The 56,016-nt window shown below is 55.4% G+C and carries 57 protein-coding genes, 1 pseudogene and 1 riboswitch (2 of these 59 only partly in view); of the genes and pseudogenes, 39 read left to right on the forward strand and 19 right to left on the reverse strand.

Annotated elements, in window-relative coordinates; all coding sequences use genetic code 11:
* From DB48_RS07420 to DB48_RS07465, 10 genes are all read left to right on the forward strand, one after another.
* A protein-coding gene (locus DB48_RS07420) for a 4Fe-4S binding protein (RefSeq protein ID WP_041509654.1) crosses the window boundary here: on the forward strand, positions 1-1,163 show its 3' portion. Its footprint begins 508 nt before the window's first position; the window shows 1,163 of its 1,671 coding nt (coding positions 509-1,671); its start codon lies off the left edge, out of view; the stop codon is at positions 1,161-1,163.
* Positions 1,164-1,173: 10 nt separating this feature from the next.
* Positions 1,174-1,839, forward strand: coding sequence for a TorD/DmsD family molecular chaperone (locus DB48_RS07425; RefSeq protein WP_041509655.1), 666 nt, complete (start codon positions 1,174-1,176; stop codon positions 1,837-1,839).
* A 165-nt stretch (positions 1,840-2,004) separates the two neighbouring features.
* Positions 2,005-2,205, forward strand: coding sequence for a twin-arginine translocation pathway signal (locus DB48_RS07430; protein WP_011863868.1), 201 nt, complete (start codon positions 2,005-2,007; stop codon positions 2,203-2,205).
* A gap of 51 nt (positions 2,206-2,256) precedes the next feature.
* The gene (locus DB48_RS07435; RefSeq protein ID WP_041509656.1) at positions 2,257-5,106 is read left to right on the forward strand and encodes a formate dehydrogenase subunit alpha; all 2,850 of its coding nucleotides are present in this window, start codon (positions 2,257-2,259) and stop codon (positions 5,104-5,106) included.
* 27 nt (positions 5,107-5,133) lie between these two features.
* Positions 5,134-5,724, forward strand: a complete 591-nt coding sequence (gene fdh3B, locus DB48_RS07440; RefSeq protein WP_041509657.1) for a formate dehydrogenase FDH3 subunit beta — start codon at positions 5,134-5,136, stop codon at positions 5,722-5,724.
* Between the two features lie 50 nt (positions 5,725-5,774).
* The gene (locus DB48_RS07445; RefSeq protein ID WP_041509658.1) at positions 5,775-6,782 is read left to right on the forward strand and encodes a formate dehydrogenase subunit gamma; all 1,008 of its coding nucleotides are present in this window, start codon (positions 5,775-5,777) and stop codon (positions 6,780-6,782) included.
* A gap of 448 nt (positions 6,783-7,230) precedes the next feature.
* The gene (locus DB48_RS07450; RefSeq protein WP_011863872.1) at positions 7,231-7,428 is read left to right on the forward strand and encodes a twin-arginine translocation signal domain-containing protein; all 198 of its coding nucleotides are present in this window, start codon (positions 7,231-7,233) and stop codon (positions 7,426-7,428) included.
* A 17-nt stretch (positions 7,429-7,445) separates the two neighbouring features.
* Complete coding sequence (locus DB48_RS07455) at positions 7,446-10,301, forward strand: molybdopterin-dependent oxidoreductase (protein WP_041509659.1); 2,856 nt, start codon at positions 7,446-7,448, stop codon at positions 10,299-10,301.
* A gap of 20 nt (positions 10,302-10,321) precedes the next feature.
* Positions 10,322-10,891: a formate dehydrogenase FDH3 subunit beta gene (fdh3B, locus tag DB48_RS07460; RefSeq protein ID WP_041509660.1), complete on the forward strand. Its 570-nt coding sequence runs from the start codon at positions 10,322-10,324 to the stop codon at positions 10,889-10,891.
* A 68-nt stretch (positions 10,892-10,959) separates the two neighbouring features.
* The gene (locus DB48_RS07465; RefSeq protein WP_041509661.1) at positions 10,960-11,952 is read left to right on the forward strand and encodes a formate dehydrogenase subunit gamma; all 993 of its coding nucleotides are present in this window, start codon (positions 10,960-10,962) and stop codon (positions 11,950-11,952) included.
* 167 nt (positions 11,953-12,119) lie between these two features.
* On the opposite strand, the gene DB48_RS19675 is transcribed toward DB48_RS07465, so the two are convergent.
* Complete coding sequence (locus DB48_RS19675; protein ID WP_052813706.1) at positions 12,120-12,617, reverse strand: type II secretion system protein; 498 nt, start codon at positions 12,615-12,617, stop codon at positions 12,120-12,122.
* Between the two features lie 226 nt (positions 12,618-12,843).
* Between DB48_RS19675 and DB48_RS07475 the strand changes: the two genes are divergently transcribed.
* The gene (locus DB48_RS07475; protein WP_041509662.1) at positions 12,844-14,223 is read left to right on the forward strand and encodes a class II fumarate hydratase; all 1,380 of its coding nucleotides are present in this window, start codon (positions 12,844-12,846) and stop codon (positions 14,221-14,223) included.
* A gap of 139 nt (positions 14,224-14,362) precedes the next feature.
* Here the strand turns inward: DB48_RS07475 and DB48_RS07480 are convergent, their stop codons facing one another.
* Positions 14,363-15,526 carry an iron-containing alcohol dehydrogenase gene (locus DB48_RS07480; protein WP_041509663.1) on the reverse strand — a complete coding sequence of 388 codons (1,164 nt, stop codon included), beginning with the start codon at positions 15,524-15,526 and terminating at the stop codon, positions 14,363-14,365.
* A gap of 203 nt (positions 15,527-15,729) precedes the next feature.
* Between DB48_RS07480 and DB48_RS07485 the strand changes: the two genes are divergently transcribed.
* Positions 15,730-16,596 carry an AraC family transcriptional regulator gene (locus DB48_RS07485; protein ID WP_041509664.1) on the forward strand — a complete coding sequence of 289 codons (867 nt, stop codon included), beginning with the start codon at positions 15,730-15,732 and terminating at the stop codon, positions 16,594-16,596.
* A gap of 9 nt (positions 16,597-16,605) precedes the next feature.
* Here the strand turns inward: DB48_RS07485 and DB48_RS07490 are convergent, their stop codons facing one another.
* Positions 16,606-17,127, reverse strand: a complete 522-nt coding sequence (locus DB48_RS07490) for a phage baseplate protein (protein WP_041509665.1) — start codon at positions 17,125-17,127, stop codon at positions 16,606-16,608.
* Positions 17,128-17,500: 373 nt separating this feature from the next.
* On the opposite strand from DB48_RS07490, the gene DB48_RS07495 reads away from it, so the two are divergent.
* Positions 17,501-18,844, forward strand: a complete 1,344-nt coding sequence (locus DB48_RS07495; RefSeq protein WP_041509666.1) for a coproporphyrinogen III oxidase family protein — start codon at positions 17,501-17,503, stop codon at positions 18,842-18,844.
* Positions 18,845-18,913: 69 nt separating this feature from the next.
* The gene (locus tag DB48_RS07500; protein WP_041509667.1) at positions 18,914-19,537 is read left to right on the forward strand and encodes an HD domain-containing protein; all 624 of its coding nucleotides are present in this window, start codon (positions 18,914-18,916) and stop codon (positions 19,535-19,537) included.
* Here DB48_RS07500 and DB48_RS07505 read toward each other — a convergent pair.
* Positions 19,534-19,749: a hypothetical protein gene (locus DB48_RS07505; RefSeq protein ID WP_052813707.1), complete on the reverse strand. Its 216-nt coding sequence runs from the start codon at positions 19,747-19,749 to the stop codon at positions 19,534-19,536. The two genes, DB48_RS07500 and DB48_RS07505, sit on opposite strands and share 4 nt — an antisense overlap.
* Positions 19,750-20,042: 293 nt before the next feature.
* Between DB48_RS07505 and DB48_RS07510 the strand changes: the two genes are divergently transcribed.
* From DB48_RS07510 to DB48_RS07530, 6 genes and pseudogenes are all read left to right on the forward strand, one after another.
* A complete protein-coding gene (locus tag DB48_RS07510) occupies positions 20,043-20,324 on the forward strand; it encodes a putative quinol monooxygenase (protein WP_041509668.1) in 282 nt (93 codons plus the stop codon).
* Between the two features lie 57 nt (positions 20,325-20,381).
* Positions 20,382-20,906, forward strand: a pseudogene (locus DB48_RS07515) (GNAT family N-acetyltransferase); the annotation flags it as partial.
* Between the two features lie 96 nt (positions 20,907-21,002).
* On the forward strand, positions 21,003-21,350 hold the full coding sequence (locus DB48_RS20395; protein WP_327270470.1) for a GNAT family N-acetyltransferase: 348 nt from the start codon (positions 21,003-21,005) through the stop codon (positions 21,348-21,350).
* A 130-nt stretch (positions 21,351-21,480) separates the two neighbouring features.
* Complete coding sequence (locus tag DB48_RS07520; protein WP_041509669.1) at positions 21,481-22,338, forward strand: PfkB family carbohydrate kinase; 858 nt, start codon at positions 21,481-21,483, stop codon at positions 22,336-22,338.
* Positions 22,339-23,016: 678 nt separating this feature from the next.
* Positions 23,017-23,709, forward strand: a complete 693-nt coding sequence (locus tag DB48_RS07525) for an MOSC domain-containing protein (protein ID WP_041509670.1) — start codon at positions 23,017-23,019, stop codon at positions 23,707-23,709.
* A gap of 80 nt (positions 23,710-23,789) precedes the next feature.
* Positions 23,790-24,110 carry a DUF4870 domain-containing protein gene (locus tag DB48_RS07530; RefSeq protein ID WP_041509737.1) on the forward strand — a complete coding sequence of 107 codons (321 nt, stop codon included), beginning with the start codon at positions 23,790-23,792 and terminating at the stop codon, positions 24,108-24,110.
* Between the two features lie 88 nt (positions 24,111-24,198).
* Here the strand turns inward: DB48_RS07530 and DB48_RS07535 are convergent, their stop codons facing one another.
* Both DB48_RS07535 and DB48_RS07540 read right to left on the reverse strand, forming a co-directional pair.
* Complete coding sequence (locus DB48_RS07535; protein WP_041509671.1) at positions 24,199-26,115, reverse strand: methyl-accepting chemotaxis protein; 1,917 nt, start codon at positions 26,113-26,115, stop codon at positions 24,199-24,201.
* A gap of 259 nt (positions 26,116-26,374) precedes the next feature.
* Positions 26,375-28,024: an electron transfer flavoprotein-ubiquinone oxidoreductase gene (locus DB48_RS07540; RefSeq protein WP_041509672.1), complete on the reverse strand. Its 1,650-nt coding sequence runs from the start codon at positions 28,022-28,024 to the stop codon at positions 26,375-26,377.
* 226 nt (positions 28,025-28,250) lie between these two features.
* Positions 28,251-28,385, forward strand: a riboswitch (molybdenum cofactor riboswitch).
* Here DB48_RS07540 and moaA point away from each other — a divergent pair.
* From moaA to gltS, 17 genes are all read left to right on the forward strand, one after another.
* Positions 28,373-29,353 carry a GTP 3',8-cyclase MoaA gene (gene moaA / locus DB48_RS07545; protein ID WP_041509673.1) on the forward strand — a complete coding sequence of 327 codons (981 nt, stop codon included), beginning with the start codon at positions 28,373-28,375 and terminating at the stop codon, positions 29,351-29,353. Its footprint overlaps the riboswitch before it by 13 nt.
* A gap of 112 nt (positions 29,354-29,465) precedes the next feature.
* Positions 29,466-29,996 (forward strand): molybdenum cofactor biosynthesis protein B, encoded by a 531-nt coding sequence (gene moaB / locus DB48_RS07550; RefSeq protein ID WP_041509674.1) that lies wholly within the window; start codon positions 29,466-29,468, stop codon positions 29,994-29,996.
* Positions 29,989-30,465 carry a cyclic pyranopterin monophosphate synthase MoaC gene (gene moaC / locus DB48_RS07555; RefSeq protein ID WP_041509675.1) on the forward strand — a complete coding sequence of 159 codons (477 nt, stop codon included), beginning with the start codon at positions 29,989-29,991 and terminating at the stop codon, positions 30,463-30,465. Before moaB ends, moaC begins: the two co-directional genes overlap by 8 nt.
* Before the next feature lie 27 nt (positions 30,466-30,492).
* Positions 30,493-30,744: a molybdopterin synthase sulfur carrier subunit gene (moaD, locus tag DB48_RS07560; RefSeq protein ID WP_041509676.1), complete on the forward strand. Its 252-nt coding sequence runs from the start codon at positions 30,493-30,495 to the stop codon at positions 30,742-30,744.
* Position 30,745: 1 nt separating this feature from the next.
* Complete coding sequence (gene moaE, locus DB48_RS07565) at positions 30,746-31,213, forward strand: molybdopterin synthase catalytic subunit MoaE (RefSeq protein WP_041509677.1); 468 nt, start codon at positions 30,746-30,748, stop codon at positions 31,211-31,213.
* 37 nt (positions 31,214-31,250) lie between these two features.
* Positions 31,251-32,090, forward strand: coding sequence for a molybdate ABC transporter substrate-binding protein (gene modA, locus DB48_RS07570; protein WP_041509678.1), 840 nt, complete (start codon positions 31,251-31,253; stop codon positions 32,088-32,090).
* Entirely contained in the window at positions 32,090-32,770 is a 681-nt protein-coding gene (modB, locus tag DB48_RS07575) for a molybdate ABC transporter permease subunit (RefSeq protein ID WP_041509679.1), read from the forward strand. Before modA ends, modB begins: the two co-directional genes overlap by 1 nt.
* The gene (locus DB48_RS07580; RefSeq protein ID WP_041509680.1) at positions 32,751-33,860 is read left to right on the forward strand and encodes an ABC transporter ATP-binding protein; all 1,110 of its coding nucleotides are present in this window, start codon (positions 32,751-32,753) and stop codon (positions 33,858-33,860) included. The genes modB and DB48_RS07580 overlap by 20 nt, the downstream gene beginning before the upstream one ends.
* A gap of 140 nt (positions 33,861-34,000) precedes the next feature.
* Positions 34,001-34,357, forward strand: a complete 357-nt coding sequence (locus tag DB48_RS07585) for a NirD/YgiW/YdeI family stress tolerance protein (protein WP_041509681.1) — start codon at positions 34,001-34,003, stop codon at positions 34,355-34,357.
* A gap of 150 nt (positions 34,358-34,507) precedes the next feature.
* The gene (locus DB48_RS07590) at positions 34,508-35,044 is read left to right on the forward strand and encodes a PepSY domain-containing protein (protein WP_041509682.1); all 537 of its coding nucleotides are present in this window, start codon (positions 34,508-34,510) and stop codon (positions 35,042-35,044) included.
* Between the two features lie 3 nt (positions 35,045-35,047).
* Complete coding sequence (locus tag DB48_RS07595) at positions 35,048-35,725, forward strand: response regulator transcription factor (RefSeq protein WP_041509683.1); 678 nt, start codon at positions 35,048-35,050, stop codon at positions 35,723-35,725.
* A 49-nt stretch (positions 35,726-35,774) separates the two neighbouring features.
* On the forward strand, positions 35,775-37,034 hold the full coding sequence (locus DB48_RS07600; protein WP_041509738.1) for a sensor histidine kinase: 1,260 nt from the start codon (positions 35,775-35,777) through the stop codon (positions 37,032-37,034).
* A gap of 12 nt (positions 37,035-37,046) precedes the next feature.
* Positions 37,047-37,721, forward strand: coding sequence for a TIGR01621 family pseudouridine synthase (locus DB48_RS07605; RefSeq protein WP_041509684.1), 675 nt, complete (start codon positions 37,047-37,049; stop codon positions 37,719-37,721).
* Between the two features lie 21 nt (positions 37,722-37,742).
* Positions 37,743-37,910 carry a YqaE/Pmp3 family membrane protein gene (locus tag DB48_RS19865; RefSeq protein ID WP_011863909.1) on the forward strand — a complete coding sequence of 56 codons (168 nt, stop codon included), beginning with the start codon at positions 37,743-37,745 and terminating at the stop codon, positions 37,908-37,910.
* Between the two features lie 179 nt (positions 37,911-38,089).
* The gene (locus tag DB48_RS07615) at positions 38,090-38,491 is read left to right on the forward strand and encodes a RidA family protein (RefSeq protein ID WP_041509685.1); all 402 of its coding nucleotides are present in this window, start codon (positions 38,090-38,092) and stop codon (positions 38,489-38,491) included.
* A gap of 101 nt (positions 38,492-38,592) precedes the next feature.
* The gene (locus DB48_RS19870; protein ID WP_082035606.1) at positions 38,593-38,748 is read left to right on the forward strand and encodes a DUF2986 domain-containing protein; all 156 of its coding nucleotides are present in this window, start codon (positions 38,593-38,595) and stop codon (positions 38,746-38,748) included.
* Between the two features lie 211 nt (positions 38,749-38,959).
* The gene (gene gltS, locus DB48_RS07620) at positions 38,960-40,183 is read left to right on the forward strand and encodes a sodium/glutamate symporter (RefSeq protein WP_041509686.1); all 1,224 of its coding nucleotides are present in this window, start codon (positions 38,960-38,962) and stop codon (positions 40,181-40,183) included.
* Positions 40,184-40,228: 45 nt separating this feature from the next.
* Here gltS and DB48_RS07625 read toward each other — a convergent pair whose 3' ends face one another.
* Together DB48_RS07625 and DB48_RS07630 are read right to left on the reverse strand one after the other, a co-directional pair.
* The gene (locus DB48_RS07625; RefSeq protein ID WP_041509687.1) at positions 40,229-40,480 is read right to left on the reverse strand and encodes a putative hemolysin; all 252 of its coding nucleotides are present in this window, start codon (positions 40,478-40,480) and stop codon (positions 40,229-40,231) included.
* A gap of 75 nt (positions 40,481-40,555) precedes the next feature.
* Positions 40,556-43,093, reverse strand: a complete 2,538-nt coding sequence (locus tag DB48_RS07630) for a M14 family zinc carboxypeptidase (RefSeq protein ID WP_052813708.1) — start codon at positions 43,091-43,093, stop codon at positions 40,556-40,558.
* A gap of 206 nt (positions 43,094-43,299) precedes the next feature.
* Here DB48_RS07630 and nfuA point away from each other — a divergent pair, with 206 nt between their 5' ends.
* Positions 43,300-43,878, forward strand: coding sequence for a Fe-S biogenesis protein NfuA (nfuA, locus tag DB48_RS07635; protein ID WP_011863915.1), 579 nt, complete (start codon positions 43,300-43,302; stop codon positions 43,876-43,878).
* A gap of 33 nt (positions 43,879-43,911) precedes the next feature.
* Here nfuA and DB48_RS07640 read toward each other — a convergent pair whose 3' ends face one another.
* Positions 43,912-45,258, reverse strand: a complete 1,347-nt coding sequence (locus DB48_RS07640; protein ID WP_041509688.1) for an MATE family efflux transporter — start codon at positions 45,256-45,258, stop codon at positions 43,912-43,914.
* Between the two features lie 22 nt (positions 45,259-45,280).
* Between DB48_RS07640 and DB48_RS07645 the strand changes: the two genes are divergently transcribed.
* Positions 45,281-46,327 (forward strand): polysaccharide deacetylase family protein, encoded by a 1,047-nt coding sequence (locus DB48_RS07645; RefSeq protein ID WP_041509689.1) that lies wholly within the window; start codon positions 45,281-45,283, stop codon positions 46,325-46,327.
* Positions 46,328-46,333: 6 nt separating this feature from the next.
* Here DB48_RS07645 and DB48_RS07650 read toward each other — a convergent pair whose 3' ends face one another.
* From DB48_RS07650 to DB48_RS07695, 10 genes are all read right to left on the reverse strand, one after another.
* Positions 46,334-47,380, reverse strand: coding sequence for a protein-glutamate methylesterase/protein-glutamine glutaminase (locus DB48_RS07650; protein WP_041509690.1), 1,047 nt, complete (start codon positions 47,378-47,380; stop codon positions 46,334-46,336).
* 28 nt (positions 47,381-47,408) lie between these two features.
* On the reverse strand, positions 47,409-48,239 hold the full coding sequence (locus tag DB48_RS07655) for a CheR family methyltransferase (protein WP_052813709.1): 831 nt from the start codon (positions 48,237-48,239) through the stop codon (positions 47,409-47,411).
* A gap of 190 nt (positions 48,240-48,429) precedes the next feature.
* Positions 48,430-50,991, reverse strand: a complete 2,562-nt coding sequence (locus DB48_RS07660; protein WP_235375361.1) for a methyl-accepting chemotaxis protein — start codon at positions 50,989-50,991, stop codon at positions 48,430-48,432.
* A 22-nt stretch (positions 50,992-51,013) separates the two neighbouring features.
* Positions 51,014-51,571 carry a chemotaxis protein CheW gene (locus DB48_RS07665; protein ID WP_041509692.1) on the reverse strand — a complete coding sequence of 186 codons (558 nt, stop codon included), beginning with the start codon at positions 51,569-51,571 and terminating at the stop codon, positions 51,014-51,016.
* Between the two features lie 43 nt (positions 51,572-51,614).
* Positions 51,615-53,633 carry a chemotaxis protein CheA gene (locus DB48_RS07670; RefSeq protein ID WP_041509693.1) on the reverse strand — a complete coding sequence of 673 codons (2,019 nt, stop codon included), beginning with the start codon at positions 53,631-53,633 and terminating at the stop codon, positions 51,615-51,617.
* A 19-nt stretch (positions 53,634-53,652) separates the two neighbouring features.
* Positions 53,653-54,015, reverse strand: coding sequence for a response regulator (locus DB48_RS07675; protein ID WP_041509694.1), 363 nt, complete (start codon positions 54,013-54,015; stop codon positions 53,653-53,655).
* The gene (locus DB48_RS07680) at positions 54,012-54,311 is read right to left on the reverse strand and encodes an STAS domain-containing protein (RefSeq protein WP_041509695.1); all 300 of its coding nucleotides are present in this window, start codon (positions 54,309-54,311) and stop codon (positions 54,012-54,014) included. Before DB48_RS07680 ends, DB48_RS07675 begins: the two co-directional genes overlap by 4 nt.
* A 139-nt stretch (positions 54,312-54,450) precedes the next feature.
* The gene (locus DB48_RS07685) at positions 54,451-55,086 is read right to left on the reverse strand and encodes an SCO family protein (RefSeq protein WP_041509696.1); all 636 of its coding nucleotides are present in this window, start codon (positions 55,084-55,086) and stop codon (positions 54,451-54,453) included.
* A 2-nt stretch (positions 55,087-55,088) separates the two neighbouring features.
* Positions 55,089-55,991 carry a heme o synthase gene (gene cyoE, locus DB48_RS07690; RefSeq protein WP_041509697.1) on the reverse strand — a complete coding sequence of 301 codons (903 nt, stop codon included), beginning with the start codon at positions 55,989-55,991 and terminating at the stop codon, positions 55,089-55,091.
* A gap of 12 nt (positions 55,992-56,003) precedes the next feature.
* Positions 56,004-56,016, reverse strand: the final stretch of a protein-coding gene (locus DB48_RS07695) for a COX15/CtaA family protein (RefSeq protein ID WP_041509698.1). 971 nt of this gene lie beyond the right edge of the window; only the last 13 of its 984 coding nucleotides appear in the window; the start codon falls outside the window, past its right edge — the gene reads right to left on this strand; it ends in the stop codon at positions 56,004-56,006.

Below are 56,016 nucleotides of genomic sequence, written 5' to 3' on the forward strand. Positions count from 1 at the left end.
AGTTGATCGGCGAGTTCGACAAGCCTCGCTACGTCAAGGTGAACAGCGATATCTGTGCTCACCACAGAAACGGCATAGATGGCTGCAACCGTTGCCTCAACTTCTGTCCGGCCGATGCCATTGCCAGCGTAGATCACAAGATAGAGATCGACCCTTACCTCTGCCATGGTGCGGGTAGCTGTACCAATGCCTGTCCAACGGGAGCCATCAGCTACGACCTGCCGACGCCACAGGCGCTGCACTCCTACCTGAACAAGCTGGTGACACGTTTTCGCAGTGCGGCGCAGACCGCCCCCGTGATTTTGTTCCACGATGCCAGCCTGGGTGCCTCACTGATTAGCGACGAGCTGCCAGGTGCCATCTTGCCGGTAGAACTCGAGGAGATCACCGTCGCCAGCATGGATCACTGGATGGCGGCTTTGGCCTGGGGCGCACGTCAGATCTTAGTGCTCAACACTGAGGCCACCGCGCCGACCCTGACTCAGATGCTCAACGGTGAGCTTAAGCTGGCCAACGAGATCCTCGACGAGATGGGGCAACCCCAGCGAGTGAGTGTGATTGAGGCCAAGCAGATTGCCGAGCTAGCCGCGTTGATCGAGCCGAGCGCCAGCTGGCCTGTGATAGTGCCGGGTGAATTCGCTGCCACCACTAAGCGTGAAACCCTCTATGCGGCTATCGATCACCTCAACAGCCAGGCGGCCTCTACCGATGCCTGCCTGAGCAAGAGCAATATTCCTTACGGCAAGGTGAGTGTTAACACAGATAACTGCACCTTGTGTCTCTCCTGTGTGTCGACCTGTCCTACCCAGGCGCTGACCGACGGCGGCGACAAGCCGGCGCTCTATTTTGTCGAGCAGGCCTGTGTGCAGTGCGGCCTGTGTGAGTCGGCCTGTCCGGAGAAGGTGATCAGCCTGACACCACAGATTAATTTCGATGCGGCGGCCCGTCAGAGCCGTCAAACCCTGAATGAGGAGGCCCCGTTCGAATGTATTCGTTGTGGTACCCCATTCGCCACCCAATCCATGGTGCAACGGATGCTGGATGTAGTCGGCGGACACAGTGCCTTTAGCGCGAATACCGAGCGTCTGAAGATGTGTAGCGACTGCCGGGTAAAAGACATGTTTGAAGACATACTTCAAGATCCTGAAAAGCAACTGCGATAAGAGTTTAGCCATGACCGAATTAGTAAGAGAAGTATCAGAAAACGATCAGTTAAGAGCCGATATCTACCAGCTTTTGGCGGCACTTTTACGCAAGCAGCCAAGTGCTGAACTGTTGCAGTTCCTTTCCACCCTGGAGATAGATGCCGACGATGACAGCGATATGACCAAGGCCTGGTTAGCGCTGAAATTGGCGGCGGGTCAGTTTACCCCCGAGCAGCTGGAAGATGAGTATTTCAACATCTTCCTCGGCGTCGGTAGCGGTGAGATCTTGCCCTATGGCAGCTGGTTTATGACGGGCTCGCTGATGGACAAGCCGCTGGCCCTGCTCAGACAGGATCTGGCGCAGCTGGGTTTCGAGCGCAGCGAAGAGGTGAAGGAGCCGGAAGATCACGTGGCCGCCCTGTGTGAGGTGATGGGCACCTTGATCCTGGAGGCGCCGGGCTTCCGCCAATTGGCCTTTTATCAGCGCCATATCGGCAGCTGGATCGATCGCTTCTGCGACCATCTTGGACGGGCGCCAAGCGCGGCCTTCTACGCCACTGTGGCGCAGCTGGCCAAGGCGTTTTTCGTTATCGAAGCCAATGAGTTTGAACAACTTAAGTTAGATATTCCGGTGAACTGCCCCGGCAGCGAGGCGGAGAAGATTGAACCAACAGCCAGCGAACTCGCGTCCTAGGCTGTGGTTTAGCTTTGATGTCGGCGCCAGCGCGCCGACATACTGAAACCGAGGGGCAACCCTCACCAAGCGTCGGGTTCTGGTCTTAGTGTTAACCGGCTGAAAGCTGGGTTGACCGAGATGATGAGACTAGGGCCCAAATTGAGTCAACATCAAGGAGACACTATGAAGAAGCAAGCTTCCGATATGGGTCGTCGTCAATTGCTAAAAGCATTAGCCCTGGGCAGTGCAGCGGGTGCCGTGGCAACCGTGAGCGGCCAGGCTGCGGCAGCAACGCCTGCACCTCAAAAAGATGCAGCGCACGGCGATGGTTACCACGAGACAGATCATATTCGTAGTTATTACGCGTCTTTACGTACCAAGTAAGCCTTGGACGAGTAATTACGCAGTAATTCAATAACATTAGGAGAGTGTGTGATGCGATTAACCCGCAAAACAGACCAGGCAGAAGTCGCTAAAAAGCCTGCCCTAGGTCTAAGTCGTCGTCAGTTCCTTCAGTCTGCAGGTCTTGCTACTGGTGGTATTGCCGCGGCCTCTATGCTTGGCGCTGGAATGATGCGCAAAGCCGAAGCGAAAGAAGTGCCACATGATGCGCCAACCGAAGTGAAGCGTACCATCTGTTCTCACTGTTCAGTGGGCTGTGGTATTTATGCCGAAGTGCAAAATGGCGTGTGGACAGGTCAGGAACCTGCTTTCGATCATCCATTCAATGCCGGCGGTCACTGTGCCAAGGGTGCGTCTCTGCGTGAGCACGGCCATGGCGAGAAGCGCCTCAAGTACCCCATGAAGCTCGAAGGCGGTAAGTGGAAGCGTATCTCTTGGGATCAGGCTATCGAGGAAGTCGGTCAGAAGGCACTGGATATCCGTAAGGAGTCTGGCCCGGATTCAATCTTCTTCATGGGTAGTGCTAAGTTCTCTAACGAGCAGGCGTATCTCTACCGTAAATTCGCTGCCATGTGGGGCACCAACAACGTCGACCACTCGGCACGTATTTGTCACTCTACCACTGTAGCCGGTGTTGCTAACACCTGGGGCTATGGTGCGCAAACCAACTCGTTCAACGATATCCGCAACGCCAAGGCGATGATGTTTATCGGTTCTAACCCTTCTGAAGCCCACCCGGTTGCCATGCAACACATTCTGGAAGGTAAAGAGCGCGGCGCGAAAATTATCGTTGTCGATCCTCGTTTCACCCGTACTGCGGCTAAGGCCGACGAGTACGTGCATATTCGCCCAGGTACCGATATTCCTTATATCTATGGTCTGCTGTGGCATATTTTCGAAAACAAGTGGGAAGACCAGACCTTCATCGACCAGCGTGTCTACGGCATGGAGCGCATTCGCGAAGCTGCCGCTAAATGGACCCCTGAAGAAGTTGAAAACGTAGTTGGTGTGCCTAAAGAGCAGATGTACCGTGTGGCCAAGACGCTGGCCGAGACTAAGCCTGGCACCATAGTCTGGTGTATGGGTGGTACTCAGCACCACATAGGTAATGCCAACACCCGTGCTTACTGTATCCTGCAGCTGGCGCTGGGCAACATGGGCGTATCGGGCGGCGGTACTAACATCTTCCGTGGTCACGATAACGTACAGGGTGCTACCGACTTCGGTCTGCTGTTCGATACCCTGCCTGGTTACTATGGCCTCAAGACAGGTTCTTGGAAGCACTGGTGTAACGTGTGGGATCTGGACTATGAGTGGGTCAAGGCTCGCTTCGACCAGGAACAACGCCTGGGTCAGGATCCTATGACCTCTACCGGTATTCCTTGTTCTCGTTGGCACGACGGCGTGCTGGAAGACAAGTCTAAGATCGCCCAGAAAGACAACATCCGTATGTCCTTCTTCTGGGGTCAGTCGGTCAACACAGAGACCCGTGGCCGTGAGGTGCGTGAAGCACTGAACAAGATGGACACTGTGGTGGTAGTGGATCCATTCCCTACCATGGCGGGCGTCATGCATACCCGTAAAGACGGTGTCTACCTGCTACCGGCGGCGACTCAATTTGAGACCTATGGTTCGGTATCCGCCTCTAACCGCTCACTGCAGTGGCGTTCACAGGTTATCGAGCCGCTGTTCGAGTCTAAGCCTGACCACGTCATCATGTACAAGCTGGCGAAGAAGTGGGGCATAGAGAAAGAACTGTGTAAGCATATCAAGGTGAATGGCGATGAGCCGTTGATCGAAGATATCGTCCGCGAATACAACAAGGGTATGTGGACCATTGGTTACACAGGCCAGAGCCCAGAGCGTCTGAAGATGCACCAGGAAAACTGGGGCACCTTCGACATCAAGAGCCTGGAAGCACCGGGTGGCCCAGCTAAGGGCGAAACCTATGGTCTGCCTTGGCCATGTTGGGGCACACCTGAGATGAAGCACCCAGGTACCCAGATCCTCTACCGTACCGACCGTGAAGTCCGCTTTGGTGGTGGTAACTTCCGTGCCCGTTACGGTGTTGAGCACAATGGCAACAACATCTTGGCCGAAGGCTCTTACTCTAAGGGCAGCGAGATCAAGGATGGTTACCCAGAGTTCACCGACAAGATGCTTAAGCAGCTTGGCTGGTGGGACGACCTGACTGCCGAAGAGAAAGCGGCTGCCGAAGGTAAGAACTGGAAGACAGATATCTCTGGTGGTATCCAGCGTGTCGCCATTAAGCACGGCTGTATTCCATTTGGTAACGCCAAGGCCCGTTGTATCGTGTGGAACTTCCCGGATGATATTCCGGTTCACCGTGAGCCTCTGTATACGCCTCGTCGTGATCTGGTGTCTAAGTACCCAACCTACGATGACCGTATGGTTGCGCGTCTTCCTACCCTGTACAAGTCTATTCAGGATCAGGACTTTGCCAAAGAATTCCCACTCGCCTTGACCTCTGGTCGTCTGGTTGAGTACGAGGGCGGTGGTGAAGAGACACGTTCTAACCCTTGGTTGGCTGAATTACAGCAAGAGATGTTCATCGAGATCAACCCTGCCGATGCGGCGGATCGTGGTCTACGTGATGGCGATGTCGTTTGGGTTCACAGCCCAGAAGGCGCCAAGATCAAGGTGCAGGCAATGGTGACACCGCGTGTGATTGAAGGCGAGTGTTTCATGCCGTACCACTTCGCGGGTATGTTCGAAGGCGAGAGCCTAGAGAAGAGCTACCCAGAAGGTACAGTGCCTTACATCATTGGTGAATCGGCCAACACAGTATTGACCTATGGCTATGACGTCGTGACTCAGATGCAAGAGACTAAGTCTAGCTTGTGTCAGATCACCAAAGCCTAACGCAACTTGATGAGGAGATAAGCCATTATGGCAGTCATGAAATTTCTATGTGACACCAAACGCTGCATCGAGTGTAACGGTTGCGTCACAGCATGTAAGAACGAAAACGATTCCGCTCTCGAGTGGGGTATCCAACGCCGTCGCGTCGTGACCATCAACGATGGTCAACCCGGTGAAGCCTCGATCTCTGTGGCTTGTATGCACTGTACCGACGCCCCTTGTCAGGCCGTTTGCCCAGCAAACTGCTTCTACAAGACGGAAGATGGCCTAACGCTACACAACAAAGATACCTGTATCGGTTGTGGTTACTGCCTATACGCCTGCCCATTCGGTGCGCCTCAGTTCCCTAAGAAGAGCACCTTTGGCAGCCGCGGCAAGATGGATAAGTGTACTTTCTGTGCCGGTGGCCCAGAAGAGACCTTCTCCGATGCGGAGCGTAAGAAGTACGGCGCTAACCGTCTGGCCGAGGGTAAGTTACCTATGTGTGCCGAGCTTTGTTCGACCAAGGCGCTGCTCGCCGGTGATGCGGAAGTGGTTTCCAACATCTACCGTGAGCGTATCGCGGCCCGTGGTAACCCTAATGCGATCTGGGGTTATACCCCTAAGACTGGCGTTTAAAGTGAATAGTACCGTAAGCCCTCGGGCTTACGGTCTGTAAAGGAGTGACTATGTTATTAAAATCACTGCGCAGCCTATTCACTGTGTTGTTATTGCCATTGGTCTTGGCAATGGGCTTAGGTCTGACGACGTCAGCCTACGCCGTTGACGAACAGACCAGTCAACAGATGGCCAATACCAGCGACGCTGAGTTATGGAAAGCCGTGAAGTCAGGAGACAAGGGATACACCACAGCCAAGGGCGTGGAGACTGGGGTCATGATTAACGTGTCTGCCATCGAAGGCACTAACGTTAAGAATGACTATCTCACCCCTGTGATGGCACTGGCCGTTTGTGGTGTGTTCGGTGCTTTCTTGATCTTCTATCTGGTGAATGGTCCTTCAAAGCTAAGTCATGGTTTCTCTGGCAAGATGGTATTGCGCTGGACCAAGGCCGATCTTTGGATTCACTGGGTGATGGCACTTTCCTGCCTGGCGTTGATCTTTACCGGTCTTAACATCATGTTGGGTAAGCATGTGCTGCAACCCTATGTGGGCACAGGTATTTGGGGGTCGCTGATATACGGCAGCAAGACGATCCACGATTATGCGGGTCCCTTGTTCATCGTGGCTTGGGCCATCTGTGTGGTTAAATGGATGCCGTTGCAGACATTTAAGCTGTATGACCTTAAGTGGTTCCTGGTGGTTGGTGGTTACATCAACTTCGGTCCCTTCAAGGGTAAGCACCCAGACAGCGGCTTCGCCAACGCTGGTGAGAAGATGTGGTTCTGGACACTGACCCTGTTCGGTCTCTTCATCGGGGTTTCCGGCATCATGCTGGTAATGCCTGGGCTCGAACTGCCACGTGAAGCCTCCATGGCGGCACTGCTGGTTCACGGCCTCAGCGCCATCATCATCATCGCCTTTACGATCGTCCACATCTGGATGGCGACCGTATTGAGTGAAGGTGGTATGGAGTGCATGAAGTCGGGCTACTGTGACGAGAACTGGGCGGTACAGCACCACAACCTTTGGTATGACGAGATCAAAGAGAACGGTACTCTTACATACAGAGACTAGGCTCTCAAAGAATAGCCGCTTTAGCTTGAACGAAAGCGCATAAACGAAACACCCCACCTGGCTGCCTGGCGGGGTGTTTTTTATGGTGGATCTTGCTAGCTATCAGACTAACCTTTTATTTGCAATAACAACAACTTCATTACATCTAATGCCTCTCGGTTTTGCCCGTTTTTGGCGATAGTCATCATTCGTCTACTGGTAAAGTATGACAGGCTTAACACTTTGGTCATTTATTCAATTTTTCCGCGTACCTACCCCTGTTCAGATCAATATCTCAGCTTCATTTCTTCCTTATATTGCAACGGCAATTAATCGGATGTTTTTAAAAAATATAGCATTTTTACCAATTAGCCACCTGTAAATAACATTGGGTTAACTCGTGTTGCGGTGGCGAGTTTGAATAGATCATCCCTACTAATCGAAACTTCCTATTCCTCTAGGAGCAAGAATGAAGAAGCAACAGCCCGATCTGAATCGTAGATCTCTGCTGAAAGCACTCACCATAGGTGGTACGGCCGGTGTGGCCATCGCCGCAAGCGGTGTGAGTGTTGCCAATGCAACAGAAAGTAAATCTCAAGAAAAACATGCCGATGGCTACCATGAAACTGCACATATCCGCAGTTATTACAATAGCTTGCGTAGCTAATTAGGAGAATTTGAGCGATGAAGTTAACGCGCAAAACAAATGAGGCAGTCGCTGCGGCCAAGCCAAGCTTAGGCATCAGCCGTCGTCAATTTATGAAGCATGCGGGTATCACTACCGGTGGTATCGCGGCAGCCTCTCTTCTCGGTACCGGCATGATGCGCCGCGCCGAAGCGAAAGATATTCCACACGATGCACCTATCGAGATCAAGCGCACAGTATGTAGTGCCTGTGCGGTCGGTTGTGGTCTGTACGCCGAAGTACAAAATGGTGTCTGGACGGGTCAGGAGCCTGCATTCGATCACCCATTCAACGCCGGTGGTCACTGTGCCAAAGGGGCTGCGCTGCGTGAACACGGTCACGGCGAGAAGCGTCTTAAGTACCCGATGAAGCTGGTCGACGGCAAGTGGAAGAAGCTCTCTTGGGAGCAGGCCTTCAACGAAGTTGGAGACAAGATGCAGAGCATTCGTCAAGAGTCTGGTCCAGATTCACTCTATTTCATGGGTAGTGCCAAGTTCTCTAACGAAGGCTGCTACATGTACCGTAAATTTGCGGCCATGTGGGGTACCAACAACGTCGACCACTCCGCACGTATCTGTCACTCTACCACTGTAGCCGGTGTTGCTAACACCTGGGGTTATGGTGCGCAAACCAACTCTTTCAACGATATCCAGAACGCCAACGCGATCTTCTTTATCGGTTCAAACCCTGCCGAGGCACACCCTGTTGCCATGCAGCATATCTTGATCGCTAAAGAGAAGAACAACGCTAAGATCATCGTGGTCGACCCACGTTTCTCTCGCACCGCAGCTCACTCTGATCTGCACTGTGCACTGCGTCCTGGTACCGATATTCCTTTCATTTACGGTATGTTGTGGCACATCTTCGAAAACGGCTGGGAAGATAAGACCTTCATCCAGCAGCGCGTGTTCGAGATGGACACCATCCGTGAAGAGGTGAAGAAGTTCCCACCACAAGAAGTGGCCAACATCACTGGCGTGAGCGAAGAGCAGGTTTACCAAGCGGCTAAGCTGATGGCCGAAAACCGTCCTGGTACTGTGGTTTGGTGTATGGGTGGTACCCAGCACCACGTAGGTAACGCTAACACCCGTGCCTACTGTATCTTGCAGCTTGCACTGGGCAACATGGGCGTTTCTGGCGGCGGTACTAACATCTTCCGTGGTCACGATAACGTACAGGGCGCGACCGACCTGGGTCTGCTGTTCGATACCCTGCCTGGATACTACGGCCTGAAGACAGGTTCTTGGAAGCACTGGTCACACGTTTGGGATCTGGATTTCGACTGGGTTAAGGGTCGTTTCGACCAGAACGAATACCTGGGTCGCATCCCAATGAATACTCCTGGTATTCCGTGTTCTCGTTGGCACGACGGCGTATTAGAGACGCCTGAGAAGCTGGCGCAGAAAGATCGCGTACGCATGGCCTTCTTCTGGGGACAATCTGTCAACACAGAAACCCGTCAGCGCGAGGTGCGTGACGCCCTGGATAAGATGGATACCGTTGTGGTTGTGGATCCATTCCCAACAATGGCGGGTGTCATGCATCGTCGTAAGAATGGTGTCTACCTACTACCTGCGGCGACTCAGTTCGAGACCGAAGGTTCGGTATCTAACTCTGGCCGTAGCCAGCAGTGGCGTGAGAAGGTGATCGAGCCACTATTCGAATCTAAGACAGATATCGAGATCATGTATCGCCTGTCGCAGAAGCTAGGCTTCGACAAGGAATACACCAAGCGCATCGCGAAAGATGCCAAAGATATGCTAGTGATCGAAGACATCACCCGCGAGATCAACCGCGGTATGTGGACCATTGGTATGTCTGGCCAGAGCCCAGAGCGTCTGAAGCTGCACACCCAAAACTGGGGCACCTTCAGCAACAAGACGCTCGAGGCCGAAGGCGGCCCAGCCAAGGGCGACACCTATGGTCTGCCATGGCCATGTTGGGGTACACCAGAGCAGAAACACCCTGGCACCCAGATCCTCTACAACACACACAAGCACGTGCTGGAAGGCGGTGGTAACTTCCGTGCCCGTTATGGCGTCGAGTACCAAGGCAAGAACCTGCTGGCCGAAGGCAGCTTCTCTAAGGGTGCCGAGATTCAGGATGGTTACCCTGAGTTCAGCGACAAGCTGCTTAAGCAACTTGGCTGGTGGGACGATCTGACCGCCGAAGAGAAAGCCGAAGCCGAAGGCAAGAACTGGAAGACCGACCTTTCTGGTGGTATCCAGCGTGTGGCCATGAAGCACGGTTGTATCCCATTTGGTAACGCTAAGGCCCGCTGTATCGTGTGGACCTTCCCGGATCAAGTGCCTGTACACCGTGAGCCGCTGTACACGCCGCGCCGCGATCTCGTGTCTAAGTACCCAACATACGACGACATGCAGGTTCATCGTCTGCCTACGCTGTACAAGTCTATTCAAGAGAAAGACACGGCAACTAAGTACCCACTGGGTCTGACCTCGGGTCGTCTGGTTGAGTACGAGGGTGGTGGTGAAGAGTCTCGTTCTAACCCATGGTTGGCCGAGCTGCAACAAGAGATGTTTGTTGAGATCAACCCAGGCGATGCAGCCGATCGCGGTATCCGCAACGGCGACACTGTATGGCTGGAAGGCGCCGAAGGCGGCCGCATCAAGATCAAGGCCATGGTGACCCCTCGCGTTAAGCCTGGCGTGACCTGGATGCCATACCACTTCGCCGGTGTGATGCACGGTGAGAGCCTAGAGAATAACTATCCAGAAGGTACTGTGCCTTATGTGATTGGTGAGTCTGCAAACACGGCATTGACCTATGGTTATGACCCTGTCACGCAGATGCAAGAGACCAAAGCGTCGCTTTGTCAGATCACTAAAGCTTAAGTATCGGGAGATTTGCCATTATGGCTACAATGAAATTTTTATGTGATACCAAGCGCTGCATTGAATGTAACGGTTGTGTCACGGCATGTAAGAACGAAAACGACTCTGCGCTCGAGTGGGGTATTCAACGTCGCCGCGTGGTGACCATCAATGACGGTCAGCCTGGCGAGTCCTCTATCTCTGTGGCGTGTATGCACTGTACCGACGCCCCTTGTCAGGCGGTTTGTCCGGCAAACTGCTTCTACAAGACGGAAGATGGTCTGACGCTGCACAACAAAGATACCTGTATCGGTTGTGGCTACTGCCTATACGCCTGTCCGTTTGGCGCGCCTCAGTTCCCTAAGAAGGGCGCGTTTGGCAGCCGCGGCAAGATGGATAAGTGTACCTTCTGTGCCGGTGGTCCTGAAGAGAACCATTCAGACGCAGAGCGCCAGAAGTACGGTTCTAACCGTATTGCCGAAGGCAAGCTGCCTATGTGTGCCGAGTTGTGTGCGACTAAGTCGCTACTTGCCGGTGATGCTGAGGTTATCTCAAACATCTTCCGCGAGCGTGTTGCATACCGTGGTTCGAAAAATGCGATTTGGGGTTAATCCCCAGCTTGTATAAGGCCACAACAATCCACACCGGGCCTGCCCGGTGTGGACGATAAGGATGTAATATGAACAAATGGTTCAAACAATTTAGCGTGATCTTAGCGCTAGTGATAGGTACCACATTCAGTGCCCTGTCGTTCGCTCATGGCGATGCGACCGACCATACCCATGCCGCCACCGAGGGGCAGATCTGGTCTGAGCTACAGGCGGGCGCCACCGGATACACGACCTCTCACGGTCAGTTCCATAACCAGCCGATCAACAGCTATGATCTACGGGTGTTGGAGCTTCGCAGCGACTGGCTGGCACCCGCCTTGATGGCGGCGTTGTTTGGCATGATCATCATCTTCGTGCTGTTCATCAAGGTGAACGGTATCTCCAAGTTGCATCATGGCTTCTCGGGCAAGATGGTGTATCGCTGGTCGAAATTTGATGTCTCTATCCACTGGTTGGGGGCAATCCCTTGCCTGCTGTTGATCCTCACGGGTCTGACGCTGCTGGCGGGACGTTTCTTCTTCCAGCCCTATCTGGGTGAAGGCTTCTGGGCCGGCCTAGTCTATGGTGCCAAGCAGATCCACGACTACATGGCGATCCCCTTCATGCTAGGTTGGGCGTTGATGACTACCCTCTGGGCTAAGAATCAGCTGCCTAAGATGTATGACGTTAAGTGGTTCCTGGTTGTGGGCGGTTATATCAACTTCGGTCCATTCAAGGGTAAGCACCCGGATGCAGGCTTTGCCAACGCCGGTGAGAAGATGTGGTTCTGGGCCTTTGCCCTGTTCGGCCTCATCATCTCGGCCTCAGGCATGTTATTGCTGTTCCCGAACCTGTTCGAGCCGAGCCGCACCCTGAGCCTGATCGCGCTGGTACTTCACTCTGTCAGTGCCATCGTTATCTGCGCCTTCTCTATCGTGCATATCTTCATGGCAACCGTGATGTCAGAAGGTGGTATGGAGTGTATGGTGTCGGGTTACTGTGATGAGAACTGGGCGACCCAGCATCACAACCTTTGGTATGACGAGATCAAAGAAAACGGCACGCTGAAGTACAAAGAGTAAGGCTTTAGCGTCTCGTATCTGAAAGATTAAACACCCCACTCGGTTTCCGGTGGGGTGTTTTTTTATGTCTGAAGCGGGATGATCTGCTGAAGATCTTAGCCAATGACACCAGATGTTGCGCCGCTATGCATGAGGACGCGATTGTCCTAGCCGTCTAACCGACCCGGTTAACAGTCGTCATCACGTATGCTTGTGGTGACGCTGTCGGCCTTGGTTTCAACCCTGAGGTAACAGGTGAGGGCGTCGTCTGCCAACAGCTCCCCCGGGGTCTTGAACAGGCTGCGCAGGCCGATACGCAGCTCGATATCTTCCTGGGTCCAGCGCCCGCCGTAGAACCACTCGTGCAAGCTGATTTCCAGTAGCTGCCGTGCAGTGTCGCCGCTCCATTCTGGCCTGCCATACCTCACCTGAATTTTCCGGTCGTCACTCGGGTTGAGGTAGTAGCTTGCCGTAGGCTGCGTCTCCACCCCTAAGATGGCCGAGCGGGCGTAGACCAGTTGGTTGCTCGCCTGCACAGAGGCCTCGAGCCGTGTAAGCTGGGCGATTCTTGCCTCTCGTGTCAGCGTCAGCCATCTGCTGGCAGCTGCTACGCTGAGAACGGCCAATATGATGATCACCACCACCATCTCTATCAGGGTAAAGCCAGAGGTTCCTTTGTGTCTCATGGTGACTCGCATCAATAGGTTAACTAGTGGGTAATAAGTTTGTGGCGGCAGCCTAACCGCTTGGGTGACATTTGCAAGCAAAACCTAGGTGGTTCTTACAATAACAGCTTGAATGATAACGGCTTGTTTGTCATCTGTTTCGAGTTGGTTTGTGCTTTGTTGCCGGGTCGCCAGTCGCCAAGAATTGACCTAAGCTCAAGGTAGTCGCATTGCGCAGGAGAAAGAGATGGAGAGCAAATCGGTCAGTGATAGCATGGGCGATCTCAATATACCCGCCGATGCCCTGTATGGGGCGCAGACGGCGCGGGCGATCAAGAATTTTCCGGTCAGTGGTCGCCCCATGCCACGCAGCTTCATTCGCGCCCTGTTGCTGGCCAAGCTTGCCGCCGCCGAGGCCAATGTGGCCCTTAAGCTGTTGGCGCCCAACATAGCCCAGGCGGTCGCTCAGGCGGTACAAGATCTGCTGGCGGATCCCCAGATGATGCGCCATTTCCCCATCGACATGTTTCAGACCGGCTCGGGCACCAGCAGTAACATGAACGCCAACGAGGTGCTGGCGAGTCTGGTCTCGTCGCGCCTGGGGCAGAGTGTGCATCCCAACGATGCAATAAACCTGGGGCAGAGCAGTAACGACATCATTCCCAGTGCCATTCATATCAGTGCCCTGTTGGCGGTAGAGCAGTCGCTGCTGCCTTCGCTAACACTCCTGTCGCAGACCATTACGGCCAAGGCGCAGCAGCTCGGCGATGTTACCAAGACGGGCAGGACGCATCTGATGGATGCCATGCCTATTCGCTTCGATCAGGTCTTGGGGGGCTGGGGGAGTCAGATCGATCTGTGCCGCCAACGACTAGTGGCGCTCAGTGGTGAGCTGGCCCAGCTGCCGGTAGGCGGCACGGCGGTGGGTACAGGGGTCAATACCCATGAGGAATTCTCAAGGCTATTTTGTGAAAGACTCTCGGCGCTGACGCGCACCCAGTTTCGCCCGGCCGATAACCTGTTCAGCCGCATGGCGAGCCATGATACCGCCGTGGCCCTGTCGGGTCAGTTGAAGACGCTGGCGGTGGCTATCATGAAGATCAGCAACGACCTGCGCTGGATGAATTCAGGCCCGCTGGCGGGGATCGGTGAGATTAGCCTGCAACCCCTGCAACCAGGCTCCTCCATCATGCCGGGCAAGGTCAACCCAGTGATCCCAGAGTCCGCCTGCATGGTCGCAGCGCAGGTGATGGGTAACGATATGGCTATTACAGTCGCCGGGCAGTCCGGTAACTTTGAGCTGAATGTGATGCAGCCGCTGATCGCCGTCAATCTGCTGGAGAGCATAGAGATCCTCAGCAATGTGTCGCGCCTGCTGGCCGACAAGGCGATAGCCAGCTTTGTGGTGAACCGTGAACGTATAGCGGCATCTCTGCACCGCAATCCCATACTGGTCACCGCTCTGAGTCCTAAGGTCGGCTATGTGCAGGCCGCTAAAATCGTTAAGCAGGCCTATCAGGAGCAGCGGCCCATACTCGAGGTTGCCATGGAACTCACAGATCTTAGCGAGGAGGAGCTCAGGCACTTGCTGGATCCCGAGCGCCTGACCCGCGGCGGCCTGGGGTAAGGCCACATAGAGAGCGGCGAATCGAGAGGATGGTGACTCGAGAGGATGGTGACTCGAGAGGATGGTGATTCCGACAGAGCCGCCTTATCAAACAAAAAGGCATCCTAGGGATGCCTTTCTCGGTTCAATGTGCTCGGTCTTACCAGGCCAGCTGCAAGATCTCGCGGCTGATATCCAGGCCGAGATCGCCTGACTCAGACAGGGCCGTCATGCCGTGGGCTTCCAGCGCCGCGACTATGTCGTTAATCTGATCCTGGGCGATATCATAGTCGCGTAGGCGAGTCTTGAGGCCCAGCTGCTGGAAGAACTGCTCCGTCTTGTCGATAGCCAGATCGACGCGACTCGCCTCATCACCTTCTGTGATATCCCATACGCGCTCGGCGTATTGCAGCAGCTTGGCGTGTTTCTGGCTCTTGCGTACGCGCCATACCGATGGCAATACCGCGGCCAGTGTTTGTGCATGGTCGATACCAAACAGCGCCGTCAGCTCGTGGCCTATCATGTGAGTCGTCCAGTCAAACGGTACGCCCGCGCCTATCATGCCGTTGAGGGCCGAGGTGGCACTCCACATCAGGTTGGCTCTGGCGTTGTAGTTCTCTGGCTCTTCCAGGGTGAGAGGGCCAATCTCGATCAGGGTACGCATGATCCCTTCGGCGGTTCTGTCCTGCACTCGGCCGTCTACCGGATAGGTGGCATACTGTTCTAGCACGTGAACGAAGGCGTCGACGACACCGTTGGCTACCTGAATTTTAGGCAGGGTGAAGGTCAGGGTCGGATCTAGCAGCGAGAAAGTTGGATAGATGCTGGGATGGTTGACCGGGAACTTGCCGCCGTTATAGCTCACTACGCCGAAGGCATTCATCTCAGAACCTGTGGCCGGCAGCGTGGCTATGGTGCCCAGCGGCAGGACGCGATCAGCTTCTACAGGCACAGGCGCGAAGCCATGGAACAGCAGACTGGCGCTCTCACCCTCGAAGCGTGTCGCCAGGGCGATGAACTTGGTGCCATCCATCACAGAGCCGCCGCCGACCGCCAGTAGGAAGTCGATAGACTCATCTTTAGCCAGCTTGGCCGCCTTGGCCAGGGTCTCATATTGTGGGTTGGCCTCGATACCGCCGAACTCGACGACGGTGCGATCACCCAAAGCATTGAGGACCTTGTCCAGGGTGCCGAAGCGTTTTACGCTGCCGCCGCCATAGGTCACCATGACGCGGGCGTCGGCTGGAATTAGCTTGTCGAGCTCGTCCAGGCGATCTTTACCGAAGACGATCTGTGTGGGATTACGATAATCGAAGTTAAGCATGGAGATACCTTGTGTCACCTAAGAATATGCTGCACATACTAGTCTGTTGGTGCGAGTTTTAAATACCTATTGCTGCCCTGTGCTTGCCTATTTCTGCTTTATTGTGTTTTAAATTGATCAAATTGGCATATTTTGATGCATTTTTCTGCCTTGGTGTTAGTATCTCGCCAGTTGAATGCTTGTCTTGTCCCATGAGGTGAATTGTGAAGAGTATTGCCGAGCTGATGTCTGCCTTGGCCCCCGATGAGGGGATGAATGATAGTGTATTGCCAGGCATCAAGCTGTTTCGCTGCTCCGCCTACGGTGCCCGTGGTCCTCTGTGTTACTCCCAGGGGATCATGATAGTGGGGCAGGGCAAGAAGCGGGTCTACCTAGATGATAAGGTGTTTGACTATGATCCCCAGAACACCCTAGTGATGACAGTGCCTATGCCGGTGGAGTGTGAAACCTTTGCCAGCACGGAAGAGCCTGTGCTGGTGATGATGATAGATATCGATCTGGCGCAGCTTAACCGCCTCATTCCCGTCATGGACAACCACAACAGGGTACCGCAGGCGCTGAACGAGTCACGACTGCCAGGCTATTTTGTCGCGCCGACCGGCGAGGCGCTCGAATGCAGCATTCATCGTTTGCTGTTGGCGCTGCAATCGCCGCTGGAGGCCGAGGCGCTGGGGCAGGCCATGGTACTGGAGATCTTGTATCGCCTGTTGGCCCTGCCCAATGCGGCGCCGCTCTATGCCCTGGCGCTGAGCCATACCCGGCTGTCGCGCATCGACAAGGCTCTTAACTATCTGCATAAACACTATGCCGCCAGCATAGAGGTAGATCAGCTGGCGACCCTGGTGAACATGAGCCCCTCGGCGTTTCATCGCAGCTTCAAGGAGGTCACCGCTTCGTCGCCGATTCAGTACCTGAAGAAACTACGTTTGAATAAGGCCAGGGAGCTATTGCAGCGCCCCGGGATGAAGGTAAAACAGGCGGCTATCGAGGTGGGTTACGAGAGCCCGGCCCAGTTTAGCCGCGAGTTCAAACGCTACTTCAGCCACAGCCCGGGGGAGTGCGCCAGGTAAGTCGCGTCTTTATTGTTTGATGCATTGCAGTAAGACGATAAAAGGGGGCATGTTGTTGTGTGCCACGCTGTGGCCTTCGGGCTCGGTGCGGCGCTTCTGATGCTGGCGCATGCCCACGTCATCGCCTTCTCCCGTTGCGTATTCGGGCTCGTCTCCCGAGTCATAGTAGTACCAGTCGTCGTAGACATGGGTATGCTTGGGTAATTCCGCCAGTGTGAGTTTATGCTTCTCCTCGCCGCCGGTGGCCTTGAGCTTGCGCACCGAGAGTTCATTCTCTTGATTATTCATGGCTAAGGTAAAGCGGCCAATCCCCTGGTTGTAGAGTTGCCAGCCCTCAGGGCAGTTGGCAAGGTCGAAGTAGGCGACCGTCTTAGCCGGAATGATGCTTCCCTTGTCGGCGATTTGTTTACTCAGGGCGGAGAGCTGTTGCGTGGTGGCGAGGTGGTTGGCCGCGAGTTCGTCGTATTTGATATAGCCAAGCAGTGCCAGCGATGCGGTGAGCAGCACCGAAACGAGTAGATTCCATTTCATGATTAACGTCCCTGTAGAGGTTAACGCTCCGCCATAAAGGCCGGAGTCTATATATTTATTTTTATTACCAATTTAACCTACGCTATTTAAATCATCGCTGCAACAGGTCGATTTTTGTTAAACGCTTGCTCCGTAATCTCGCTACCCTTATCGGGTAAAAATGCGCGATCACATTTATTCAACATTTCCTAAAACATGACATGCTTAACAATTCTTTGGCTAATCCAATGCTAGGTGTTGTAACTCTAAGCCAGTTCACGTTTTATATATTCCTAAAGTGATACTTTTGTGTTCCGCAAATGGATGTGTATCGCTTTAAGTCCTTATTTATAAAAAGGCTTTGTTCTCAAGGCCGGTTCAGCCAGGAATATCTATGTCTTCGTCTTCTATTGTTCAAGCGGCGCCAGGTGCATTGATTAAGCCGTACCAAGCTAACATTACCGTCCCTAACTGGATGCTGAACTCGATGGAACGAGTGATGCAGTATTATGTCGACAAGAACCTGCGACTCGATACCCAGTCTGCCTCCATGATGCCGGCACCCGTCGAAGGCAAGAAGTACATGCTCTATGCCCATGTGCCTTTCTGCCACACGCTGTGTTCCTTCTGTACTTTCCACCGTTTCCTGTTCAAAGAGGAGAAGGCGCGCGCCTATTTCGTCTCGCTGCGTAAGGAGATGGAGATGGTCAAGGCGCTGGGCTACGACTTCGAGTCCATGTATATCGGTGGCGGCACCACGACGGTTTTAGAAGATGAACTGGCGCGCACCATAGAACATGCCAAGAAGCTCTTTCCTAGCATCAAAGAGGTCTCCTGCGAGTCGGATCCTCAGCACCTGGACAGTCCAGGCTTTAAACTGCTCGAAGGCTTGGTGGATCGCATGTCCATCGGGGTACAGAGCTTTAACGATGATATTCTGGCCATGACAGATCGCCTAGAAAAGTTTGGCTCGGGCCAGCAGACCTTCGATAAGATCATGGCGGCCAAGGAGCTGTTCCCTATCATCAACGTGGATCTCATCTTCGGCTTCCGTGGCCAGACAGACGAGGTGATTCAGCACGATCTGGATATGGCCTCCCGCCTAGACCCTCGTCAGATCACCACCTATCCACTGATGATCACCCATCAGACCCGTAAGAGCGTCAAGGGTAAGCTGGCCGCGCCTCAGGGGGATATGGCACGTCAGTATCGCCAGATCCTAAATAGCCTCAATGGTCAGTATAACCAGCTGTCGGCCTGGGCGTTTGGCAAGGCCAACAACGAAGGCTTCGACGAGTATGTGATCGACTATGACGAATACCTGGGGGTGGGCTCTGGCTCCTTCAGCTTCCTCAACGACACCCTGTACGTGAACACCTTCTCCCTGCGCAAGTATCAGGAGAATATCGCCTCGGGCCGCATGGGTGTCGAGCAGCAGAAGAACTACAGTCAGAAGGATGTGATGCAGTATCGCTTCTTGCTGGGCATGTTCTCGGGTCGTCTGTCGCGCAAGTATTTCCGCGATACCTTCGGCGTAAACCTGGATTGGGCACTGTTTAAAGAGATGACCTCGATGAAGGCGATCGGCGCCATCAAGAATGACCCGAATGATCCCGATAATCTCATCGTGACAGACAACGGTAAGATGATGGGCCTGCTGATGATGAAAGAGTTCTATTCAGGCATGGATAACGTGCGGGCGCAGCTGCGTAAGCCGCTCAAGCCCTGCGACATGTAAGGGATATTTGCTATCTAAGCGAAAGAGGCCGATCATAGATCGGCCTTTCTTATTGCCGGAGTTTGCCACATGCAGGCCTTCGAGACCCTGTTTGCCCAGTTTATCGCCGCCGAGTTACCCGTCGATGCCGCCCACGATCTTAATCATGTGAAGCGAGTGGTGAAGACCGCCAAGCGCCTGTGTCAGCTCGAATCGGCCAATGTGCAAGTGGTGGTGCCGTCGGCCTGGTTGCATGACTGTGTAACGCTGGCCAAAGACGATCCCAGACGCCGCCAGAGTTCGTTGCTGGCGGCCGATAAGGCGATCGCCTTCCTTAAGCGTATCGATTATCCCCAGCAGTACCATGATGCCATTCACCATGCCATTCATGCCCACAGCTTCAGCGCCAGGGTGACCCCTGAGACGCTGGAGGCCAAGATAGTGCAAGATGCCGATCGCCTCGATGCCCTGGGAGCCATAGGCGTGGTGCGTTGCCTGCAAGTAGGCACAACGCTCGGGCGCCCGCTATATCATGCCGAGGATCCTTTCTGCCAGCACAGGGAGGCCGATGACAGCCGTTATACCTTAGATCACTTCAAGCAGAAGCTGTTTACCCTGGCGGACACCATGCAGACGGCGGCTGCGAGGGAAGAAGCAAGGCATCGCACCCGGGTGATGCAGGACTTTCTCGACCAGTTGGCGCAAGAGATCTAGGGGACCCGCTTGGAAGCCTGCTTGTGATTAGCCTTAGCGCGGCGTGCTAACTTCTGCTCGAGCTGACGAGCCTCCTGACGTATCTGTTCGATAAAGAGATCTTGATAGCCTAGCAGCTCAAATTCTCTCAGGCACTGGTGGTAGCGGCGCAGTTTTTCTTCCTTGCATAGGGGCTTATCCATCAGCTCTTCTAATGTCAGTATTGAGTCCATTCAATAACCTCATAACCTCTTTTGCTTGTCAGCCTAACGTCAAGTTGGCAGCTTGTAGAGGCTGATTTTTATCCTAAAACCTCATAGGTCTAAAGGTTGATGAGGTTTTTGTTAATTTTTTCATATGCTTATTTCATTCCCAAAGTTGGCTTAGGTCAGAGGTCGCATATCACCTAAGCTAATATGGGCGATCACTTACGCACTCATTGGTCGAAAAGCGCATAAGAGACGTTTGTGGAGCACCCGGTAATAGGGTAGCTTGGTGAATTCTTCATTTTGTACAGGGAAATCTGATGATAGTACGTATCGGTGAGTTTCAGGCCGCGCCGGGTCAGGCTGAGGCGTTAAAGTCCTTCCTTCTCTCGTTAAGCGAGTACATCTGCGCATCGCCTGGCTGCCTAAGCTACGAGGTCTTATGCCCACTCGATGAGGCGGGGCGCCTGCTGGTGATCGAGCGTTGGGAGTCAGCCGAGCATCACCGCGCCTCGGTGCAGGCCTATCCAAAGGATAAGATGCAGGACGCCATGTTACTGTTTGCCGCGCCGCCGACCGGTGGCTACTACGCGCTGGCTTAATATTCGTATCAGTATTGGCATTAGTACTGGCATAAGCATAGGGGCAGGGACGAAGCTATGATCTACTTCGAGACAGAGCGGCTAATTTGCCGCGCCTTCGAGTTCAGCGATTTAGCGGCCTTTACCGCCTACCGCGCCGACCCCGAGGTGGCCCGCTACCAGGGCTGGCAAGATTACCAATATCGCGATGCGTTGGCGCTGTTTAATGAATTGCAAAACACTGCCTTCGGCGCGCCGGGCACCTGGATGCAGTTGGCGCTGGAGTGTCGTCAGACTCGAGTCTTGGTCGGGGATCTGGCGCTGCATTTTGTCGACGAGCAACAGGTCGAGATTGGCTTTACCCTAGCGAGCGAGTATCAAGGTCAGGGCTTGGCTCGGGAGGCGCTGCAGGCGCTGCTTAGCTACCTGTTTGATGGCCTGGGCAAGCACAGAACCTCGGCCATCACGGATGTGAAAAACCATGCCGCCTGGGGGCTGCTTGAGCGCCTGGGATTTCGCCGAGAGGCCCATTACCGCGACAACATCTTCTTCCAGGGGAGTTGGGGCAGCGAGTATGGCTATGCCCTGCTGGCAAGCGAGTGGCGGCAAGTACAGACAGGGGAGAATATTCAGGATTTTCGCCTGATCAGGCGGGTCGCACCCTTGGCTGACTTTTTACGCCTTAGGCAGATCACTGGGTTGACGCCGAGATCCCGCGCCGCGGCGGTAGCCGGGCTCCCCCTCAGTCTCTTTGGAGTACACATCCTAGCCGATGACAGACTAGCAGGTGAAAGAGTGATCGCCATGGGGCGAGTCGTGGGAGATGGCGCCCTAAACTTCGAGCTGGTGGACATTGCCGTGGATCCCGACTATCAGGGGCGAGGCCTGGGGAGTGCCATCATGTCCGCCATCATGGAGTATCTCGATGAGGCGGCGCCTAAGGGGGCCTACATTACCTTAATGGCTGATGTTCCAGAACTTTATCTGAAGTTTGGTTTTAAACTCTCGCGACCGGCGAGCGAGGGCATGTATCTGCTGCAGCCCTAATCTGTTGAGCCCTCCTGCCTGGCTTGATATAAAGGAGGCACGGCAGGCCCCGATACACGAGGTTAGGGGCCAGTAACCTTTTCGTTAGGGGAGCCTAATTTTTCCACCTCCCCCGTTACCCGGAGCATTCATGGCTAATATTTTGCTGGTTGCCAACCTCAACTGCGATCGTATTCTCAGACTCGATAAGCCCTTGAAGATGGGGGGGCGTTTTCATTATCAGGATGGCGGTCAGCGCCTCGGTGGCGGTGGTGCCAACACAGGGATAGGTCTGGTGTGGGCCGGTCACGAGGTGGCACTGGTCAGTCAGGTGGGTCGCGACGAGATTGGGGATTGGCTGCTGGCCGAGACCAGTACCCTAGGCATAGATTGCCGCCTGATGCAGCGCTATCAACAACATACCTGTGAGATGCTGTTGGTGATGACCCCTGATGGCGAGCGCACCATCATACGTCCCGAGCGGCCAAGGTTTGAGCTTGCCGCCCCGCCTAACTGGCGAAATTGGGACGCCCTCTATATTAACTCTTCGGCAGAAGGTGCCGTCAGCTGGGCCAAGACGGCCTTGCCTCATAGCTTAGTCGTGGCGCAACTGGCCAAAGACAACCGTGAGCGTCCCTGCCATGTGTTGATCGCCTCGCGCGCCGATATGCAGGGACGTAGCGAGCTGTCGCCCTGGCAGTTCGGTCTCTCCATCGCCGGCGAGAGTCTAAGGGCGTTTATCGTGACAGATGGCGCCGACGGCGCCATGCTCTATCAGCCAGAAGGCGAGACGCGTGTTGCCGCCGAGGCCGCCACCGTGGTGGATACCACTGGGGCCGGAGATGCCTATGCGGCGGGCTTGATCCATGGATTAGCGCGTGGTGATGGCTATTGTCAGGCCATGGCCGAGGGGGCGCGCTGGGCGGCCTTTGCGGTGGCGACAGAGAGTTCGATACCCGGAGAACAGTTAAAGGCATACCTGGAGCAGGCGGTCACACAAAAGGCCTAGATTTGTCATCATAGTGTCATTTACTCAGATTAGAGTAACGCCATTGGTCGTAAGCGGTTCCCTGACCTTGTTTTGTGTAGCTTCTTTTCAGACATAGTGTGTTTTTCTGTTCTCTCGCCCCATCTTCTGGGGCTTTTTTTTTTGCCTGCAGTTTCTTGCCTCTTGTTCTTTGTTCCTTGTCTAGCGTCTATTGCCATGGCCTGGGCCTAACTGGGCCTAACTGGGCCTGCAAGAGTATGAAATTAGGTAGTAAGACGGCTAATAGGTGTTGTTTCATGATATCTTCTTGAGGGAAAATTAGGGCCTGTTGACCTTTTGAGAACAATTTTTGTTCTAATTGAGCACGTTCAAATCGCGGTATGAGGCTTGAAGTATAGTGATTCTATATAAAAGCCGAGTAACAAAGAGTTGAACGTGCTCAAGACGAACCCTGCGGGCAGCGTCTGTATCATTTTTCTACTGCGTTATCGCTCATTGATGTAGTGCACTACATGACAATCGCTCTGCCTTGTATAAAAGCGATACAGAATGCTGCAAAAATGAACGCGAAAGATAAACAGGCCCTAGGCCGCTATTTTTCAGGGGCAATGCCTGAGGCGACAGAGGGAGTTTGTATCGAATCGTCTCGCCTTTGTCTGAGGGCGAGAGGCGTAAGCAGTAGTCAGGGGGGTGAGGGATATGACGCGGTTAGTAGACAAGATTTCGGGATTGTATCGTGGCGATAAGGCCAAGGCCTTTGAAGGAATACCTAGCATGATAGATGTCAAGCAGGCATATAGCCGCCTGGTGGTGGGAGCGTTGGGTGTCGAGGGGGATGCTCAGGCGGATCCCAAGCATCATGGCGGTGCCGATAGGGTATTACATCACTTTCCCCGTGAACATTATGGTCAGTATCGCCGCTGGGACATGATGCAGGGCTTTAAGGATGTGCCCGCCATGGGGGAGAACATCAGCACAGTTGGACTGGACGAGACTCAGGTGAATATCGGCGACATCATCGCCATCGGCGAGGTACAACTTCAGGTGACTCAGCCCCGCTCGCCCTGCTTCAAGCTCAACCATCAGTTTGGTCATCCCGAGTTTGCCCTCGCCATGCAGACCAGTGGCCTGTGCGGCTGGTTCTATCGGGTGGTGACGCCTGGGGTGATCCACCTGGAGGATGATATTCGCCTCGTCGAGCGGCGCACCGACATCAGCTTGCGCGAGGCGATGGGGATCTATTTCTCGCCCACCTATGACGCTGCCGCCTATGATCGTCTGGTGAGTTGTGAGGGCTTGGCCCAGTCTTGGGTAAATAGCTTGCAGCGCCGCCTGGAAAGTCGCAAGATTGAAGCTTGGGAAATGCGTTTATTTGGGCCTAACCGCCTGTAATAATAAATAAAAATAGAATGAATCATCAAGGAGTGTAATTCGTGTCTGATTTCGAACAATTGTCCCGCGACGATAGAAACATGGGGGTGGCGGTGCATCTGGCCAGCTTTTCCGGCTACCTGATCCCCTTCGGTTCCATCCTGGGGCCCCTGATTGTCTGGCTAATGAAGCGCGAGGAAATCGCCTTCGTCGACAGCTGTGGTCGCAACTGTCTCAACTTCAAGATAAGCATGATGGTATACGCCATCATCAGCATGATCCTCATGTTCGTCGGCATCGGCTTCATCCTGCTCGGTGTGTTGGCGATCTTCGATATCGTGGTAACCATCATCGCGGCCATGAAGGCCAGCGAGGGCATTAGTTACCAGTATCCGCTGACGATTAAATTTCTTAAGCCTTAAGTATGAAGAAAGTTAAATAGAAAAAAGCCCGCAAAAGCGGGCTTTTTTATGGCCTGAACCAGGCCTAAATCTAAACCAGAACCTAGACTTAGACCTTGAAGCCGGCGACCAGGGTGTCGAGTCTGTGGGCCAGCTGGTTGAGCGACTGGCTGGCCTGGGCGACCGCCTGAGAGGTCTCGCTGGTGCGCTGGGTGATCTCGCTGATCTCGGTGACGTTACGGTTGATATCTTCCACCACGGTAGACTGCTCTTCGGTTGCGGCTGCAACCTGAATGTTCATGTCTGTGATGGCGCCGATCTGCTGGCTGATCTCGGTCAGGGTATGGCTGGCCTCGTCGACCGCCTGTACCCCTTCCTGGCTGCGGCTCTTGCTCTGGGTCATAGCCTCGACGGCGCGAGCCGCCTCGCTTTGCAGGTTGTCGATCATCTTCTGCACCTCATCGGTCGATGCGGCGGTGCGTGAGGCGAGGTTACGGACTTCCTCGGCGACCACGGCGAAGCCTCTGCCCGCCTCACCGGCACGGGCGGCCTCGATGGCGGCGTTGAGGGCCAGCAGGTTGGTCTGATCCGACACGGCGCGGATCACATCCAGGATGCTGCCGATAGAGGTGGTGTGGGTGGCCAGCGACTCGATCACATTGCCTACCTGCTCCACATCCTCCGAGAGTTGATTGATGGTGTCGCGGGCGCGGGTGACCACTATCTGGCCGTTGCTTGAGGCGTTGTCGGCGTCCTTGGCGTTGTCGGCCGCCTGGGCGGCATTACCGGCAATCTCATGTACGGTTGCGCCCATCTCGTTGATGGCGGTCACCACCATCATGGTCTGATCTTTCTGTAGCTGGCTGTCGTCCTGGGTCTGCTGGGCCTGATTGGCCACATCCTTGGCGGCATGACTCAACTGCACGCTGGTGTCCGTCACTTCTATGATGGAGTGCTGGATCTTCTCGATGAAGCTGTTGAAGCCCTTGGCCAGCTGGGCCAACTCGTCGTTGCCTTCGACGGGCAGGCGCTGACGCAGGTCGCCCTCACCCTGACCTATGTCTTGCAGCATGTCGGCTACCTTGGCGATGGGCTGGCTCACCGAGGCGGAGACGAAGGTAGAGAAGCCGATGAAGGCGGCGGCGATCAGCAGAGTCCAGATGAGGATCTGATAGGCCGACTCTTCCAGCAGGGCAAATACCTCGGCTCTTGGCACCTGGGCGATGAGATACCAGTCCATCGACGGAATATAGCTGCTGGCGACCAGCAGGGTTTCACCATCCTGCTCTGTCTGTGTCAGGCCGAAGTCGCCCTTGCTGAGCAGCTGCCTGGTCACATCGCCGCCATAGAGGGAGGCCAGGCTGGCCTTGCCTATCTGGCTGGTGTCCGAGTGCAGCTTAACGTCGCCCTTGGCATCCACCAGGTAGACGAAGCCGGTATCTTCGATCTTGAAGGACTTCAGCAGGCGCACCATGTCATCCAGTGACTTGGCCAGCCCCACTAAACCGCGGTCGTTGGGTTGCTGATAGTTGATGAAGAGTTTCACATCACCATTGGCCTCGGTGAAGACGTTGAGCATACGCTCGGTGCCACTGTTTTTATAGTTGAAGAACCAACCGTCCTGCTCCGGGGTGAGGATGCGCAGGAAACCGTCTTGAGTGTAGTAGGCGGCGGTTTGTCTGTCGGCGTAGGAGGCCTGCACCAGCTTATATTGCTCTTGAATGTCCTTGAGCTGGGCGATCACCAGAGGCTCTGTCTCCGCCGGGCGGCCATCGACCAGCCAGCGCTTGAGCATCTTGCTGTTGGCCAGCTGCTCGGCGGCGTTCATCAGGGTGGCGATATCCATCTCTACCTTGTTGCGGATCGCCTGCAAGGTGTTGGGCAGCTCGGAGGTGAGCATGCGCTGCTCGACGACTTCCTTAGCGCTGCGTTGACTCAAGACACCCACGAGCACGGTAGACAACAATACCGCGACCGTAACCGTGAGTAATATTTTCTGCTTGATGGTGAGCATGTTTAGTTTCATCTTTTATGACTCGCATCTACTCTGTCCGAGCATCCCTCGGAGTGTGACAACTTGATTATTAAGGTTAGTCGCTGTTTTCTAAACACGCTAAACCATTGAACTTTTTTTGAGGGTAGGGCGATCCACTCTGGATCATAGAGTGCGTCTTGGTGACGCTTGTAGGTATGGGGCCATTATGGTGGCCGGGGATGTTAAGCGCAAGTAAAAACGCGCCCGAGGGCGCGTTTGTCGTCTGTATTATTTTTCGGCGATGCCGGACTTACATATTTGGGTAGTTAGGTCCGCCGCCGCCCTCTGGGGTGACCCAGGTGATGTTCTGACTCGGATCTTTGATGTCACAGGTCTTACAGTGGATACAGTTTTGACCATTGATGACAAACTTCTTCTCGCCAGCGTCTTCCACCACTTCATAGACCCCTGCCGGGCAGTATCGCTGCGCCGGTTCGTCGAACTTAACCAGGTTCACCTCGATAGGAATTCGTTCGTCTTCGAGACGCAGGTGACACAGCTGATCCTCCTCGTGGAAGGTGTTCGACAGGTAGACAGAAGAGAGCTTGTCGAAGCTCAGCTTACCGTCGGGCTTGGGATACTCTATCTTGCTGTAGGCGCTCACCTCGGCCATCTGGGCATAGTCGGCCTTCTCGTCTCTGAGCGTGATAGGGAACTTGCCGCCAAACCAGTTCTGATCGATATAGTTGAAGGCGCCGCCCAGATAGGCACCGAACTTGTGCATCGCCGGGCCGAAGTTACGTGAGCAGTAGAGCTCATCCTGCAGCCAGCTCTGTTCGAACTTCTCCTGGTAGCAGTCGAGATCTTTGCCGCCTTCTACGCCAGCATGCAGGGCGTGGCAGATGGTTTCGGCGGCGATCATGCCGCTCTTCATCGCCGTATGGGTACCCTTAATCTTGGCGAAGTTCAGGGTGCCGGCGTCACAGCCTATGATGAGGCCGCCAGGGAAGCTCATCTTGGGCAGTGAGTTGAGGCCGCCCTTGGTGATGGCGCGGGCACCGTAACAGATACGCTCGCCGCCCTTGAGGTATTGGCTGATCACTGGGTGCGTCTTGTAACGCTGGAACTCATCGAATGGGCTCAGGTGTGGGTTCTGATAGTTGAGATCTATGATAAGACCCACGGCTACCTGATTGTCTTCCAGATGGTATAGGAAGCCGCCGCCCGAGGCGCCTTCCGTCAGCGGCCAGCCACCCGTGTGGACCACTTTGCCCTGCTCGTGCTGCTCGCTGGGCACCTTCCAGATCTCCTTGAAGCCCAGGCCATAGTGCTGTGGCGTCTTGCCGTTATCCAGGTGGAACTTCTCGATCAGTTGCTTGCCCAGGTGGCCACGGCAGCCTTCGCTAAATACTGTGTATTTGGCGTGCAGTTCCATGCCGGGTTCATAGCTGTCTTTGGGCTCGCCATCGGCGCCGACACCCATGTCACCTATGATGATCCCTTTTACGCTGCCATCTTCGTTGAACAGCAGTTCACTGGCAGGGAAGCCGGGGAAGATCTCTACGCCTAAGGCCTCGGCGCGCTCGGCGAGCCAACGGGCCAGGTTGCCGACGCTGATGATATAGTTGCCATCGTTATGCATCGTCTTAGGGATAAGGGCGTTGGGCATGGCACGTGAGGCCGTGTCTGAACTGAGCATGTGCAGCTCGTCGTGGGTGACGGCCGTGTGCAGTGGTGCACCTTGTTCTTTCCAGTCGCTGAACAGTTCGCCGAGCACCTTAGGCTCGAACACGGCACCTGAAAGTATGTGCGCGCCCACTTCCGAACCTTTCTCGACCACACAGACACTGAGCTCCTGGCCAGAGTCTTGAGAGATTTGCATTAGTCGACATGCGGTAGCCAGGCCGGCAGGGCCTGCGCCAACGATAACGACGTCGAACTCCATCGATTCGCGTTCCATCACTTCACCTCTTTTAGCTTTCCCCCGATTGAAACGGGTGTTTTATTCTTTGCATCCACCTTACCCTAAAATGGCGAAATGGCACAGAGTTTAAGCAGTCAGGATAGACTAATTGATGGTATTTATCTTCGTGAGCGGTGTCACATTATGTTAACGCCCGATTGATCTCAGACAAGAAACGGGAAGTTTCTGCTATAAAAGCCGGTCTATATCGGCCTATAATTGGGAAACGACGGTTCTCCGAGCTTTCTCTCCTACGTCCACAGATAGGGAGATTAAGCCGTGGCAATAGTGCCACCGGGGTGAGGAAAGAAATTGACTCACCTCCCCTTACTTGGAAAGGTGATCATGTCTCAACTACAAGACAATTTTGGTCGAAGATTTCACTATTTGCGGATGTCGGTTACCGATGTCTGTAATTTCAAATGCACCTACTGCCTCCCCGATGGTTATCGCCCCGACGGTAAGCCTAAGTTTTTAGATCTCAATGAGATCGAGAATCTTGTGGGCGCCTTTGCCGAGGTCGGTACCCAGAAGATCCGCATTACAGGTGGCGAGCCCACCCTGCGCAAAGACTTTACCGATATCGTGCGTATCGTCGCCGATAACGACAAGATCAAGACGCTGGCAACCACCACCAATGGTTATCGTTTGGAGAGGCATGCCAAGGAGTGGTTCGATGCCGGCCTGAGACGTATCAATGTCTCGGTGGACAGCCTGGACCCTCGCATGTTCTATCAGATCACCGGTGAGAATAAGTTCGACGAGGTGATGCGCGGCGTCGACGCGGCCCTCGAGGCGGGCTTCGAGCGGGTGAAGATCAATGCCGTGCTGCTCAAGGGCTTAAATGACAAAGACTTGCCACGCTTCCTGCACTGGATCAAGCACACACCAATCGATCTGCGTTTCATCGAGCTGATGGAAACCGGCCTGGGGCGTGATTACTTCAAGGCCCACCACCTGGCGGGTGCCGACATCAAGTCGCAGCTGATTCAGGATGGCTGGCAATTGGACCAGTCGGCGGTAGACGATGGTCCGGCGCAAAACTTCAGCCATGGCGACTTCAAGGGACGCATCGGCTTGATCATGCCCTATGAGAAGAACTTCTGCGCCAGCTGTAACCGTCTGCGGGTCTCCGCCAAGGGGAAACTGCACCTGTGCCTCTTCACCGAACACGGTGTCGATTTGCGGGATCTGCTGCAATCCCACGAGCAACGTGGTGAGTTGATCGAACGACTCCACGGCCAGTTGAGGGCGAAGAAGGAAACCCACTTCCTCCACGATGGCATCACAGGCGTGACACAGCATCTAGCCTCTATCGGAGGCTAGACTGGCTTGCGCCAGCGCAAGAACTTGCTTTCGCTGTCTGGGTATACTCTGCCCATATTCCTGTAGACGCGCCAGTTAACCGCAAATAACACCAAGAGTGAAGAGAGACGTTATGGGTCATTGTACGAGAACCGAATTTGAACCGCTCAATATCGCGGTATTAACCCTTTCCGATAGCCGAGATCTGAGCCAAGATACCTCGGGACAGTTTTTACAAGAGGCCCTGCTAGCGGCCGGACACAAGCTTGCCGAGCGCCGACTGATTAAAGATGACAAGTATCAGATACGTTCGGTATTGTCTCAGTGGATAGCCTCGAGTGATGTGCAGGTGATCATCACCACCGGCGGTACAGGCTTTACCGAGCGGGATAACACACCACAGGCGGTCAAGCCGCTACTGGATCGCGAGATAGAGGGCTTTGGCGAGCTGTTTCGGCATATCACCTACACGGAGCTGGGCACCTCGACGGTACAGTCCCGCGCCCTGGGCGGCTTCGCCAATAAGACAGCCATCTTCTGTCTGCCGGGCTCTACCGGTGCCTGCAAGACGGGCTGGAACAAGATCTTAAAAGAACAACTGGATGCCACTCACAGACCCTGTAACTTTGTGATGCACGTGAAGAAGGTAGCAATCGATGAGTAGTGAATTTACCCATATTAATGCCGATGGCAATGCCCACATGGTGGATGTCACCGAGAAGGCGGTTACCGAGCGCGAGGCCCGCGCCGAGGCCTTCATCGAGATGGCGCCCGAGACGCTTGAGATGATCATGAGCGGCAGCCACCACAAGGGCGACGTGTTCGCCACGGCTCGCATCGCGGGGATCCAGGCGGCGAAGAAGACCTCAGATCTTATCCCGCTGTGCCATCCCCTGATGCTGACCAAGGTTGAGGTGGATCTCGAGGCGCAGCCGGCACATAACCGGGTACGCATCACCAGTTTGTGTAAGCTGTCGGGTAAGACAGGGGTCGAGATGGAGGCGCTGACCGCGGCCTCGGTGGCGGCACTAACCATCTACGACATGTGTAAGGCGGTGCAGAAAGATATGGTGATCTCTCAGACACGCCTGCTGGAGAAGCGGGGTGGCAAGTCTGGGCACTTTAAGGTTTAAGCGATACGAGTATTTAGGGGAAAGTTTATGATTCATGTGCTGTTTTTCGCCCAGGTGCGCGAACTATTAGGTGAGAGCAAGCTCGAAGTAGAAGCGAGCGAACAGACCACTACCGCCGAAGGCCTGCGTGCGCTGCTGGCGGCCAAAGACGATAAGTGGGGCAAGGTATTGGCCTCCGACAAGCTGTTGGTGGCGGTCAATCAGACCATCAGCAACTGGGATACCCAGGTCGAAGATGGCGACGAGGTGGCCTTCTTCCCCCCCGTTACCGGAGGTTAGTATGAGCCAGGCGATTGACCGAGTATTGGTGCAGACGCAAGATTTTAGCGTGCCCGAGGAGTATGCCCGTATCGCGTCCGATGACAGCGACGGCGCCGTGGTCACCTTCGTAGGCAAGGTGCGCGACTTCAATGACGGCAGCGCGGTGACCGACCTGACCCTGGAGCACTATCCTGGCATGACAGAGGCGGTGCTCAACCAGATCGCTGCCGAGGCCAGAGAGCGCTGGCCACTGACTCACGTGACCATCATTCACCGTGTCGGCACCATGGCCCTGGGCGAGCAGATCGTCTTCATCGGCGTCACCAGTGCCCACCGCAAGGCGGCCTTTGCGGCCTGTGAGTTCTTGATCGACTTTCTCAAGACCAAGGCACCGTTCTGGAAGCTGGAGGCCGGCGATCAGGGCAAGAACTGGGTCGAGGCCAAAGATGCCGACGAACAGGCGGCCAAGATGTGGGACAAGCAGTAAGCCGGGGCGAGCACCTTGGTGATGAGGAAGGGTTGAAATGGATTTACTCAGAGGTTTTGTCTTAGGCTGTCTGCTGCTGTTTGGCATGACCCCCGCCTGGGCGGCAGAGGTGCCGGCTATCGCAGCCGCCTCTAACATCAAGTTTGCCCTGGATAGGATAGCCGCCGATTTCACCCAGGATACGGGCAAGCGGGTGCGCATCTCCTACGGCTCTTCGGGCAACTTCGTGGCGCAGCTGCGCCACGGTGCGCCGTTCGAGCTGTTTCTGTCTGCCGACGACAAATATATCTATCAGCTGCATAAGCTTGGGGTAACCCAGAGCGATGGCGAGATCTACGCCATCGGCCGCTTGGCACTCGCGGCGCCCAAGCGTTCGCCTCTGACCTTAGATGCCGAACTCGTCGGCGTTAAGACACTGCTGGAGCAGGGCGGATTAAAGCGTTTTGCCATCGCCAATCCGGATCATGCCCCCTATGGCGAGCGAGCCAGAGAGGCGCTGCAGCATCTGGGACTCTGGCAAGCCCTGCAGCCCCACCTCATCTTCGGTGAGAATGTGTCTCAGGCGGCGCAGTTTGCCCTGAGCGGTTCCACCGATGGCGGTATCGTAGCCTTGTCGCTGGCGATGGCGCCGCAGTTTCGCGCCGCCAGCCACTATGTGGCGCTGCCGAGCGAATGGCACTCACCCATGAACCAACGCATGGTGCTCACCCCCAAGGCGGGAGAGGCGGCCAAGGCCTTCTATGCCTATCTGAGTCAGCCTAAGGCGAGGGCGGTGTTCCTCGAGTTTGGCTTCGGCCTGCCCGATGAGGGGGCTGATGACGCCTCCGCCGATGGCGCGAGTGTTAGTCAGGTCGACAAACAGGGTGGAAATCACTGATGGATTGGCAGGCGCTGCTGCTTTCGATCAAGTTAAGCTGTGTCACTGTGCTGGTGTTGATCCCTTTTGCCATCTGGGCCGGTCGCTTCCTGGCCTATCGCCAGTTTAGGGGCAAGTCCTGGCTGGAGGCGCTGATCATGGTGCCCCTGGTGCTGCCACCGACCGTCATCGGTTATTATCTGCTGGTGGGCCTGGGTAGCCAGTCCTGGCTGGGTCAGACGCTGGAAGCCCTGCTGGGGCAACAGCTGGTGTTCCACTTCTCGGGGCTGGTGGTGGCTTCCGTGCTGGTTAATATTCCCTTTGCCATACAGCCGATTCAGCGCGCCTTCGAGGCGGTGCCCGAAGAGGTGCGCGACGCAGGCGCCTGCTGCGGCATGAGTCCGGCCAAGGTGTTGTTTAAGATAGAGTTGCCTCTGGTGTGGCCGGGCGTGTTGACCGCGCTGGTGCTCTGTTTCTCCCATGTGTTGGGCGAGTTTGGTGTGGTACTCATGATGGGCGGTAATATCGCCGGTGAGACCAAGACCATCGCCATCTCCATCTACGACAGCGTGCAGGCGTTCGATTTTGCCGCCGCGGGACAGATGTCTCTGCTGCTCCTGCTATTTGCCATTACCGCGCTGGCGCTTACCACCAGTCTGTCCCGTCGATTAGGAGGCGTGAGTGTCTCAAGACGTCGCTGATCTCAGCTGTAAGATCTTCCAGCTGGAAGGCATCGCCCTGGATGCCGAGTTTGTCTGCCGCGCCGGCGAGGTGTTGGCCGTGGTCGGCCCCTCCGGGGGCGGTAAGTCGACCCTGATGCGGATGATCGCCGGCTTGACCAAGCCCGAGTCGGGCGAGATCCGCTATGGCGACAGCGTCTGGTTTAGCAGCGACACCGGGCGCTATCTGACGCCTCAGCAGCGTCATCTCGGCTATGTGCCGCAACACTTTGGCCTGTTTCCCAACATGACGGCGTTGGCCAACGTGGTGGCGGCGCTGGATCATATTCCCAAGGCGGAGCGGGTCGCGCGGGCCAAAGACTGGCTGGAGCGGGTGAACCTGCACGGCCTGCCGGATCGTCTGCCGGCCAACCTGTCCGGCGGTCAGCGTCAGCGTGTGGCCCTGGCTCGGGCCCTTGCCCGGGAGCCCAGAGTCCTGCTGCTGGATGAGCCCTTCTCGGCGGTCGACAGAGAGACCCGCGAGCGTCTCTACCTAGAGCTGGCCAGACTCAAAGAGCAGCTAGCGATCCCCGTCATCATGGTGACTCACGATCTTAACGAGGCACTGCTGCTGGCGGATCGCATGATCCTCATCAGCCAGGGCACCCTGCTGCAACAGGGCAGTCCGCGCGAGGTGTTGAGCCAGCCACGTAACGAGGCGGTCGCCAAACAGATGGGGCTGAGAAACCTGTTCGATGCGCACGTGGTGGCTCAGGAGGCGGAGCGACAGATCACCTGGCTTAAGTTTGGTGAGCACCTGATTGCCGGTAATTATCGTGAAGAGTTAGATATAGGCGCCAAGGTGCGCTGGGTGATCCCTAATCAGGGGGTGAGGTTTAACTCGATCACCAAGGGGCGTCTGTGCCGCAGCTTCAACAAGCTCAGCATCACCATAGAGTCCTGCCTGAGTATGGGTGAGACCATGCGGATTCTTGCCAGCATCAAGGGGGTTAAATATCACCTCAATGCCGAGGTGCCGCTGCATTTCGCCCAGAAGATGGGCCTGGCGCCAGGCGTCGAGACCGAGGTGGCGCTCAAGTCTGAGCTGATCCATATCCTGGAGAATGACTGACTCTCCAGAATGGCTGGCTTTCGAGTATGAGTCAGCTTGCTAGATGCCGAATAGAATATGATCAATCCTTAATACGGCTTCCATCTCCCCGATATTTGCCATCGCTTATCCTAGGGCACTATGACTCGAGGAGAAATATGATGCAGAAGAAACTAACCGGTACCCTAATCCTTTCTTGCGTACTCACCCTACCGGCCTTTGCCGCCTATAACGGCCCCAAGGCGGGTGGTGTGATTCAGCACGCCAGCGATGCCCATGCGGCCAAAGACGATACACAGGTGGAGCTGACAGGAAAGCTGATCAAGAGCCTGGGGGATGAAAAGTACCTGTTTCGCGATAGCAGCGGTGAAGTCGAGGTGGAGATAGACAATGCCCTGTGGCGCAACATAGAGGTCTCCAGCGATACCACTGTGATCCTGAGGGGCGAGGTGGATGATGAATGGCGCGGCATTGAGATAGAGATAGATAGCATCGAATTGGTCGATCAAGCGGAATAAGTCCAGGCGCTGGTGCCTAGATGAGTGAAATCGGCCAAATGAGTTTAAACTAAATTTAATCTTGAAAGCCCAAAGCCCCTCGTCTATCCCATTGGTACAGGGATTTTTTGCGTGTAAGATACCGATATTGAAGAATTTAATGGAGGAGCTATGGCTCGTTGGTTTATCAGTTTAATGCTGTTGTCTGGACTGGCGGGGGCGAATTTGGCCCAGGCCAACCCGGCAGTGCTTGAGTTGCTATCGGATAGCCAAAGCCTGACTCCACAGAAGATGATCCAGCAGGCAGAGAAGAGCTACCCTGGGGTGATATCCGAGTTTCAGATCGATGTGGAAAATGGTCAGCTGATCTATGAGATCAGCATGATCAACACCAAGGAAGATACCATCAGCGAGTTTGAGTTCTGGGCCAAAGATGGCCGACTCATTCGGCAGAAGGTGGAAGCCCTGGAGGCGGACGATAAGGATGAGCTCAAGGCGGTGAGGATGCTCAGGGATATGGAGCAGACCTTCTCGCAACTGCTCAAGTTGGCCATGGGTGACAGCAACGCCCATATTCTGGAGGCGCAGCTGGATCACGACCTGGGCATCAGCTACCTGGAACTCAAGCTTATCGATGCCAACGGTAAACATAGAATAGCCTTCGATATCGAAAATCAGCGGCCTTTGCCCCTGTTGAAGTGGGATTAACAGATGAAAATATTACTGGTAGAAGATGATGCGACCACCACAGAGTATGTGGTCAAGGGATTTGCCGAACAGGGGCACAATATCGAGACGGCTAGCGATGGTCATCAGGGACTCTTGCTGGCCACCAGTATGCAGTATGACCTGGTGATACTGGACCGCATGTTGCCACAGCTCGATGGCCTTAAGTTGCTGGCGGCGCTGCGTGCGACCGGCAATCAGACCCCGGTGCTTATCCTGTCGGCGCTGAGCCATGTGGATGAGCGCGTCAAGGGGCTCAGGGCCGGTGGCGACGACTATATGACCAAACCATTTGCCTTCTCCGAACTCTTGGTACGCGCCGAGAAGCTGATGCAGCGCGGTAATTCGGCGCCGGCGCAAACCGAGCTTAAGGTGGGCGAACTTGTGATGGAACTGCTGACCCGTAAGGTCACCCTGGCGGGCAGCGAGATCATGCTGCAGCCTAAAGAGTTTCAACTGCTGAAGTACTTGATGGAACACCCTAATCAGGTGATCAGCCGCACCCTGTTGTTCGAGGCTGTGTGGGATTACCATTTCGATCCTCGCACCAATGTGATCGACGTGCATATCGCCAAGCTGAGACGCAAGTTTGAAGAGCTGGGCTTTGGCGAGCTGATCGAAACGGTTCGAGGGGCTGGCTATCGCCTCCGTCAAGGGCATTAGACCCTATCAGAGTAGTGCCTGGCGCATTACCATCATCTTCTCTGCCTTGGTGACCCTGATTATCGGCACCCTGTTGTTTGGCATGTATCGTCAGCTGATCAACGAGCAGGAGCTGCAGACCAACCAACATCTGGCGGCGGAGAAGGTACGTTATCAGCAGATGGCGCTGACCCTGGACAGACGCAGCTTTGCCACCCAGATCCGCACCGCCGATCCCAAGACGGCGTTGGTGGTGTGGCGTAGCTCCTTGGATCTGGTGGGGGCGCTGAGCCTGATGCCAGATGACATGCCGCTGCTGCCCGAGACGCGAGATTTTCCTATTCTCACCAGCGGGCCGGACAAGTTGCACATTCTTACCGGTGGCCTGGTGATCACCCGTTACGGCCCTGTGCTTATCGCCACCCGAACCGACCAGCTGGCGACCCTGATCGAGCGCTTCGTCAACGCGGCCATCACGGCGCTGATGCTGACCATAGTGCTCACCCTTGCTCTGGGGTACCTGTTTTCCAAGGCGATTCTGCGCCGACTGGTGCAATACAACCGTTTGAGTCGTCGCATCGAGCGTGGCGAGTATTCCACCCGACTGCCAATCAGCTGGCGACAGGATGAATTCGATATGTTGGCGGGCAACTTCAACCAGGTGCTGGATACCCTGGAGGCCAACCTGCATGCGGTGCGTGGCGCCACAGACAATATCGCCCACGATCTCAGGACGCCACTGTCTCACCTGAGGATCGGCCTGGAACAGCTACCGCAAAAGCCGGTCGAGGAGCTGGATGAGGCCAGCGCCATCCTGATAGAGGAGCTGGATCACTGCCTGGCGACCTTCGATGCCATGTTATCTCTCACCCGTATCGAGGAGGGGCAGCAAGATCTCGAGCTACAACCCTTGAGTCTGAACGATTTGTGTCAGGATCTGTTTGAGATGGCCGAGGCGATGGCCGAATCCAACGGCCAGACATTGACCCTGTCGCTGGACGAAGACCATAGCGTGATGGGGGATAAGTACCTCCTGTTCCAGGCGTTGTTTAACCTGGTGGACAACGCGATTAAGTACTCCGGCGAGGGAGCCAAGATAGAGATAGCGCAGCAGGGGAACCGCATATTGATCCGCGATAATGGACCCGGGATCCCTGATGATGCCACCGAGAAGGTATTTGACCGTCTGGTGCGCCTGGATCCCAGCCGTCACAACAAGGGCACGGGGCTCGGACTTTCGCTGGTCAAGGCGATTTTGCAGCGTCATAATGCCCGCATAGAACTCTCCGATAACCAGCCTGGGCTGCAGGTGAGCATACGTTTTTCATAAGGGCGACAATCCATGTATCAGATCATTGCCGATGAGGCAGACTTCCTGGTGATCGATAAGGCACCCGGGGTGCACTTTCATAGCCAGGACGGCAGCGCAGGCGTGATGGCACAGGTCGAACGGGATCTCGACATCAAGCTCTACTCGGTACATCGCTTGGATACCATGACCTCTGGTCTGCTGCTGTTCGCCAAGTCGAGCGAGGCGGCGGCCGGGTTTACCCGTCTCTTCAGCGAGCACAAGGTACAGAAGTACTATGTGGCGCTGGCTAAGGGCAAGCCTAAGAAGAAGCAGGGCAGCATAGTGGGCGACATGGCCAAGTCTCGTCGCAGCATGTATAAGCTGCTGCGCAGCAAGGAAAACCCGGCGATCACTCAGTTTTTCTCGCAATCCGTGGCCGAGGGACTGCGTCTCTATCTGCTCAAGCCGCTCAGTGGTAAGACACATCAGCTTAGGGTAGCGCTGGCCAGCCTTGGGGTGCCGATCCTCGGCGATAGCCTCTATGGTGGTGAGGAGGCCGATCGTGGCTACCTGCACGCCTTCGCGCTGGGGTTCGAATGGCTGGGGCAGGCCTATGCCTATCGGCGCGTGCCTGAGCAGGGCGAGGCATTTGGCCTCGACGGGGTAAAAAACCAGTTGCAAACATGGGGTAAGCCTGAGAAGTTAGATTGGCCAAAACGAAATTGAGTCAATTAAGGAAGCCTGTCTATGGATACCAATAAACTGCTGCTCGTCATCATCGCTATTCTGCTGCCACCGGTTGCCGTCTTCTTGAAGAGTGGTGTCGGTAAGGATCTGCTGATCAACATCATTCTCTGCCTGCTGTTCTTCATTCCAGGCCTGTTACACGCCCTGTGGGTGGTGACCAAATCTTAAGTCTTGTTCGAGGCTAAATCTTGCTCGAGATTAAGCAATGGAGCGCGGCATAGGCTGCGCTTTTTTATGGCTGATTGTTGCCCCTGGCCTGAACAGTGAGTTCATGCCACCTCCCTTTTTCTCCGTATCCCGACCTGCCAGACTCGCTGGGTCTAATTCAAGTGAGTAAAGGAGAGAAGATGAATAAGATCTGGAGCCCGGATACCCTGGCGGCCCCTGCGGCCAACTACCATCAATGTGCGCTGATCCCTGGGCCCTCGCGCTGGCTGAATATTGCCGGACAGCTGGGCATAGACAGGCAGGGCAAGCTTGCCTCCGACACTGAGGGGCAGATAGTGCAGGCGTGGGAGAACTTACGCGCCGTGTTACGGGCCAACGAGATGGATCTTGAAGACTTGGTGTTGGTGCGTATCTACCTTGTCGACAGAGATGATCTGCCAGCCTACCAAGCCGCCAAGGCGCGTCTGGGGTTCGATGTGGGCGGATTGCCAACCACCTTGCTCTTCGTCCAGGGGCTGTTTGACCCACGCTGGCGGGTAGAGATCGAGGCGCAGGCGGCTAAGGCTTTCGAGGGGGATTAGGCCGCTGGCGCCCAATTTAAGCCGAACTGACTTGCATTAAATTTGTACTGTTAACTTTCTGATAACCCAATGGGGCGGCGTTTTAGGCTATAATCGCCGCCATGAACAGAAAGAAGAAAATCAATCAAACACTTAAGGCCAAGGCGAAGAAGGCGAACGCTAAACTTCATCGCACAGGTAAGCCTAAGTATATCGCCAAGCCCGAACGCGAACGACTCGCCGAGGCGGCCGAACCACCCGCTGAACTCGTCTCTTAGGTTAGAGACCTTCCTCAATTTATTTTCATTCGTCCCGTTGGGCGCTTTATTGCCGACACCTTCCTATCTTGAATCTCCTGATGAGATACACATTGGAGTAGTGCCCGGCGTGAGCGACCCAAGAAAGGGCAATGCTTGGGCGGCTTGATATAGCGTGTCCGATGACAAGGCAAGATAGGCCGATATGGCTATCGCCTAAATAAGGAGAACCATGAATACTGTTTATACCGTTGGAGAGCTGGAGTCGTTTCTGGTGGCGATTTTAGTGCTCTTTATTGGCCATTCGGTTAATCGTCACGTGGCAGCGTTTCGTAAATATAATATTCCCGAACCTATAGTGGGTGGTCTGTTGGTGGCGGCGGTGATCACCGTGCTGCATTCCTACAACATTTCGTTGGAGTTTTCCCTGTCGATGCAGAATACCCTGATGATGATGTTCTTCAGTAGCGTGGGACTGGCGGCCAGTTATAAATTATTGATGAAGGGTGGCACCAAGGTGTTCCTGTTTCTGGCTATCGCCTCGCTCTACATCATAATTCAGAATGCCGTGGGGGTCAGTATCGCCACCGCCCTGGGGCTGGAACCGCTGATGGGACTGATCGCCGGTTCGATCACCCTGTCGGGTGGTCACGGCACAGGTGCGGCCTGGGCGCAGACCTTCTCCGAGCAGTATGGTATCAACACCCTGGAGCTGGCGATGGCGGCGGCAACCTTCGGCCTGGTGATGGGCGGTATCATAGGTGGCCCAGTAGCGCAGCGCCTGATCAACAAGAATGGTCTCGTCTCCGCTTACGGTGTCGGTGGCAATCACCACAAGGACCATCCGGATCTGGTGACCTATGACCAGCTCGAAGAAGACAGGGTGACGGCCAAGAGTATCCTTGAGGTGCTCTTTATTCTCTTGCTGTGTGTGGCCGGTGCCAAGTGGTTTGGCTCCCTGGTGGACTATCTGGATATCGGCTGGTTGAAGATGCCTGAGTTCGTCTATGCGCTCTTCTTCGGTGTGGTGATCACCAACATCACAGAGGTCTCGCGTGGCTTTAAGATCAACCGCGAGAGTGTCGACGTCTTGGGGACAGTTTCCCTGGCGCTCTTCCTGGCCATGGCGCTGATGAATCTTAAGTTGTGGGAGATCTTCGATCTGGCGGTGCCGCTGCTCATTATCTTGTTGGTGCAGACCGCCGTGCTGGCGCTGTTTGCCTATTGGATCACCTTCAAGCTGATGGGTGCCAACTATGACGCCGCCGTTATGGCCGGTGGTCACTGTGGATTTGGCTTGGGTGCCACGCCGACGGCTGTGATGAACATGGGGGCCCTGGTGTCACGCACGGGTCCATCGCCTCAGGCCTTCATGGTGGTGCCCATTGTCGGTGCCTTCTTCATCGACATAGTCAACGCCATCATATTGCAGGGCTATCTCAGCTTTATCGGCTAGCCTTACTCGCTAAGTATTAAAAAAGCACCCTAGGGTGCTTTTTTGCTATTGGCCCTCAGCCTGAGGATGATCCCGGCGATATAGGGTCCAATGTTCTATCTGCTCGCCACTGGGCAGGGTGCAGATGCCGCTCTCGAGGTCGAGCGTGCCGTCTAAGGATTCGCAGTAGACGGCGGCTGGGTTCGCCATAGACAGTGGTTTGGACTCTGTCGAGTCTTGCGCCTTGTCCACCTGCGTCTGACAAGCCGCTAAGCCAAGGGTGAAAAGCAGCGCCGCTATGGTGTGAGATATCTTCATGTCATTTTCCTATTCTCTGATTAGCGATTAACCCTTTATAACGTTGCCGCGTCGAAAAAGGGTTAAGCGCGAAGATCAATGTAGGGCCGGAATAAAGTAGAGGCTGTTGGCATACACCTTCTGCGAGCCAAGCCAGATATTTCTAAACAAGAGGTTGTCCGCCAGGGCCACCAGGGCGCCCTTGCCGTGTCGTTCGACGAGAATGGCGGGGGTCTGGCTCAGGCTGCGCTGATACTCCTCGGCCAGGAAACCGTCTAGCAGGGGCTCGTCGGCGTAGGTGGCGGCCGTGACGAAAGGCGGCTGGTTCTTGCTCAGGCCAAACGCCTTGTTCTTCAGCACAGGCAGGCGATTGCCACCTAGGCCGAAGGTGATGGGGTGGCTGGTGTCCAGATTCAGTGCCAGTACGGCGCCGCCGATCGCCTGGCGTGCATCCAGCTTGCCCTTATCGCCGAAGGCGAGGCCATCGGTGGCAAACAGCTGGCTGAAATAACGTTTCTCTCTGATATCGCTCTTGAGCAGGTTGCCCTTGGATAGCCATTGCAGCGCGCCTTTCTGGGCGACGATGACGCCGCCCTCTATGGCGAATTGTCCCAGTTTGCGGGCGTATTTCTCTTCCAGGTTGGCATAGCTGCCGTCCATGAGGAACACATGGGTGTATGGCGTCAGATCTATGCTGGGCAGACGGCTGACATCTACCTGAGTCAGGGGGGCACCGATAAGGTTGTCCATGAAATACCAGAGCTCACCCACTTCGGTCGACGAGGTGCCGTAGCCGGTCACCACTAGCGCCTTGATGGGGGCAATATCGTGAAAATCCGGGCTGCCGAGGTCTATGCCTGAGCTGGCCAGTCCGCTATCCACGCCCACTAGCTGCACCCTATGTTGCTTAGCCAGCGCTGCGAGCCTTTCGGTCAGGGCATCCGGCGCTAAGGCGGCCTGTGCCATTGGGATCTGCAGGGTGCCAGCCGCCATGCTGAGGGGCTGGCCATCGACCATCAGGCTGAAGGGCTTGGCGGCAAATTTGACCCGAACCCCCTCGCCGAGCAGGGCCTGCAGCAGGGGAGCGGCATTCTGCTGTCGCCAATCGACCAATGCCGCGACATTGTTCTTACTCAGTTTGCCTAGCGATCTGGCTTGCGGCTCGGTCAGCAGATCGTCGACATTCAGATTGACGTTGCGGGCCATCTGCAGATTGTAGGAGAAGGCCAGGTTCCAGCTGGAGACGTCGTAGAAGGTGGCGTCATCGAACTCGGTGCGCAGATCGAACATGGCCAGCAGCAGCGTCTTCTGCGGCTGATTGATGGGCACGAACAGGCTGTCGTCCTGGCCGTACTGATGTCTGCCCTGCTGCATCCTGTCCTTGAGATAGAAGAAGTCTATCCCGTGGCGGTGCAGCAGCTGGGCGAGGTCGTCGCGTCTGGCAGGATCGCCCGGTGCACCGAGCAGGAAGCCAGCCTCACGACCTGAGGGCGGGTGTTTGTCTTTACGCTGGTAGAAGCGGCGTTGGTATTGCTTCAGCTCATCGGCCAGTGCCAGGGAACCCTTGAGGCTGGAGAGGGAGGTGGCTATCTGGTTGTCTATGGCCTGGCTGAAACGCAGCAGGCCATTCTTTGAATCCTGCTGCTGTCCGCGCACGCTGGCCTGTTCAAACAGTATGCCTACGGCGCCGTTAATGTCCGGGTAAGTCGAGCCTTTACCATAGTAGAAATCGTCAAACATCTGCTTGGTAAAATAGCGCTGTTTGCCCTCGTCTAATGCCTTGGCATGGAAGCTGGCGAGTTTTTGGGTGATCGCCTGATTCTCCTTGGGGGTCAGCGGATGGGTGCGTGTCGGTACCCCAGGCTGGAAGAAGAAGGTCTGATCGTGGCCCATCTCGTGGAAGTCGCCCAGGTAGTGAGGCTGCCACTTGTGGAACAGGGCGATACGGCCCTGAGACTCGGGATGGCGCAGGAACAGCCAGTCACGATTAAGGTCGGCAAAATAGTGGTTACGTCTGCCGGCGGGCCAGTTCTGTCTGTGCTCGTTGTGATTCTCGTCGCTCACCTTTACCTTGCCGGTATAGTTGTTGGTCCAGGTAGAGAAACGATCTAGGCCATCTGGATTCTGAGACGGGGTGATCAACACCACGGCCTTATCCAGTAACTCCTGCACCCAAGGTTCCTGGCTTTGGCTGAGGCGATAGCTGATCTCGAGCGCAGCATGGGCGCCGCTGGCTTCGTCACCATGGATCGAATAGGCCAGCCAGATGATCAGCGGGCCATCGGGGGCCTTACCCGCTTTCACTTGCTGACGCCCTTGGATGATCTGTGCCAACTTGGCCTGATTGGCGGCCGAGGTGATCACCGCCGTGAGTTGTTGTCTGGCTTCGTGGCTCTGCCCTGTGGATTCCAGGCTGACTCTGGGACTATTTTGGGCGAGCTGCTTGAGATAAAAATTGATCTGATCATGGCGCAGATGCCACTGGCCAAGAGGATAACCGAGGAACTCGCTGGGTGACGCCAGGCTGCTGTTTGTCTGGTAGGCGGACGAGACTGAGATCACGCTTTGGGCATTTGTCGCAAAGCTCGCGAGCAGGGGAACGATAGAAAGCAGCAAAAGGCAGAGTCGCAGCATGGTAATGCTCTTTATTATTGTATATAAAGGCTAAATTAACAGTTAGACCAGTGAGTTTCCAGCTTACGGCCTGACTTTAGCCATACTGCCAAGGCAAAAATCTCACGACTATTAGACAAAGGGGCTACAAAGCTGGTGATAGTCGGAGTATCATAGTCTTAATTCTTACTAAAACACTCGGGTTTATCCTGACGGAGCATGTCTTAATGATCACCATTTCCGATGCAGCTCAGGCGCATTTTGTTAAGCTACTCGCTGACCAGCCTGAAGGAACTCATATTCGCGTTTTTGTTATCAGCCCAGGTACCCCTTCGGCTGAGTGTGGCGTGTCTTATTGTCCGCCGGATGCCGTAGAGGCAGACGACATCGAACTCGAATTTAATGGTTTTCATGCCATGGTGGATGAGAAGAGTGCACCTTTCCTCGAAGACGCTTCGATCGATTTCGTTACCGATCAACTCGGTTCGCAGCTGACCCTGAAGGCACCTAATGCCAAGATGCGTAAGGTTGATGCCGATGCGCCGCTGAAAGAGCGTATCGAGTATGTGATCCAGTCTGAAATCAACCCTCAGCTGGCCAGCCACGGCGGTAACATCATGCTGGTGGATATTGACGAAGCCGGTATCGCTATCCTGCAATTTGGCGGTGGCTGTAACGGTTGCTCCATGGTCGACGTGACCCTGAAAGATGGCATCGAGAAGCAGCTACTGGATATGTTCCCTGGCGAGCTGACCGGGGTTCGTGATGTCACCGAACACCAACACGGTGAGCACTCTTATCAGTAAAGAGTAAGCAGGAACACAACGGGATGACTTAGGTCATCCCGTTTTCGTTAGGGCCTTGCTCAATCGATAGCGGTAATCCAAAGCCAGGCTGAGGCTACGGGTGAGCATAAATAGGCTCATGGCAGCCCACAGGGCATGGTTGCCATAGTCCTGCAGCAGCGCCCAGGTGGGGAAGAACACCCCGAAGGTGGCGAGTATCATGGTGTTGCGCATGGCCTTGCCCTGGGCAGCGCCGATATAGACGCCGTCAAACAGGTAGGAGCCGAAGGCGAGTAGCGGCAGGGCAACGACCCAGGTTAGATAGGCCTGAGCCTCCTGGCGCACCTTAGGTATGTTGGTCAGAAGATGGATTATCTGTTCGCCCCACAGGGCAAAAAATAGCGTAAACAGCAGGGCAAAGATGGCCGACCATAGCCCGGCGAGGGTGACGCTTTGGGTCAGGCGCATGCCGTTGTGCTCACCCACGGCGCGGCCCACCTCGGCCTCAGCATAATAGGCGATACCATCCAAGGCGTAGGAGATGAGCAGCAGTAGGTTGAGCAGCACGGCGTTGGCGGCCACCGTATTGTCGCCCAGGTTAGCTCCCTGAAAGGTCATGAAGGCGAAGGCGAGTTGCAGGCAGAGGCTGCGCACAAAGATATTCAGGTTGAGGCGCACCAATCTCTGGTAGCAGTTGAGCGACAGGCCGCGGCACAGCGGCAAAAACGCGAAGTCGCCTTCCTGTTTGATGGTGCGCAGCACCATGCTGGTAGCCACGGCAAAACCTGTCATGTCGGCCAGTACAGAGGCCAAGGCCGCACCTTCGACACCCCAGCCTAGCCCCATTACAAACAGGAGGTCCAGTAGTATGTTGACGATGTTGGCGGCGATGAGCTGCCACATGGCGGCCTTAGGTTGCTGGCGGCCCAGTAGCCAACCTAGCAGGGCCAGGTTGACCAGGGCGAATGGGGTAGACCAGATGCGGATGTTAAAATAGGCCTGGCTGTAATACTGTACCTGCTCGCTGGCATCGGAGAGCGCCATGGCCGTGTCTATGATGGGTTGCTGCAGAAGCAGTACCAAGAGGGCGAGTAGCAGTGCCAGGCTGGTCGACTGAATCAGCAGACGGTATTGGGTCTGCATCTCTTTGGCGCCGAAGGCTTGCGCTACCAGGCCCGTTGTCGACATGCGCAGAAAGCCCAGAATCCATAAAATCAGGGTGATCACCGTTGACCCAACGGCGACTCCCCCTAAATAATAGGCGTTACTCAGGTGTCCCACGACGGCAGTATCGACCAGCCCCAGCAGGGGAACCGTAATGTTAGACAGAATCATGGGGACGGCGAGCGCGAACAGCTGGCTATTTTTCTGTTTATTTAACAATAAGTTTAGTGGCGACATAGACTCTCAGAGGTTACTCAATATGTTTAGAAGCGTGATAGCAGCGCTATTGGCCTGTCTCAGTTATTCGGCTCAGGCGGTGGTGATTCTACAATATCATCATGTATCCGAGGATACCCCTAAGGTGACCAGCGTGACACCCGCTCAGTTCAGAGAGCAGATGAGCTACCTGAGGGAGAACGGTTTCAAGGTCAAGGCCTTGTCCCAGGTGGTCGAGGCGATAAAGCAGGGACGGGACCTGCCCGACAAGACGGTGGCCATCACCTTCGACGATGGTTATCAGAATATTGCCGATACCGCCCATCCTATCTTGAAGGAGTTCGGCTATCCCTACACCATCTTTATCTCCATCGATCCCATAGTGCGCAAGCATAAGAATGTGATGAACTGGGCGACCCTGAAACGCCTCAGCGATGACGGGGTGACGCTGGCCAATCACAGCTGGGGCCATGAGCATCTGATCCGACGCCTGCACGGTGAGGATGAGCAGGCCTGGTTGGCTAGGATTAAAGACAATCTACTCGCCACCGAGGCAGAGATACAAGCAAAAACCGGCCAGAGCGTGAAGATGTTAGCCTATCCCTATGGCGAATATAATACGGCCATAGAGACCTTAATGGAAAGCTTAGGTTTCGTGGGTTTTGGCCAGCAGTCGGGCGCCGCTGGAGGCTACTCGTCGCTTACCGCCTTACCACGCTTTCCGGTGGCGGGTGCCTATGCGGATCTTACCTCACTCAAGGCCAAGCTCTATAGCCTGAACATGCCCGTGCTAGCGATCACGCCGCGTAATACGCAGCTCGAGCAGGGGCAGTGGCGACCCGAGATGCAGGTGACCCTGGATATGACAGATATCCTTGCTAGGCAGGTGATGTGCTTCGTCCAGGGGCAAGGCGCCATGAAGCCGACCTGGTCGAGTGAGGATACCTTTAGTATTCGCGCGCTGATGGATCTGCCGCCGGGTCGTTCGCGTTATAACTGCACCGCGCCAAGCAAGGTGAGTGGTCGTTACTACTGGTTCTCCCAGGCCTGGGTTAGGCCGAAAAACGATGGTACCTGGATACAGGAGTAACGAGTGCTAGGAGATCTCCGCCGTCTTGCTGCTGTTGAGTAGCTGCATCAGCCGGGTGGGGATCTTATCCAGATGTAATATCTCCTTATGGGCATTGAGCTCGGCGGCTGCACCCGGCATGCCCCAGACCACTGAGCTGGCCTCATCTTGTATTATGGTGTGACTGCCGGCGGCCTTGAGTCGTTCCAGCCCCAGGGCGCCATCTCTTCCCATGCCAGTCAGCAGTATGCCTATGGTGTCGGCGCCATAGCACTCGGCGATACTGTTGAACAATACATCCACGGCGGGCTTATGGCGATTGACCGGATCTGAGTCCAGCAGCTTGGTATAGAGCCTGGTGCCACGCTTCTCTACCGCTAGGTGGGCATCCCCCGGCGCCAGATAGGCGGTACCGCTCTCTATCAGCTCTCCCCCCTTGGCCTCGATCACCTTCATCGCCGAATGGGTATCCAGTCGCTTGGCGAAAGAGAGGCTAAAGGCGGCGGGAATATGCTGGGTAATGACTATGGGGGGCGTATTCGCCGGCAGTGGAGTGATCACCCGTTGGATCGCCTCGGTACCGCCGGTGGAGGCGCCGATGGCGATCAACTTGTCCCCTGAGTTTTCAAACTTATTACTTGTGGTTACCCGAGCAACCGGACGGTTGAGCGGCTTAACATGGCTGACGGCGGCGGTGCGCACCTTGTCGATCAGCTCATCGGTATAATCCAGCAGGGTGTTGGTGAGATCCGACTTAGGTTTAGAGATGAAGTCTACCGCTCCTAAGGCCAAGGCCTCCAGGGTGACCTCGGCGCCCTTGTGGGTCAGGGTTGAGACCATGACGACCGGCATGGGCCTGAGCTTCATCAGGTTGCGCAAGAAGGCGATGCCATCCATCTTGGGCATCTCAATATCTAGGGTCAGCACATCTGGGTTGAACTGCTTGATCAGGCTCCTGGCCTCGTAGGGATCTTCGGCTGAGGCGACCACCTTGATATCCGGCGCCTGTGAGAGCATATGGGTAAGCAGCTGCCTGACCAGAGGTGAGTCATCTATGATCAATGCTTTTATCATCTGGCGCCATCCTCTCGCGTCATCTGTGTCATGCTCTGGCACCGAGTCGTTGCCGCACCAGGGCGGCATGTTGAGGTTGGTATATGGTTTGACCGATCAGTTTGAAATCGCTGGAGATATTATGCAGCGTCTCCGAATGGCCGATAAACAGGTGGCCATCTTCGGCGAGCAGTTGTCGAAACTGGCGGATGATCTTCACCTTGGTCTGGATATCGAAGTAGATGAGCACATTGCGACAGAAGATGAGATCGAAGGGGCCGTGCATGGGCCACTCGCCCAGTAGGTTCAACTGTTTGAAGTGGATCAGTCGCTTGAGCGAGTCGCAAAGCCTGACCTCATCGGCATTAGGTCCTGGTTCGACATACTGGTTTAGCAACGCCTTGGGTAGGTTAGCCATGGCCTCCTGGCTGTAGATGCCGGCCTTGGCCCTGTCCAGCACGTTGGTGTCGAGATCCGTGGCGAGTATCTTCAGATCCCAGCTGGCCGGCGGAAAGTGTTTCGCCAGAGTCATGGCGATGCTGTAAGCCTCTTCGCCGGTAGAGCAGGCCGATGACCAGATGCGCAGGCGACGGTTTCGTCTCTGTTGCCACTGAGGCACCAGGTGCCGCTCGAGATAGTCGAAGTGGTGTGCCTCGCGAAAGAAGGAGGTGAGGTTAGTGGTCAGGGCGTTGATGAAGTTGATCAGTTCGCCGCCATCGTCCGTTAATCTTTGGCAATACTGATTGAAGTTATTCAACTTGAGCGCACGCAGGCGTCTGCTGAGGCGCGAGTAGACCATGTGCTGCTTCCTGTCTGGCAACACTATGCCCGATTCGCGATAGGCAAGCTGTCGAATAAATTCGAAGTCTTGCTGCGCCATCGGAAATTCCTTTTCGTTGCTCTGTTCCAATTGTTTCCCCTAGCCTGATCTCGGCTCCTGGCGATCGATTCGACTCAATGGGGGCGCCTTCCCCTGGCGCCCATAGACCTTATACCAATCGTAATCAATAACTGATCGCTTACTTACTGTGATTGGTATTAAAACTCATTCCACTCCTCGTTGCTGATATTCAGGGGGCCATGGCTGTCGCCGGTACCAGTGAGAGCGGCGCCGAGGTCATGCCCGAATGTACCGGGGTCTGGGACTGGAAGAAGCCGAGCTGGGCTTTCATGTTGCGTGCCTGCTCCGCCATGGCATCGCCGGCGGCCGATACCTGTTCGACCAGGGCGGCATTTTGCTGCGTCATCTCATCCATCTGGGAGATCGCCTTGTTGACCTCCTGGATGCCCGCCGATTGCTGATCTGAGGCTATGCTGATCTGGCTTATCATGTCGGCCACCTTAGTGACGGCCTGCACTATATCTTCCAGGGTCTCGCCAGACTGATTAACCAGCTGGGTGCCGTCGGTTACCTTGGTCACGCTGTCGCGGATCAGCTCCTTGATCTCCTTGGCGGCGCCGGCGCTGCGTTGGGCTAGGTTACGCACCTCGCCAGCCACCACGGCAAAGCCGCGTCCCTGCTCGCCTGCTCTGGCGGCTTCGACGGCGGCATTGAGGGCTAGCAGATTGGTCTGGAAGGCGATCTCATCGATCACCCCTATGATGTCGGCGATGCGCTTGCTCGACTCGTTGATCGCCTCCATGGCGGTCACGGCCTGGTCGACCACCTTGCCACCATGGGCGGCTTTAGTGTTGGCCTCCTGGGCCAGTTGGTTGGCGACCGTCGCGTTTTGCGCACTCTGGGTAACTGTCGCCGTCATCTCCTCCATGCTGGAGGCGGTCTCTTCGAGGGAGGCGGCCTGCTCCTCGGTGCGCTGACTCAAATCGGCGTTACCTTGGGCTATCTCCTCCGCCCCCGAGGTGACGGTATTGGCCGACTGGTTGATGCCGTCGAGCACCTCGGTCAACTTGGAGGCGGTGGCATTGGCATCGGCCTGTAGCTTACCAAACTGGCCTTGATATTCGCCCTGGATCTGACGATTGAGATCCCCCTTGGCCAGGCCATCGAACATATTGACCACATCGCCGATCACCTGATCGGCGATGCCGACCAGACGATTGAGACCGTTAGAGAGGTTGAGGAAGAAGCCCTCTTTATCCTGGGTGCCGACCCTCAGGGAGAGATCGCCCTTGCTGGCGGCGCTGATGATGGAGTCTATCTCATGCTCTATGGCTACTTCGGCGGTTCTGTCGGACCACTCCACAACCGTGCCTATGCTGGTGCCGTTAGGGTCGCGGATGGGATTGGCAACCACCTGGAAGGTGCGTCCGCCCACCTTGAGTTGGCTGGTGTAGGTGTTGGTCAGCGTCTTGAGTAGGTTGCGCTGGTGGCTGGGATTCTTGTGGAAGTTGTCTATGTTGACGCCGATGAGGTTGCCGGCATCGAAGTTCGGCAGATCCTTGGCGATATCGTTCTGCGCCTGCTTGAACATCTGGCTGACGGCCTTGTTCATGTAGATGATATTCAGATCGGCGTCGGCCACCATGGTATTGGAGGAGACATTGTCCAGCGCCTGCTTGATGCGGGCGTTTTCGGCGGCCAGCTGACGTTCTGTAGCCTCCTTGGCCAGCTGCTCGGTCACATCCTGCCATTCGACCACTGTGCCCGTGCGCACACCGTTCTCAAACACAGGGGTGGCAATCAGGGTAAAGTCGAGTCCGGCGACCTGAATGCTGGTGTCATAGCTGCCGGTGAGCCTGTCGAGCATCTTACGTTGATGGGCCGGGTTCTGGTGGAAGAGATCGATATTGCTGCCGATCAGGCTATCTGTGTTGAACTTGGTCAGTGTCTGTTGCAGCGTCTGCTCATTGTCTTTAAGCATTTGGGTAACAGAGTCGTTGAGGTAGATGATGTTGTAATCGGCATCCGCCACCATGACGTTGGCACGGCAGACATCTAATGCCTGTTTGATGCGGCTGTTCTCCTGAGCCAGCTTGTTTTCTGCGTCGGCCTTGGCCAGTGCCTCAGTCTTATCCTGCCATTCGACGACGGTCGCGATGCGCTGATGCTCATCGTCAAACACGGGGGAGGCGATCAGCGAGAAGATGCGACTGCCCACTTTAATCTGCGCCGAGTGAGGTCGCTTCAAGCTGGCTATGATGTTCTGCTGATGGCTGGGTTGCTGGTGGAAGGTGTCCATGTTGGTGCCAATCAGCGTGTCGACGCTGAAGCTGGTAATGGCCTGCTGTATGTCTGACTCGGCCTGCTCCAGGGTGTGGCGTAGCGACTGGTTAAGGAAGTTAATATTGCCTTGCGGGTCGGCTAACATCACGTTGGCCTGACAGATCTCCAGCGCCCTCAGCTGCGCCTGGCTGGCTTGATTGGCATGCCATTGCTGGGTAAGACTGTGGCTGATCTCCGACCAATGAGGATAGTCGAAGGCGGAAAAGCTGGGGGGATTCTTGCCATTGATTGCCTGGCGGATCTCGTCGAAGGCTTGTCGCAGATTGTGTTGCACCTGTCCCTGCTGTTGAATACCCAGGGCGATGACGGCGATGGCTATCACCTGAGCTATGCCAACCCAGAGCGAGGGCTGCTGGGTGAAGGCTAATAGGGCTGCGACGGCGGCGATAAGCAGTCCAATGATTGGCAGATTGTTTGCGTTGCCAGTCTTGCTGTTCATTGCATCCATTCTCTGTTCCTCTCTTGCCGGTTTAGGCGCTGACAGCCTGTGTCGATGCAGCGTCGATAGTATTGATGATGTTTGACAGTTGGGCGGCCTCGGGCAACACCTCGCTGCTTAGTAGGGTGTCGATATCCAAAAGGATGACCATCTTGTCCGCCAGGTTGGCGAGTCCCTTGATGAAGGTGAGATCTGTCTCTTCGCCAAAGTCGGGAGCATCGCGAAGATCCTTGTGATTGACGCTGAAGACATCGGAGACGGCATCGACCACTATGCCAATCACCTTGTGTTCGTCGCCGACGCAGACCTTGATGACGATCACCACAGTCGTGGGGCCATAGTCTAGGCTGGCGATACCGAATCTCTGCCGCAGATCTATGATGGGCACTATGGTGCCGCGCAGGTTGATCACCCCTTTGACATGGCCCGGGGAGTTGGGAATGACGGTCGTGGGCTCCCAGCCTCGTATCTCCTGTACCGAGAGAATGTCGACGCCATACTCCTCATCGGCCATGATGAAAGTTAGATACTGGTCGCTGGCATCGTCTTTGGCGGTGAGTGTGATGCCTGCTTCATCTGCCTGTGTCATGGATGAATCTCCCTTTTCATTTGGTTCCCTATCATTTGGCTCCCTAGGCGGCGTGCTCTTGGGTGCTGTTGATACCCGCGAGGCCGACTAATCCGGCAATATCTATGATCAAGGCAACCGTGCCGTCGCCGAGTATGGTGGCCCCCGAGATGCCGGGCACCTTGCTGTAGTTGTCTTCTAGGCTCTTGATCACCACTTGCTGCTGAGACAGAAGCTCGTCGACCAGGAGCCCGACCTTGTCGTTGTTGGCATCGACCACCATCACCAGGCCATCTTTAATCTGTTTGGCGTCGGCCTCATGATTGAAGGCCTCGTAGACCTTGAGTACAGGCAGATATTCGTCCCGTAGACGAACCACCTCATGCTCTTCACTCAGGCGGTTGATGTGGGCCGTGGGTACCTCGAGTGACTCATGGATCGCGACTAGGGGAACGACATAGGTGTGTCTGCCTATGCGGACCAACTGGCCGTCGAGGATCGCCAGGGTGAGCGGCAGGCGTATGGTAAAGCGGCTGCCCTTATCCTGGGTGGATTTCAGCTCTATGGTGCCGTTGAGTTCGTGGATGTTTCTCAGCACCACATCCATGCCGACGCCTCGTCCTGAGAGGTCGGAGACTGTCTCTGCGGTAGAGAAGCCGGGTTTAAAGATAAGCTGGTGAATGGCCTCTTCGCTGAGCTCTTCATCGCTGCCTACCAGCCCCTTGGCCCGTGCCTTGTCGAGGATCTTTTGGGTATTCAGGCCGGCGCCGTCATCGATGATCTCTATGATGATGTTGCCGCCCTGATGGAAGGCATTCAGTGTGAGAGTGCCTGTCTCGGGCTTATCCTTCTGGCGGCGCACCTCTGGAGTCTCGAGGCCGTGGTCGAGGGAGTTTCTCACCAGGTGCACCATAGGGTCGACGATCTTCTCCATTACCGTCTTGTCCAGCTCGGTATCTTCCCCTTTGAGGATCAACTCCACCTTTTTACCCAGTTGCTGACCTATGTCCCGCACCAGACGGGGGAAGCGGTTAAAGGCAAAGCTGATGGGCAGCATGCGGATCTGCATGACGCTCTCCTGCAGATCCCGGGTGTGGCTGGCCAGCTGCTCCAGTCCCTGCTTCATGGTGATGAAGGATTCAGGTGTCATCTCCTCCTGCTGACCAATCTGGCCGAGCATGGCCTGGGTGATCACCAGTTCACCCACCATGTTGATCAGCAGATCTATCTTCTCGATGCTGACACGAATCGAACCCGCATCTTGGTTCTTATTGCTCACCACGCTGGGTTTTACCGGGTTGGCAGCCTTGTTTGGCGTATCGGTTTGGCTAACCGGTTCTGATGGGGCTTCAGCCTCGGCTGGCGGTGTTTCATTTTCTTGCGTATGCGCCTGATAGTCGATTTCACATTCATCCTCGACCCACTCGAAGGCTTCCTTGAGACGGGATAGAGGCTGGTCAGTGGTGAGGGTGAGCGACCAGGCGAGATAGCAGGCCTCGGGGTCATACTGAGTGAAGTCGGGGATCTCCTGGGGGACAAGCTCGACCCTAAGCTTGCCACACAGGTTGAGCTCGTTGAACATCAACAGGGGATCGTTACCGTACCTGAGTATGTCCGTCCCCGCCTTGAAGGTGATCTGCCAGGTGGTTAGCTCTGGCGTCTCGGGTTCGTTTGGTGTTTGCTCCGGCGATTGAGCCTGATTGAGCTCGGCGGCAAATTTCTGCTCAAGTTCGCTGAGCATAGGGTCGTCGAAGGTCTGTTGGTGCATCACGGCATCGAGCATGTTGCGCAGCAGATCGACCGACAGCAGCAAGATGTCCTGATGATGACTGGTCATCTCGCGGCGACCGTCACGGATCTCGTCGAGTAATGTTTCCAGCAGGTGGGTGTAGTTAGCAACCTGAGTAAAGCCGAAGGTCGCGCTGCCGCCCTTGATGGAGTGGGCGGCGCGAAAGATGGTGTTGATCGCCTCTGGATCCGGTGCGGCGATATCTAATTTCAGCAGCTCTGATTCCATGCTTTCCAAGCCTTCGAGACTTTCTTCGAAGAAGACTTGGCTGAATTGACTCAGATCGATTTCCATATCTCACCATCCAATCAAATTAACGTAATACTTTGTTGACCGTGGCAAGCAACTGGTCGGGATTAAAGGGTTTGACTATCCAACCGGTGGCACCGGCCGATCGTCCCTCCTGCTTCTTGTCGCTGCCCGACTCGGTGGTGAGCATCAGTAGAGGGGTAAACTTGTAGTTGGGTAGGGTGCGCAGGTTACGGATCAGGGTGATACCGTCCATCACTGGCATGTTGACGTCTGAGATCACTAAGTCATAGTCCTGGCTCTTGGCCTGGGTCAGCGCCTCGTCACCGTTGCAGGCCTCGGTAACCTCGAATCCAGCCGTCTTAAGGGTAAAGCCCACCATCTGGCGCATGGAGGCAGAATCATCCACTGCGAGTATTTTCTTCATTCTTGAATTGTCTCCTGAGCAAGCGCAAAGATCTGTGCCGCGTCGAGCCCCAACTCGGCCAAGGTATGCCCGACCTCTTCGGTGGGAGGTGTCCATTCGATGGCGTGGTGGTGCGTTTGGCAATAGTGATGCAAAAAGTAGAGCAGCTGGGCACCTGAGGTATCGACCCGGGTCAACTGGCTGGCGTCGATACTCAAGGTATCAGACGCGGTGAGCTGTTCGGCAATATCATGGTGGACCTGCTGGATGTTACGAATCGTCAGCTCAGACGCCAAGCGAATCGGACTCTGGGTCATCGGGGGGCTCCTCTACAATCCCTGTCATTAAGACTCCACTAGGATCAAAAGATAGACGGTAAATAAGAGGCTTGCCTGAAAAATAACAGTTTTTTAACTAAGTCGGCTCCCGTGTGGGAGCCGACAGTGAAGGATTTTGTTACTCACCATAGTGGGTCGCCAGGGCGATCACATCGTGAATGAGGTGCTTGTTGCGGATTTGAGGTAGCTGACGAGGATCTAGGCTGGTGGGCTTAACCGTCGCCATTCGGGTGCCGTCGGGAGAGATGAGCACCATGGAGGCGCTATGATCCACCTGATAATTTTCGCCTTCGCCCACCATGGTATAGACGAAGCCCAGCTCCCGGGTCAGCGGGAGCAACTGGCTATGGGGCGCCGTGACGGCGACGAAGTTAGGATTAAAGAAGTTGATGTAATCTTTGAGCCTAGCCTGGGTATCCCGTGCAGGGTCGACCGACAGAAACACCACCTGCAGATCCACCACACCTTCCAGCTGTTGATAGGCCGCCGCCAGCTTACCAAGCGTGGTGGGGCACACATCCGGGCAGGAGGTATAGCCCACAAAGAACAGGCTCCACTTGTGTTTAAGCTGGTCGTTGGTAAAGGCCTTGCCGTTCTGATCGGTTAGCTCGAAGGGGGACAAGGGTCGTTGCTGGGGATAGCGATAGCTGGTGAGCAACTCGGGCGGCGTGGGCTTAGCTGTGTAGTTAACCGCCGCGATCGCCCCCAGGCCGCTGAAGATGAGTAAGGTAATGATGACCAGTATTGGCTTCATCGTTAGCTCCAGAGATAGTGGTCGACCAAGAGCAGCAAGAAGAGCAGCATCAGGTGGTAGATGGAGAAGCGAAACACTTGCATCGCCAGTCCCGGCTGGTCTCTATACTTGAGCTGCCAGGCCTTATAGATAAAGCCGCAGCTTAATAGAGTTGACCCCACCAGATAGAGGGGACCACACATGCCAACGAGCACAGGGTAGAGACAGGCCAGCGCCAATAAAACCGTGTAGAGCAGGATGCAGGTCTTGGTAAATTCGACGCCGTGAGTCACTGGCAGCATGGGCACATCGACCTTGGCATACTCGGCGCGTCTGTGGATCGCCAGCGCCCAGAAATGGGGCGGCGTCCAGGCGAAGATGATGATCACTAACAGCAGCGCATGGCCGTGAAACTCGCCGGTTATCGCCGTCCAACCCAGCAGCGGTGGCATGGCTCCGGCCAGGCCGCCGACGACGATATTCTGTGGCGTGGCACGCTTGAGATAGGCGGTATAGATCACCGCGTAGCCTATGAGGCTGGCGAAGGTGAGCCAGGCGGTGAGCGGGTTGACGGCCCAGTAGAGCAGCATAAAGCCGAGAATCGCCATACCGGTCGCAAAGGTCAGTGCCTTGGTGATGGAGACGCGGCCCTTGGGTAGCGGACGATTATAGGTTCGGGCCATCAGGCCATCGATGCGGCGGTCGATCAGATGGTTATAGGCCGCGGCCGCCCCCGCCATCATGCCTATGCCAATTAGACCGGCGATTAAGGGTTGAACCGGTACGGCGCCGGGTACCGCCAGGCACATGCCGACCAATACGGTCAACAGCATCAGGGCGACTACCCTTGGCTTGGTCATCTCCAGATAGGCGCGCCAGGGGAGAGGGGTAACGGCATGCTTGGTGATTGTCATAGGTTTGGCCATGGCGATGCCTCCTTATGCCTTACGC

This window comes from Shewanella sp. cp20, from assembly GCF_000832025.1.
Classification (GTDB): Bacteria; Pseudomonadota; Gammaproteobacteria; order Enterobacterales; family Shewanellaceae; genus Shewanella.

Excerpts from the sequence above, each read along its gene's own strand:
- DB48_RS07425 (WP_041509655.1), top strand. The coding sequence starts at position 1,174 with ATGACCGAATTAGTAAGAGAAGTATCAGAAAACGATCAGTTAAGAGCC.
- DB48_RS07430 (WP_011863868.1), top strand. The coding sequence starts at position 2,005 with ATGAAGAAGCAAGCTTCCGATATGGGTCGTCGTCAATTGCTAAAAGCA.
- DB48_RS07435 (WP_041509656.1), top strand. The coding sequence starts at position 2,257 with ATGCGATTAACCCGCAAAACAGACCAGGCAGAAGTCGCTAAAAAGCCT.
- fdh3B (WP_041509657.1), top strand. The coding sequence starts at position 5,134 with ATGGCAGTCATGAAATTTCTATGTGACACCAAACGCTGCATCGAGTGT.
- DB48_RS07445 (WP_041509658.1), top strand. The coding sequence starts at position 5,775 with ATGTTATTAAAATCACTGCGCAGCCTATTCACTGTGTTGTTATTGCCA.
- DB48_RS07450 (WP_011863872.1), top strand. The coding sequence starts at position 7,231 with ATGAAGAAGCAACAGCCCGATCTGAATCGTAGATCTCTGCTGAAAGCA.
- DB48_RS07455 (WP_041509659.1), top strand. The coding sequence starts at position 7,446 with ATGAAGTTAACGCGCAAAACAAATGAGGCAGTCGCTGCGGCCAAGCCA.
- fdh3B (WP_041509660.1), top strand. The coding sequence starts at position 10,322 with ATGGCTACAATGAAATTTTTATGTGATACCAAGCGCTGCATTGAATGT.
- DB48_RS07465 (WP_041509661.1), top strand. The coding sequence starts at position 10,960 with ATGAACAAATGGTTCAAACAATTTAGCGTGATCTTAGCGCTAGTGATA.
- DB48_RS19675 (WP_052813706.1), bottom strand. The coding sequence starts at position 12,617 with ATGAGACACAAAGGAACCTCTGGCTTTACCCTGATAGAGATGGTGGTG.
- DB48_RS07475 (WP_041509662.1), top strand. The coding sequence starts at position 12,844 with ATGGAGAGCAAATCGGTCAGTGATAGCATGGGCGATCTCAATATACCC.
- DB48_RS07480 (WP_041509663.1), bottom strand. The coding sequence starts at position 15,526 with ATGCTTAACTTCGATTATCGTAATCCCACACAGATCGTCTTCGGTAAA.
- DB48_RS07490 (WP_041509665.1), bottom strand. The coding sequence starts at position 17,127 with ATGAAATGGAATCTACTCGTTTCGGTGCTGCTCACCGCATCGCTGGCA.
- DB48_RS07495 (WP_041509666.1), top strand. The coding sequence starts at position 17,501 with ATGTCTTCGTCTTCTATTGTTCAAGCGGCGCCAGGTGCATTGATTAAG.
- DB48_RS07500 (WP_041509667.1), top strand. The coding sequence starts at position 18,914 with ATGCAGGCCTTCGAGACCCTGTTTGCCCAGTTTATCGCCGCCGAGTTA.
- DB48_RS07505 (WP_052813707.1), bottom strand. The coding sequence starts at position 19,749 with ATGGACTCAATACTGACATTAGAAGAGCTGATGGATAAGCCCCTATGC.
- DB48_RS07510 (WP_041509668.1), top strand. The coding sequence starts at position 20,043 with ATGATAGTACGTATCGGTGAGTTTCAGGCCGCGCCGGGTCAGGCTGAG.
- DB48_RS07520 (WP_041509669.1), top strand. The coding sequence starts at position 21,481 with ATGGCTAATATTTTGCTGGTTGCCAACCTCAACTGCGATCGTATTCTC.
- DB48_RS07525 (WP_041509670.1), top strand. The coding sequence starts at position 23,017 with ATGACGCGGTTAGTAGACAAGATTTCGGGATTGTATCGTGGCGATAAG.
- DB48_RS07530 (WP_041509737.1), top strand. The coding sequence starts at position 23,790 with ATGGGGGTGGCGGTGCATCTGGCCAGCTTTTCCGGCTACCTGATCCCC.
- DB48_RS07535 (WP_041509671.1), bottom strand. The coding sequence starts at position 26,115 with ATGAAACTAAACATGCTCACCATCAAGCAGAAAATATTACTCACGGTT.
- DB48_RS07540 (WP_041509672.1), bottom strand. The coding sequence starts at position 28,024 with ATGGAACGCGAATCGATGGAGTTCGACGTCGTTATCGTTGGCGCAGGC.
- moaA (WP_041509673.1), top strand. The coding sequence starts at position 28,373 with ATGTCTCAACTACAAGACAATTTTGGTCGAAGATTTCACTATTTGCGG.
- moaB (WP_041509674.1), top strand. The coding sequence starts at position 29,466 with ATGGGTCATTGTACGAGAACCGAATTTGAACCGCTCAATATCGCGGTA.
- moaC (WP_041509675.1), top strand. The coding sequence starts at position 29,989 with ATGAGTAGTGAATTTACCCATATTAATGCCGATGGCAATGCCCACATG.
- moaD (WP_041509676.1), top strand. The coding sequence starts at position 30,493 with ATGATTCATGTGCTGTTTTTCGCCCAGGTGCGCGAACTATTAGGTGAG.
- moaE (WP_041509677.1), top strand. The coding sequence starts at position 30,746 with ATGAGCCAGGCGATTGACCGAGTATTGGTGCAGACGCAAGATTTTAGC.
- modA (WP_041509678.1), top strand. The coding sequence starts at position 31,251 with ATGGATTTACTCAGAGGTTTTGTCTTAGGCTGTCTGCTGCTGTTTGGC.
- modB (WP_041509679.1), top strand. The coding sequence starts at position 32,090 with ATGGATTGGCAGGCGCTGCTGCTTTCGATCAAGTTAAGCTGTGTCACT.
- DB48_RS07585 (WP_041509681.1), top strand. The coding sequence starts at position 34,001 with ATGCAGAAGAAACTAACCGGTACCCTAATCCTTTCTTGCGTACTCACC.
- DB48_RS07590 (WP_041509682.1), top strand. The coding sequence starts at position 34,508 with ATGGCTCGTTGGTTTATCAGTTTAATGCTGTTGTCTGGACTGGCGGGG.
- DB48_RS07595 (WP_041509683.1), top strand. The coding sequence starts at position 35,048 with ATGAAAATATTACTGGTAGAAGATGATGCGACCACCACAGAGTATGTG.
- DB48_RS07605 (WP_041509684.1), top strand. The coding sequence starts at position 37,047 with ATGTATCAGATCATTGCCGATGAGGCAGACTTCCTGGTGATCGATAAG.
- DB48_RS19865 (WP_011863909.1), top strand. The coding sequence starts at position 37,743 with ATGGATACCAATAAACTGCTGCTCGTCATCATCGCTATTCTGCTGCCA.
- DB48_RS07615 (WP_041509685.1), top strand. The coding sequence starts at position 38,090 with ATGAATAAGATCTGGAGCCCGGATACCCTGGCGGCCCCTGCGGCCAAC.
- DB48_RS19870 (WP_082035606.1), top strand. The coding sequence starts at position 38,593 with ATGAACAGAAAGAAGAAAATCAATCAAACACTTAAGGCCAAGGCGAAG.
- gltS (WP_041509686.1), top strand. The coding sequence starts at position 38,960 with ATGAATACTGTTTATACCGTTGGAGAGCTGGAGTCGTTTCTGGTGGCG.
- DB48_RS07625 (WP_041509687.1), bottom strand. The coding sequence starts at position 40,480 with ATGAAGATATCTCACACCATAGCGGCGCTGCTTTTCACCCTTGGCTTA.
- DB48_RS07630 (WP_052813708.1), bottom strand. The coding sequence starts at position 43,093 with ATGCTGCGACTCTGCCTTTTGCTGCTTTCTATCGTTCCCCTGCTCGCG.
- nfuA (WP_011863915.1), top strand. The coding sequence starts at position 43,300 with ATGATCACCATTTCCGATGCAGCTCAGGCGCATTTTGTTAAGCTACTC.
- DB48_RS07640 (WP_041509688.1), bottom strand. The coding sequence starts at position 45,258 with ATGTCGCCACTAAACTTATTGTTAAATAAACAGAAAAATAGCCAGCTG.
- DB48_RS07645 (WP_041509689.1), top strand. The coding sequence starts at position 45,281 with ATGTTTAGAAGCGTGATAGCAGCGCTATTGGCCTGTCTCAGTTATTCG.
- DB48_RS07650 (WP_041509690.1), bottom strand. The coding sequence starts at position 47,380 with ATGATAAAAGCATTGATCATAGATGACTCACCTCTGGTCAGGCAGCTG.
- DB48_RS07655 (WP_052813709.1), bottom strand. The coding sequence starts at position 48,239 with ATGGCGCAGCAAGACTTCGAATTTATTCGACAGCTTGCCTATCGCGAA.
- DB48_RS07660 (WP_235375361.1), bottom strand. The coding sequence starts at position 50,991 with ATGGATGCAATGAACAGCAAGACTGGCAACGCAAACAATCTGCCAATC.
- DB48_RS07665 (WP_041509692.1), bottom strand. The coding sequence starts at position 51,571 with ATGACACAGGCAGATGAAGCAGGCATCACACTCACCGCCAAAGACGAT.
- DB48_RS07670 (WP_041509693.1), bottom strand. The coding sequence starts at position 53,633 with ATGGAAATCGATCTGAGTCAATTCAGCCAAGTCTTCTTCGAAGAAAGT.
- DB48_RS07675 (WP_041509694.1), bottom strand. The coding sequence starts at position 54,015 with ATGAAGAAAATACTCGCAGTGGATGATTCTGCCTCCATGCGCCAGATG.
- DB48_RS07680 (WP_041509695.1), bottom strand. The coding sequence starts at position 54,311 with ATGACCCAGAGTCCGATTCGCTTGGCGTCTGAGCTGACGATTCGTAAC.
- DB48_RS07685 (WP_041509696.1), bottom strand. The coding sequence starts at position 55,086 with ATGAAGCCAATACTGGTCATCATTACCTTACTCATCTTCAGCGGCCTG.
- cyoE (WP_041509697.1), bottom strand. The coding sequence starts at position 55,991 with ATGGCCAAACCTATGACAATCACCAAGCATGCCGTTACCCCTCTCCCC.